Origin of the sequence: Vibrio sp. 10N.261.45.E2, assembly GCF_002875705.1 — a bacterium.
Classification (GTDB): domain Bacteria; phylum Pseudomonadota; class Gammaproteobacteria; order Enterobacterales; family Vibrionaceae; genus Vibrio.
In genome coordinates this window covers 1-57,671 of record NZ_MCZZ01000162.1, presented here as the reverse complement: position 1 = coordinate 57,671, position 57,671 = coordinate 1, and the positions used below count along the sequence as shown (strand labels likewise).

The 57,671-nt window shown below is 45.7% G+C and carries 38 protein-coding genes, 1 tRNA gene and 1 pseudogene (1 of these 40 running past the window's edge); 24 read left to right on the top strand and 16 right to left on the bottom strand.

Translation table 11 applies throughout. The annotated features are described in order from the left end of the window. From BCT34_RS22215 to hflX, 3 genes are all read left to right on the top strand, one after another. Positions 1 to 758, top strand: partial view of a carbohydrate ABC transporter permease gene (locus BCT34_RS22215; protein WP_048613124.1) — the 3' portion only. Its footprint begins 100 nt before the window's first position; 758 of the gene's 858 nt are visible here — the last part of the coding sequence; its start codon lies off the left edge, out of view; the stop codon is at positions 756 to 758. Between the two features lie 6 nt (positions 759 to 764). After that, positions 765 to 1,877: a sn-glycerol-3-phosphate ABC transporter ATP-binding protein UgpC gene (gene ugpC, locus BCT34_RS22210; protein ID WP_076654739.1), complete on the top strand. Its 1,113-nt coding sequence runs from the start codon at positions 765 to 767 to the stop codon at positions 1,875 to 1,877. A 270-nt stretch (positions 1,878 to 2,147) separates the two neighbouring features. Next, positions 2,148 to 3,515 (top strand): GTPase HflX, encoded by a 1,368-nt coding sequence (hflX, locus tag BCT34_RS22205; protein WP_076654738.1) that lies wholly within the window; start codon positions 2,148 to 2,150, stop codon positions 3,513 to 3,515. A gap of 97 nt (positions 3,516 to 3,612) precedes the next feature. On the opposite strand, the gene pfaD is transcribed toward hflX, so the two are convergent. The 4 genes from pfaD to BCT34_RS22185 are packed head-to-tail and all read right to left on the bottom strand — an operon-like array spanning position 3,613 to position 21,081. Then, on the bottom strand, positions 3,613 to 5,250 hold the full coding sequence (pfaD, locus tag BCT34_RS22200; RefSeq protein ID WP_076654737.1) for an eicosapentaenoate synthase subunit PfaD: 1,638 nt from the start codon (positions 5,248 to 5,250) through the stop codon (positions 3,613 to 3,615). A 44-nt stretch (positions 5,251 to 5,294) separates the two neighbouring features. Beyond that, positions 5,295 to 11,183, bottom strand: coding sequence for a beta-ketoacyl synthase N-terminal-like domain-containing protein (locus BCT34_RS22195; protein WP_076654736.1), 5,889 nt, complete (start codon positions 11,181 to 11,183; stop codon positions 5,295 to 5,297). Then, positions 11,180 to 13,213 (bottom strand): PfaB family protein, encoded by a 2,034-nt coding sequence (locus BCT34_RS22190; protein WP_076654735.1) that lies wholly within the window; start codon positions 13,211 to 13,213, stop codon positions 11,180 to 11,182. The genes BCT34_RS22195 and BCT34_RS22190 overlap by 4 nt, the downstream gene beginning before the upstream one ends. Beyond that, positions 13,213 to 21,081: a type I polyketide synthase gene (locus BCT34_RS22185; protein WP_076654734.1), complete on the bottom strand. Its 7,869-nt coding sequence runs from the start codon at positions 21,079 to 21,081 to the stop codon at positions 13,213 to 13,215. Before BCT34_RS22185 ends, BCT34_RS22190 begins: the two co-directional genes overlap by 1 nt. A 709-nt stretch (positions 21,082 to 21,790) precedes the next feature. Here BCT34_RS22185 and BCT34_RS22175 point away from each other — a divergent pair. Further along, complete coding sequence (locus BCT34_RS22175) at positions 21,791 to 22,606, top strand: 4'-phosphopantetheinyl transferase superfamily protein (RefSeq protein ID WP_076654745.1); 816 nt, start codon at positions 21,791 to 21,793, stop codon at positions 22,604 to 22,606. A 20-nt stretch (positions 22,607 to 22,626) separates the two neighbouring features. On the opposite strand, the gene BCT34_RS22170 is transcribed toward BCT34_RS22175, so the two are convergent. After that, positions 22,627 to 23,034: a thioesterase family protein gene (locus tag BCT34_RS22170; RefSeq protein ID WP_076654733.1), complete on the bottom strand. Its 408-nt coding sequence runs from the start codon at positions 23,032 to 23,034 to the stop codon at positions 22,627 to 22,629. 346 nt (positions 23,035 to 23,380) lie between these two features. Here BCT34_RS22170 and BCT34_RS22165 point away from each other — a divergent pair, with 346 nt between their 5' ends. From BCT34_RS22165 to BCT34_RS22155, 3 genes are all read left to right on the top strand, one after another. Continuing rightward, positions 23,381 to 24,376 (top strand): TRAP transporter substrate-binding protein, encoded by a 996-nt coding sequence (locus tag BCT34_RS22165; protein ID WP_017071719.1) that lies wholly within the window; start codon positions 23,381 to 23,383, stop codon positions 24,374 to 24,376. A 64-nt stretch (positions 24,377 to 24,440) separates the two neighbouring features. Next, positions 24,441 to 25,196 carry a TRAP transporter small permease gene (locus BCT34_RS22160; protein WP_076654732.1) on the top strand — a complete coding sequence of 252 codons (756 nt, stop codon included), beginning with the start codon at positions 24,441 to 24,443 and terminating at the stop codon, positions 25,194 to 25,196. A 2-nt stretch (positions 25,197 to 25,198) separates the two neighbouring features. After that, positions 25,199 to 26,560 carry a TRAP transporter large permease gene (locus tag BCT34_RS22155; protein WP_076654731.1) on the top strand — a complete coding sequence of 454 codons (1,362 nt, stop codon included), beginning with the start codon at positions 25,199 to 25,201 and terminating at the stop codon, positions 26,558 to 26,560. Between the two features lie 54 nt (positions 26,561 to 26,614). Here BCT34_RS22155 and BCT34_RS24520 read toward each other — a convergent pair whose 3' ends face one another. From BCT34_RS24520 to BCT34_RS22145, 3 genes are all read right to left on the bottom strand, one after another. Further along, positions 26,615 to 26,788 (bottom strand): hypothetical protein, encoded by a 174-nt coding sequence (locus BCT34_RS24520; RefSeq protein WP_165690307.1) that lies wholly within the window; start codon positions 26,786 to 26,788, stop codon positions 26,615 to 26,617. A 78-nt stretch (positions 26,789 to 26,866) separates the two neighbouring features. Continuing rightward, the gene (locus BCT34_RS22150) at positions 26,867 to 28,216 is read right to left on the bottom strand and encodes a sigma-54 dependent transcriptional regulator (protein WP_076654730.1); all 1,350 of its coding nucleotides are present in this window, start codon (positions 28,214 to 28,216) and stop codon (positions 26,867 to 26,869) included. 10 nt (positions 28,217 to 28,226) lie between these two features. After that, positions 28,227 to 30,065, bottom strand: coding sequence for an ATP-binding protein (locus tag BCT34_RS22145; RefSeq protein ID WP_076654729.1), 1,839 nt, complete (start codon positions 30,063 to 30,065; stop codon positions 28,227 to 28,229). A gap of 162 nt (positions 30,066 to 30,227) precedes the next feature. Between BCT34_RS22145 and BCT34_RS24810 the strand changes: the two are divergent. From BCT34_RS24810 to BCT34_RS22110, 8 genes and pseudogenes are all read left to right on the top strand, one after another. Further along, positions 30,228 to 30,410: pseudogene (locus BCT34_RS24810) on the top strand (hypothetical protein); the annotation flags it as partial. A gap of 294 nt (positions 30,411 to 30,704) precedes the next feature. Beyond that, a complete protein-coding gene (gene tig / locus BCT34_RS22140; RefSeq protein WP_076654728.1) occupies positions 30,705 to 32,003 on the top strand; it encodes a trigger factor in 1,299 nt (432 codons plus the stop codon). 105 nt (positions 32,004 to 32,108) lie between these two features. Next, on the top strand, positions 32,109 to 32,735 hold the full coding sequence (gene clpP / locus BCT34_RS22135; protein ID WP_004736080.1) for an ATP-dependent Clp endopeptidase proteolytic subunit ClpP: 627 nt from the start codon (positions 32,109 to 32,111) through the stop codon (positions 32,733 to 32,735). Positions 32,736 to 32,816: 81 nt separating this feature from the next. Beyond that, on the top strand, positions 32,817 to 34,097 hold the full coding sequence (clpX, locus tag BCT34_RS22130; RefSeq protein WP_009847283.1) for an ATP-dependent protease ATP-binding subunit ClpX: 1,281 nt from the start codon (positions 32,817 to 32,819) through the stop codon (positions 34,095 to 34,097). A 132-nt stretch (positions 34,098 to 34,229) separates the two neighbouring features. Further along, positions 34,230 to 36,581 carry an endopeptidase La gene (gene lon / locus BCT34_RS22125; protein ID WP_019824784.1) on the top strand — a complete coding sequence of 784 codons (2,352 nt, stop codon included), beginning with the start codon at positions 34,230 to 34,232 and terminating at the stop codon, positions 36,579 to 36,581. A gap of 169 nt (positions 36,582 to 36,750) precedes the next feature. Next, on the top strand, positions 36,751 to 37,044 hold the full coding sequence (locus BCT34_RS22120) for an HU family DNA-binding protein (protein WP_012604504.1): 294 nt from the start codon (positions 36,751 to 36,753) through the stop codon (positions 37,042 to 37,044). Between the two features lie 218 nt (positions 37,045 to 37,262). Beyond that, complete coding sequence (ppiD, locus tag BCT34_RS22115) at positions 37,263 to 39,128, top strand: peptidylprolyl isomerase (protein ID WP_076654727.1); 1,866 nt, start codon at positions 37,263 to 37,265, stop codon at positions 39,126 to 39,128. A gap of 180 nt (positions 39,129 to 39,308) precedes the next feature. After that, a complete protein-coding gene (locus BCT34_RS22110; protein ID WP_076654726.1) occupies positions 39,309 to 39,608 on the top strand; it encodes a helix-hairpin-helix domain-containing protein in 300 nt (99 codons plus the stop codon). Here BCT34_RS22110 and rrtA read toward each other — a convergent pair. After that, positions 39,599 to 40,147: a rhombosortase gene (rrtA, locus tag BCT34_RS22105; protein ID WP_076654725.1), complete on the bottom strand. Its 549-nt coding sequence runs from the start codon at positions 40,145 to 40,147 to the stop codon at positions 39,599 to 39,601. The genes BCT34_RS22110 and rrtA overlap by 10 nt on opposite strands. Before the next feature lie 9 nt (positions 40,148 to 40,156). On the opposite strand from rrtA, the gene BCT34_RS22100 reads away from it, so the two are divergent. Further along, on the top strand, positions 40,157 to 40,756 hold the full coding sequence (locus BCT34_RS22100) for a tRNA-uridine aminocarboxypropyltransferase (protein WP_076654724.1): 600 nt from the start codon (positions 40,157 to 40,159) through the stop codon (positions 40,754 to 40,756). Positions 40,757 to 40,783: 27 nt separating this feature from the next. On the opposite strand, the gene BCT34_RS22095 is transcribed toward BCT34_RS22100, so the two are convergent. The 3 genes from BCT34_RS22095 to BCT34_RS22085 form a co-directional block, all read right to left on the bottom strand. After that, positions 40,784 to 42,127 carry an anti-phage deoxyguanosine triphosphatase gene (locus BCT34_RS22095; RefSeq protein WP_076654723.1) on the bottom strand — a complete coding sequence of 448 codons (1,344 nt, stop codon included), beginning with the start codon at positions 42,125 to 42,127 and terminating at the stop codon, positions 40,784 to 40,786. 55 nt (positions 42,128 to 42,182) lie between these two features. Beyond that, positions 42,183 to 42,767 carry a 5'-deoxynucleotidase gene (yfbR, locus tag BCT34_RS22090; RefSeq protein ID WP_017060613.1) on the bottom strand — a complete coding sequence of 195 codons (585 nt, stop codon included), beginning with the start codon at positions 42,765 to 42,767 and terminating at the stop codon, positions 42,183 to 42,185. A 169-nt stretch (positions 42,768 to 42,936) separates the two neighbouring features. Further along, entirely contained in the window at positions 42,937 to 44,169 is a 1,233-nt protein-coding gene (locus tag BCT34_RS22085) for a pyridoxal phosphate-dependent aminotransferase (RefSeq protein WP_017060166.1), read from the bottom strand. A 296-nt stretch (positions 44,170 to 44,465) separates the two neighbouring features. On the opposite strand from BCT34_RS22085, the gene BCT34_RS22080 reads away from it, so the two are divergent. From BCT34_RS22080 to BCT34_RS24510, 7 genes are all read left to right on the top strand, one after another. Further along, positions 44,466 to 45,773, top strand: coding sequence for an isochorismate synthase MenF (locus BCT34_RS22080; protein ID WP_083702838.1), 1,308 nt, complete (start codon positions 44,466 to 44,468; stop codon positions 45,771 to 45,773). Then, positions 45,770 to 47,494, top strand: coding sequence for a 2-succinyl-5-enolpyruvyl-6-hydroxy-3-cyclohexene-1-carboxylic-acid synthase (menD, locus tag BCT34_RS22075; protein ID WP_076654721.1), 1,725 nt, complete (start codon positions 45,770 to 45,772; stop codon positions 47,492 to 47,494). The genes BCT34_RS22080 and menD overlap by 4 nt, the downstream gene beginning before the upstream one ends. A gap of 9 nt (positions 47,495 to 47,503) precedes the next feature. Beyond that, the gene (menH, locus tag BCT34_RS22070) at positions 47,504 to 48,304 is read left to right on the top strand and encodes a 2-succinyl-6-hydroxy-2,4-cyclohexadiene-1-carboxylate synthase (RefSeq protein ID WP_076654720.1); all 801 of its coding nucleotides are present in this window, start codon (positions 47,504 to 47,506) and stop codon (positions 48,302 to 48,304) included. 102 nt (positions 48,305 to 48,406) lie between these two features. Beyond that, positions 48,407 to 49,273 carry a 1,4-dihydroxy-2-naphthoyl-CoA synthase gene (gene menB, locus BCT34_RS22065; RefSeq protein ID WP_029222208.1) on the top strand — a complete coding sequence of 289 codons (867 nt, stop codon included), beginning with the start codon at positions 48,407 to 48,409 and terminating at the stop codon, positions 49,271 to 49,273. 75 nt (positions 49,274 to 49,348) lie between these two features. Then, positions 49,349 to 50,356 carry an o-succinylbenzoate synthase gene (menC, locus tag BCT34_RS22060; RefSeq protein WP_076654719.1) on the top strand — a complete coding sequence of 336 codons (1,008 nt, stop codon included), beginning with the start codon at positions 49,349 to 49,351 and terminating at the stop codon, positions 50,354 to 50,356. A 77-nt stretch (positions 50,357 to 50,433) separates the two neighbouring features. Then, on the top strand, positions 50,434 to 51,867 hold the full coding sequence (gene menE / locus BCT34_RS22055; protein ID WP_076654718.1) for an o-succinylbenzoate--CoA ligase: 1,434 nt from the start codon (positions 50,434 to 50,436) through the stop codon (positions 51,865 to 51,867). Positions 51,868 to 52,008: 141 nt separating this feature from the next. Next, positions 52,009 to 52,176, top strand: a complete 168-nt coding sequence (locus tag BCT34_RS24510; RefSeq protein ID WP_165690306.1) for a hypothetical protein — start codon at positions 52,009 to 52,011, stop codon at positions 52,174 to 52,176. A 130-nt stretch (positions 52,177 to 52,306) separates the two neighbouring features. On the opposite strand, the gene BCT34_RS22050 is transcribed toward BCT34_RS24510, so the two are convergent. The 3 genes from BCT34_RS22050 to BCT34_RS22040 all read right to left on the bottom strand — a co-directional run bounded on the left by BCT34_RS22050 (position 52,307) and on the right by BCT34_RS22040 (position 55,856). Beyond that, positions 52,307 to 53,227 carry a putative sulfate exporter family transporter gene (locus BCT34_RS22050; RefSeq protein WP_076654717.1) on the bottom strand — a complete coding sequence of 307 codons (921 nt, stop codon included), beginning with the start codon at positions 53,225 to 53,227 and terminating at the stop codon, positions 52,307 to 52,309. A gap of 146 nt (positions 53,228 to 53,373) precedes the next feature. After that, entirely contained in the window at positions 53,374 to 55,248 is a 1,875-nt protein-coding gene (locus BCT34_RS22045) for an MFS transporter (RefSeq protein ID WP_076654716.1), read from the bottom strand. Positions 55,249 to 55,265: 17 nt separating this feature from the next. Beyond that, on the bottom strand, positions 55,266 to 55,856 hold the full coding sequence (locus BCT34_RS22040; RefSeq protein ID WP_076654715.1) for a TetR-like C-terminal domain-containing protein: 591 nt from the start codon (positions 55,854 to 55,856) through the stop codon (positions 55,266 to 55,268). 196 nt (positions 55,857 to 56,052) lie between these two features. Between BCT34_RS22040 and BCT34_RS22035 the strand changes: the two genes are divergently transcribed. Next, on the top strand, positions 56,053 to 56,961 hold the full coding sequence (locus BCT34_RS22035) for a TIM44-like domain-containing protein (protein WP_076654714.1): 909 nt from the start codon (positions 56,053 to 56,055) through the stop codon (positions 56,959 to 56,961). Between the two features lie 610 nt (positions 56,962 to 57,571). On the opposite strand, the gene BCT34_RS22030 is transcribed toward BCT34_RS22035, so the two are convergent. Further along, positions 57,572 to 57,656: transfer RNA gene (locus BCT34_RS22030), tRNA-Tyr, on the bottom strand. Positions 57,657 to 57,671 lie beyond the last annotated feature (15 nt).

Genomic DNA, 57,671 nt, shown 5'->3' with positions numbered 1-57,671 from the left:
CATTCAAGACTCTACCAGACATAAAGGCAGGTAACTTGATGAGTTTACCTAAAGAGTGGGTGTTTGATGCTTGGTATAAAGCGTGGGACACCGCTTGTACTGGTGTTAAATGTGAAGGCATCAAAGGCTACTTTTGGAACTCATTCCAAATGGTGATTCCTGCGGTAGCTATCTCAACACTACTAGGTGCATTCAATGGCTACGTGGTGACGAAATGGCAATTTAGAGGCTCAAACCTGTTCTTTAGCTTGCTGTTATTTGGTTGCTTCATCCCGTTCCAAGTCGTGCTGCTACCAATGGCGACCATGCTCGGCAAGATGGGCTTGGCTAACACAACCATCGGATTGGTGATTGTGCACGTTATCTACGGCATGGCGTTTACCACTCTGTTTTTCCGTAACTTCTATATCTCGATTCCGGATGAGTTGATCAAAGCGGCAAAACTGGATGGTGCAGGCTTCTTTACCATCTTCTTTAAGATTTTATTACCGATCTCTACGCCAATCATCATGGTAACGGTGATCTGGCAGTTCACCGCAATCTGGAACGACTTCTTGTTCGGGGTGGTCTATTCGGGCTCAGAAACTCAGCCGATCACCGTGGCATTAAACAACTTAGTTAACACCAGTACGGGCGTAAAAGAATACAACGTCGACATGGCTGCCGCGATTATCGCCGCACTGCCAACACTGTTGGTGTATGTCTTCGCAGGAAAATATTTTGTTCGTGGCCTAACGGCAGGATCAGTAAAAGGATAATTACCCATGGCAACATTAGATTTAAAACAGATCCGTAAAACCTATCGCAACGCGGACAACGAAACGTTAAAGGGCATCGACATCAGTATCGATTCGGGGGAATTTTTGATACTTGTCGGCCCTTCGGGGTGTGGAAAATCCACCTTAATGAACACCATTGCTGGGTTAGAGAATATTAGCTCAGGTGAAATCGTGATTGATGGTGTAGACGTGGCGCAGGTTGAACCAAAAGACCGCGACATCGCGATGGTATTCCAGTCTTACGCGCTTTATCCAAACATGACGGTGCGCGGCAATATCGCTTTTGGCCTGAAGATTCGTAAGATGCCACAAAACGAGATCGACGCTGAAGTAAATCGTGTCGCTGAAATCTTACAAATCGAGCAACTGCTAGACCGTAAACCGTCGCAACTTTCTGGTGGTCAGCGTCAACGTGTCGCGATGGGCCGTGCTTTGGCGCGCCGTCCTAAGTTGTATCTGTTCGATGAGCCGCTCTCTAACTTGGATGCCAAGCTGCGTGTTGAGATGCGTCATCAGATAAAACGTCTGCACCAGAAGCTCAATACCACGATCGTTTATGTAACCCATGATCAGATCGAGGCAATGACATTGGCTGACCGTATCGCAGTAATGAAAGATGGCGAACTTCAACAGCTCGGTACGCCACAAGAGATCTACACTAAGCCTAACAATATGTTTGTGGCTGGCTTTATGGGTTCACCATCAATGAACTTCATTAAAACCATGGTGGATTTGGATGAGGAACAGAATCCGATTATTAAAGTGGTTGGTACTGCAGCTCAAGAACACCACATTCGTTTGCCACAAAGCATGCGTGACCAAGATGGCAAAGAGTTGGTGATTGGTTTGCGTCCAGAACACATTACCGAACAAGAGAGCGATGATGTTTCTGCCTCTACAAAGCTAGACTTGCAGCTAGAGGTATTGGAACCAACCGGGCCAGATACCATCGCGATGGTTAAAGTTAACGATCAAGAAGTCGCGTGTCGCTTGTCGCCGGAATTTGAGGTGTCAGTTGGGCAAATGGCACCGCTGCATTTTGATTTATCGAAGGCGGTATTCTTTGATGCTCAGACGGAAGCGAGAATCGAATTCTAGTCATTGAGTCGATTTTTGACTAAACGATAGCTTAAAAGTGAAAGGCAGTATCACCAAGTAATAAGTAACGTGATACTGCTTTTTTGTTTATTCGCAGCCTGTTTTTATTCCTCACAATAACAGAGGGATAACCAAGTTAAGTGCTTTAACTGCAATAATATCGCGATTTAGTCTCTCTCAGCTCTATAAAGCTGACGTAGAACAGCGTAGGATCGACTCAACTTTAGACCAAATACTAGGTTGCACTTTGGTGCATAAACAGAAGAATACATGAAACTAACAGCAAAACCCTCAGCTAGTAACGCTTTACTTATTTCTATTACGACACCGGACTTCAAAGGTGACGAAGCAAAAGAGTCTCTTGCCGAACTTGCTCGCTTAGTAACAACCCTAGGGTTTAAAGTGGTCGGTACTCAATCGCAGCACCACAGTTCAACTCAACGACAAAACGTGTTGGGGGCGGGTAAGCTGGCAGAAATTGCGCACCTAACCGGTTACCAAGGTTCGATTGAAGAAGCAGAAGATGAAGACTTCCTTGATGAGTCGGGTCTGTTTGATTCAGAAATCGACGAGCTGGATTTTGATGATCTTCCAACAGGCGATTTTCAATATGGCGCTGCCGATGTTGTGGTATTCGACTGTGATTTGAGCCCGTCTCAACTGCGTAATGTCGAATCTCACCTAGGTGTCGAAGTGTTTGACCGTACCGGTATCATCATCGAGATCTTTAGCCGTCACGCTCGAACTCGTACTGCTCGCCTGCAAGTTGAAATCGCTCGTTTAAACTACTTAGTGCCACGACTTCGTGAAGTGTCTGAGGGCGACAAAGAACGCCAAATGGGCCAAGGTGCGGGTGAAACTTCACTTGAGCTAGACCGTCGTAAAGTACGTGACCAAATTGCTGCGCTTAAACGTGAGCTAGTAAGCGTACAAGATGAAATGAAGAACCGACGCACTAAGCGCGCGGAGCTTTTCACTGTTGCTTTAGTTGGCTACACCAATGCCGGTAAGTCTTCGATGATGCGTGCAATGACAGCAACCGAAGTGGTGGGTGAAGATAAACTGTTCGCAACGCTAGACACCACGGTTCGTGCGCTTCAACCAATTACTCAGCCGCGTATCCTAGTGTCAGATACGGTGGGTTTCATCAAGAAGCTTCCACACGATCTGGTTGCTTCATTCCACTCAACGCTAGCAGAAGCCCATGATGCTTCATTGCTGCTTTATGTGGTTGATGCTTCTGACATTTCATTCCGCGCGCAACTTGATGTGGTACACGACGTATTAGCGCAAGTGGGCGTTGAAGGCAGCGAAAAACTATTGGTACTGAACAAGTGCGATAGATTGACTGAAGAACAGCAGTTAGAGCTGATTGAAGAGTTCCCAGATGCGATGCTAACGTCAACTCGTGATCCTCTGGATATCACGAAACTGCACAAGTACATCGTTGGTGTGGCTGAACAAGGTATGATCGAAGAAGAGATCACGATTCCTTATTCTGGACAAGGCATCATCGGTGAAATTCGCTCAAACATGAGTGTGGTGAAAGAAGAGTACGACTACGAACATATCAAACTTACTGTTCGTTCAAGCGCCATTGATTTAGCGCGTTTGAAAAAGCGTATGCAGAAGTCTTAATCTTTTAGCTAGCTTAAGAAGAATGACCAAAAGAAAAGCGACCAGTTAAGGTCGCTTTTTTTATTCGTTGAGCTTAATTAACTCTGTATTGAAATGCCTATGCCATTCTTTGCGTCGGCTTCCAACGTGCTAGCTCTGGATCAAGCTTGATGCCTTGAGAGGTCAGCAGGTTAACACGTGCTAAGTAAGCCGCCCCGTGCATCAGATGCTTAGCAAGATCAACGGCATTACGCTGTTGGTAATCATCTAGGTAGCTGTCTTTCGCCCATGCGTTGAATGCGCCAAGTGCAGGGCCTGCCCATACTTGGTAATCCATTTCACGACCTTGTTCGCCGGTGTTTGACCAACGGCTAGAAAGACCCAAGTACCAACGGAAGATCAACGCCATCTTACGCTTCGGGTTACCTTCAGCACGTTCGATCTGTTTAGGGTCGCGTTCGTTAAAGTGAGCCACAGTGCCAGCCCAAATATCATCCAGTGTTGAACGGAATACTTGCTTCTCTAGCTTCAGACGCTCTTCTACTGGAATCGCTTCAATTGAGTCGTAACGTGTGTATAGCTCATACAGTTTGTTTGCACGCATTGGGAATAAAGTGCCGCGTTTAACCACTTGCAGTTTCACACCCATTTCGAACATGTCTGCCGCCGGGGCCATAGTCACGTCAGCCATTTCAGTTGTCGAAAGCAGCTTACGTGTGTGTTCGCTCGCGCCAGCCTCAACACACGCTTGGTTGATTGAACCAGTAACAATGTAAGCTGCGCCCATGTTAAACGTCGCTAGAGCAGCGTCAGGCGTACCTACGCCACCACCACAACCGACACGTAGCGGAGTTTTGAATTGGTACTGTGCTTGAATTTGCTCTTTCAGTGCAAGTATTGTTGGCAGTAGTGTAACCAGTGGACGGTTATCTGTGTGACCACCAGAATCGGCTTCTGCTGTAATGTCATCAGCCATAGGAACCAGCTGTGCCAGTTCCATCTGTTCTGTTGTGATTCGGCCTTCATCAACCAAAGCTTGCAGCATTTTTACAGGAGCAGGCTGCATGAACTTACTTGCCACTTCAGTGCGGCTTACCTTAGCAATAACTTTGTTGCCAATCTGAATCTCGCCTTGTGCATCGCGGCTAAGGCCAGCGGCACGATAGTGAACGATTTGCGGTGTTAAACCTAAGAATGCAGAAGCCTCAACCGTTTTCACTTTGTGCTTCAAAAACAGCTCTACACTGCCACGTTCTAGCGCTGGTTCACTTGGACTGTGAATCAGGTTAAACGCGTAAGGGCCGTTTGGCAGTGCTGCTTGAATACGGTTAATCGCTTGCTCAACGCGAGACGGGATTAGGCCTGCCGCACCAAATGAACAAAGAATGCCAGCCTGACCAAGTGCAATTACAAGCTCTTCAGATGAGATGCCATTTGCCATTGCGCCTGCGTAGTAAGCGTATTTTACGCCGTGGCAGCGACGAAAATCTTCGTCGCCTAGGCTTTGAGTACCAAGAGCCGGAGCAAATGCGCTAACAGGTTGGCTGTTCGCAGCACTTGCTGAGTCACCCGATGTGATTTCAGCTTGTTGGCTTACGCCTAAGCCTTTTTCAGGGTGATTCACTACGTAACAAGCAAGGCTTAAATCTTTTAAGATTGTCGACATTGCCGCGTTATCGAAACGCGTTGTGTTCTCTTCGATCTGCCAAGGCCACGGAGATAGCTTTTCGTTATTGATAGTGGTTTGAGTTGTCATACTAAATTCTTTCCTAGTTCTCTGTCTCTATAACTAATGGCGGCTTATGCTTCTTCGATACAAATCGAGATGTCTTTCACTTCGTAAATACGCAGACCATCTTTGCTCAGATTTGCGTCGCCGACGATGATGCGTTTACCGTCTTCGTCTTTAATCGCAGTGATGTGTACATCCAGAGACATCTGTTTGTTCAGAGGGTTAATCTGACCACGGTATTTCCACTTAACTTCAGATTGGATTTGACCAAACTTTGGATTGCGGAAGCCAGCACCAAGATCTTTGTTTAGCGCGTAGGTTTGCATCAGCTCGATGATCGCTTCAACACCTAGAGAACCCGGCATTACTGGATCTTGATGGAAGTGAAACTGGAAGAACCAATCGCTTGGGTCAATCGTACGCTCAGCGTATAGGTAACCCAGACCGTCTTTACCACCATCGCTGGTGATCTGCACGGTATCGATAAAGTTCAAACGGCCGCCAGCCAATTTGTAGTGCTCTTGCACTTCGCCCGCAGCAGAAACAGGTGCATTGAAGTAACGAGTCGTTTTGTCTAACAGGTTGATGTTTACATCTGGCGTGCGGTTGTTGTCGATGTGCCAAGGTTGAGTCACCTTACCGTTGTCCAAACCAAGTTGGTCTTTCAGAGCTGCGCCTTTGAAGTAACCAAATACTGCTGTACCTTCGTAGAACGGCACACCGTCTGTGCTCAGTTCGAAGCTGAAGCTCTGTACGATATTAGTACCCATCATTACTGTTGAAAGCAGGCGAGAATCGTTGGTAATCGTTTTGCCACGCAAGTCGACGTTACGCAACATTTTGCCGCTGCCATCTAGGTTGCGGAAAAACAGTTCTTCACCTGGGAAGCCAAGTGTGGTGCCCATGTAGCCAGAGATGAAGCCGTTTGGCTGCAGTGAAATCTCCATCAATACCGAATAAGGCATCAAGGTGTGATGGCTGTTTTCATCAAAGTACCATGCATTTTCTGGCACTTCGTACTCTGCGATACACGATGAAGGCTTCTTGAAGTCGCCACGCTTACCGTCGATCTCAACGACTCGAGTGGTTAGCTGTAGGTCGCCACACGGAGTACGTGGTGGAATCATGCCACGGTAGATAGAGAAATCAGGGCCGAAACATTTCTCGATATCGCCAGTCGCGAATTCGAACATGTGATAAGGCGTGAACGGAACCGTATCGGGTGTGCGGTTCGGGTAATCAGGAGTCACCGGAGCTTCAACGTGTTGAAGTGGAATCACCCCTTTGTTTGGTGCAGTTTCTAGGTCTTCAATTTGAGCCATAAGTGGCGCATTTGCTGAAGCTTGTTGGTTCACTGCTGGCGTATGGCCCAAGTTTTCGATAACAGGAGTCGCGACAGCTGTTTCTAAAGAAGGTAGGTAACGAGTACATTCGTCATCTTCTTTGATCATTACACCCAAGTTTTGGAAATCAACAATCACTTTGCCGTTGAGCAAAATATCGATGTTGGCTTTCGCGTATGGACGAGGGCTTAAGCCAATTTCAGTCACTTCCATACGGTATGTCAGTTCTGCCGATTGTGGTAGCACTTGTCCACGACAGCGTACTTGTTGAGGCGCATTTTCAAGCGGTTGGAAACGACCATTTTGAACAAGTGTGTGCATGCCAAGGTGCATCATGAAGAATTGAAGCAGTTGACCACAACCTTCTGCCATCAAAGAGCCCGCCATTACTGAGTCATCTTTGAAGTGACAAGGGAAGTACCAATGCTCAGGCTCTAGCTGTTTGTGACCTTCAATCAGACCAAGTCCCCATGTGCCGCCTTGCGGTTCAACACGGCTCACTTTTTCGATCATCATGAACTTCTCTGAGCTGAAGCATAGAGATGGCTGGTGGCGATCAGATTGGTGAGTTGGGCCAAAACACTCTGCAATATTTGCAGTCAGTAGGTGGCGTAGTTCTTGGTGGTTAAACTGGGTTTTAGGGCAGTGCAGCATAGGGTCGAAGCGTTGCTTAGTTGCAAGCTGACGAGCCTTAATTTCGTCTTCAGTGTGAATCACTCCTTTGCCGTCTGCTAGCTCTTCATCAGTGAAGAAACCTGCACAACCGTTATCCATTTTCAGGATCATCTTGTCGCCAACGAAACATTCGTACGAGAAGAAGAAAAGCAGCGTGTCGCCATTGCGAGCAAAGCTGTTGATTGAGATATCGTAACGCAGTGTATCGCCACCACGAGGCAAGTCACCAAGGAAGGTTAATGTGCAATCAAGCAGGCGATAAACACGCTCGCCTTTGTTTTCAAAATCAATGCCTAGGTAGCTGATCAGCATCAGGTCACATTGACCAGATTCAACCGCTACAGCCCAAGGGATCTGACCATCGACAAGATACGGCGCATCAACTGGGATGTCGTATTCGGTGGTCATTGTGCTTGGCTTGTACTCGTTAACGGTCGCGTTGAGCTTAGTTACACGAGAAACCAATAGGTAGTCGGTGGTTGGCAAACGAACGCGGCGCGAGTAGCTATCGATGATCGCATAATCAGGGCCAAATACGTTAGCGATGTCGCCTTCAGCGTATTCAACCAGATCATCGTAATCCCAGATACACGGCTTACGGATAGGTTTTACTGGTGCTGGCGTTGCAAGTACGTTGACTGGCGTTGACTGAACCTGAGCCGGTTGAGCTTGAACAGACTGAGCTGATGCTTCGGCTGAGCTATCTAAACCAGACGTAATTGCGTTTAACTGTGCTTTTAGTAGCGCATCAGCCATTTGCATGCCTTGGGCACGAGTGTGCAGGAATGCTTTGTGTACTTGCTGGGCTGCTTGCTGGTTTTGAGCAAAAGCTTGGTTGTGTGGTGTTACAGACGGTTGTAATGCAGCATCCGTCTTAGCGTCGATTTGAGACGCGCCATTTTTAGCGGATAGGACATGAGTCATATTGCTGTGGTTACCTGTTAGCTGACTGTGGCGAGTTGGCGCCAGAGTAGGGGATACTGATGTAGGAATTTCGAGTACTGGCTCTAGCGCGTTCTGAGCTAATGCTTTCTTCTCTAACTCTTTTTGCGCAAGGGCTGCTTGAATGTGTGCGGTCGTTGGAATCGACGCCACTCTTGCTGCTTTTTTGCCAGAAGCTTTCTGTTGAATCGTTGCCAAATTAGTTACTGGGGTTTGGGCAATATGTTGATAAATATCGCGACCACCGAGAGTGACTTGCTTAACCAATTGACGCTTAGCATCACTCGCCAGTTCACTGCTTAAACGAACCGATAGTGATTGAGATTCAATACTCGATTGGCTGAGTAGCAGCTGTGAACATTGTCCTTCGCTGATGTTGGCAACAATCGCGCTCTTAGAGCTGACATTTGGATTAAGAGTCTCAAGGTTCAGGTTGAGCAGACCGTGTAGCAGGCTTGCCATGCCAGAAGCTGCAGAGCAGTGACCCACACGTTGACTTGCTTGAGTAGTCTTGGTAACCCCTAAGTTGAGAGATACAAACTCGTGTGATGAAGGTTCTGGTGCATGGTTAAGCTCAAGCAGAGATACATCGTTTGAGCTCATGCCGACTTGAGTCAGTAACTGATCAGCAACGGCGTTGTTACGCTCGCTTGAACCAAACGCCAATGCGTTGATGCTGCCGTAAGCTGTATCTTGGTTGCTTGTTACTCGACTCTCTTCAACAAGAACGATTGCACCAGCGCCTTCACCGACATTCCAACTGCCCTCTTGCGGCTGTCCGAATTTTGGATCAAGCGACACTGGGCTCATGCTGTTCTTCAGAATCACATGTTCCGCACTGCCGCTTAGGTCGACGGCTGCAATTACCACGGCATCCATGGATTCTTGCGACATTAGGTTTTGCGCGACATCGATACAACGAGCAACTGACTGTTCAGCGGCTGAAATCGTAAAGGCAGGGCCGTTAAAGTCCCACAATGAAGAGATGCGCGAAGCCATGATATTGCCGATGAAACTGGTGTATTGGTTCAGCTTGGCTGCGTCCATCACACTGTCCATCGCAATGGTTTCTAGCGATTGGTATTCGTCTTGTGTTAGCTCAATACCCATGTTGGCAAAGCTGTCAGCCAGTTGGCTATGCAGGTTTACGCGTCCACGGAATTGGTGCATCTCCAGCTCAGTTTCCATCGCAACGAGTACTGCCACCTTTTGGCCTGCCACGAGCTTGGCATCTTTGATGGCTTCGTCTGCGACTTTCATCAGTAGCAACTGCTGAGAGATCAAACGGTCATCTTCATTAGGCGGTACTTTGAAGCGAAGGAAATCGAGGTCGAATTGATCGATGTAAGCCCCATTCGGAATGCCGTGTAAACCAAACTGATTCAGAAGTTCTGGATGTTGGTCTAAACCTTTCCAGCGCTTCTTCGGCAAAGCAATGAAAGCATCGTTGTTAGTCTCAATCGCAGTGTTCAGCGCGTTGATGCTTTGCAGAGAACCGAAGTGAGACGCTAGGCCTGTAATGCTTAAATTAGGCGATTGTAGGCTTGGAGACGCTGATTCTAGCGTCTGGTTTACATGACTCGTATCTGAATACGCTTCAAGCAGTAAGTGAGCATTACAACCACCGAAACCAAAGACGGAAACACCCGCGCAGCGCTCTGAGTTGCCCGCTTTACTTGGCCAAGGTTGCACTTGTGTTGGTAGCGTCTGTGAGCCAAATAAACCTTCTGGTGACGATAGTGGTTTGTCCAAATTAATACTTGGTGGAAGCAGACCTTCTTTCATCGCAAAGATCATCTTCATGATCCCCGGCATACCCGCCGCAGTCAGCAAGTGACCGAGGTTTGACTTGGCAGAGCCAATCAATGGCGGGTTAGAACCACTCAATTTCTCAGTAAAGAATCGCTCCATTGAGGTTAACTCAACCTTGTCACCTAATGGTGTGCCGGTTGCGTGACACTCAATCACTTCGATGCTGTCTGGTGATAGGTTTGAAGCCTCGTAAGCGCGTTCAAAGGCTTGTACTTGTCCTTTGCTATTTGGGCTTAATACGAATTGACCGCGCCCATCATTTGATAAGCCAATACCGCTGACGACTGCATAGATGTTGTCGCCATCACGCTCTGCATCAGCTAAGCGTTTTAGGACTAACACACCAGCACCTTCACCAGCAAATAAGCCTTTACTGTTGCTATCAAACGGAACCGAAACACCGTGGTCTGGGTAAGCGTGGAAGATGGAAAAACCCATGTTGATGAAGAATGGGTCTGCTCCCGATACTGCGCCTGCCAACATCATGTCGGCTTTGCCTGTGTTTAAGTAATCACACGCTAACTTCAATGAATATACTGAACTTGCACATGCTGCATCTAGGCTAAGTTGCACGTTGCCTAAACCCAATGCATCAGCCACTAACTTAGAGGCATTATGTGCCGCAGCACCGTTGATCGGGTTGAGGTCTTGAGCGTTTTCATTGGTTGGTAGCAATGAAAATTGGTCATTAGCCAATTTACCTTTAAGTGCTTTCTCGACCACCGAGTGATACATCGGCAGAAACAGATCGTTTGAGCGTGTGGTTGGGAACGAAAGGGCACCCATGATCACGCCTGTGCGTTCTAAAACATCGGCATTCAGATCAATGCCAGCGTCGACTAAAGCCTTACGACTGGTATCCAAAGCCCAAAGGAAACTTTGGTCGACACCTTTGAATGACTCAGCCGTTAAGCGGTAGCCATTGCTATCGAAATTGAAGCTTTCGATGTAGCCGCCTTTATCACAGTAAAAGCGGTCTGACTCACCTTGCACACCCTGATAGCTTTCAGGTTTAGCGCCTAACTTTTCAGCGCTTAATGTGGTTCGAGAATCTTTTTTATTCAGCAAGTTTTGCCAGAAGTCTTTTGGCGTGTCAGCTTCTGGATATTGGTTAGCAATACCGACAATCGCGATCTTATTGCATTTCACTTGCTGCTTATTTTGAGCCTGATGTTGAGAACTCATACTAGCTCTCCTTGATGATTTACTGCACTGCTTTGAGGTACACCATTTAATTGCTTAGCGGCGGTGATCTGTTGCTCTAGCCCTTGAATAAGTGGCTCGACAGACAGTGGAATTTGATGAGTAATGAGCTGACCAATGCATTTGATGAGCGTGACAATATCGTCGCCACCCTTGGCATTGGAAGCGATTGAGCAGTACTGGTCTGCTACGTTGTCGCTGCGGTTGATCTTGTCGATCAATGTGCTGGTTTGACGATCGGCACCCACTTCAACAAACAGGCGAGCACCTTGCTGACGTGCACTCTGGATCAACGCGGTGAAATCCAGCGTCGAACAGAAGGTGTCGGCAATCGAAAGGGCGATGCTGTCGATGTCGATATTGATTGGTGCGCCCGTCGGTAGACCTGCAGCACTGATAAAGCGAATATGCTTTGGCAACTCGTCGAACAGTGGTTGAGTGTAAAACTCTCGCACTTGGTTATGCTGACTCAGTGCTGGTGTGGTGTGCATTGCAGTAACACGGTTTGCGGCAATACCACGTTTACCAAGCTTTTTTAGTAGAGCACGACAAGTGCTTTCACAACCGGCCAGTACGCAGGTGTCACCTTGGATAATGGCAAGGTAAGCACGTGGAAACTCCGGTAACAGAGCCTCTATCGCTTGCGCATCACTGCGAACCACAAAGCTATTCCATTGGATGCTTTCGTCGCTGCTCAGCTGCCAATCTTGACGCACTGCGGTGAGTTCGCCAGAAATAGCCGTCGTGAAAATAGGGCTAGTTTGGGTCATCTCAATCAGCGCATGTGGATTTTTCCAAACATTTAAGCTGGCCCACATTGAGGCTTCACCCTTGGAGTAACCCAAGGCGAAATCTGGCTGCACTTTGAATTCCTCACACAAGAGTTGCGTCAGTAAATAACTACTGCCGACACCTGCAATTGCCAATTCACTGAGCGACATTTCTTGCGTGTCTTCAGCGTAGGTTTTGTCAGCCTGCAGCATCTCTTTCAAGTTCCCTTCACGTTCTAAACGAGCAAATAACTGTGGGAAATGGTGGTGAAATTCGCGCAACATACCGGGATAAACCGTGCCAACACCAGGGTAAACAAATGCAACGCCACCTTTACTTTGAGGCATCGGTGAGAAACAACTGCCCGCTGGGGTTTTGTAATGGCTATTGTCTGCCATTACTTTTGGCAACGCATTTTCTAGCGCTGTGATCTCTTGTAGTGCTGCCTCAATTGAAGCGGCCTGAATCACGATATTCGCACCACGGTCAGCATTGTGCTGAACGCTTTGGAAATGACTTAGGTTTGACTGCATCAAGGTAGCGATAGCAAGTTCGCTGTCAGCCGAATCGCTAATGTATTTAAGCTCATCTCTTAATGAGGCTAACTGAGAAACCAATTCAGCTTGCTCACGACCTGAAATTACAAACATCAAACGTTCGCTGGATAGCAATGATTTTGGTTTTTGTAACCCTGTCGCTTGAGTCAATATCAGGCTGGTGGATTGTTGGCTATCGTCATTGAAGGTCAATGAAGCAACACGCGCTTTGTTCGGCTCAGTAAACCAATAATGACTCGGTAATGAGCGGCTCGATATCGCATTAACCATATTCAACAATTTATTAAACTGCTGCGAAGCTGATAGGGCTGAGTATTGTTGTTGGTGGCTTAGATCTGTAGCGGGGCGGCGTGCAATATCCAGAGCAAGCTGAACGCTACCTTCGATAGCTGTATCTACAAAACCCGCTAAATTCGCGTGTGGGTGAATTTTATTCTGAGCAGCGGTCAGTGCACTCAACATCACTAAGGAATGCGAGTTAGATTCTAAGCAGAGCTTAACTACACTGCCTTGATTGACTGCCTCAATCGCTTGAGCAAGAGCTTGATTAAAATTGCCATCAACCACAACCGTAGTCATTTCAGGGAATGAAGATAATAAGTCGGCAGAAAGCTCAGCCGCGTTTGCTGGCTGAGCTAAAAGAGCGATGCGCAATGGCATCGCTTTATTAGTAGGAACAGTCACTATGACAATTGCTCCTTTTCTGTTTTCTTATTTGTTTTCGGCTTACTCGCTACAGTTGAGCTAGACTTCGGCAAAAATGCGTCATTTAAGCTCTTGCTGATGGTGACTTTTGCGCCTTTCATTACCGCGCTTAAACGACCATCTTGATGGTAAAGCGAGATATCAGCTTGCAGTGAACGAGCGGTGCTTTTTATTACGCTGAGCTCTAGCCAACCTTGGTCACCATTGTGCATCGGTGCGTAACAAATAAACTCACCGATTGCAGACGGTAGACTTGCTGCGCCGTACTTCAATCGAGCCCATACCAGCATTGCCTGCAGTAAATAATCTTCTGCAAATGGTTGGCTATCACCAAAACCTTGCTTAGGAATAAATGATCCGCAGTCGCTGTTTTCAACCTGAGGCAACTGGCATTGAGCCAATAAGCCTAAGTCGTCAAAGCGTTCAACTGAGGTAATACCTTGCAGTCTCGGTCCATGAAACAGAGTGCCGTCACTGTATAGAGCTTGTGCCGTTGTTACAGGTGCTGAAGTGTTGGCCTCAAAGCGCTTTGTCGACGCTTGTTGAACATCTTCAGAAACTTGCACAGAGGCAACTTGCAACTGAGCTTGATACTGTGGTCGCCCTTGGCAACTGATCACCGCTTTTAGCTGATCTTTTGATTTAGCATCAGAAGAAAGAACCAGTTTTAGCTCTTGCACTTCATCAGTATCAAAAATCACACCCTTAAGCAGTTTGTAGTTGTGAACGCTAACGTTCACCCCTAACAGTTGCTCAGCCACTTCACGCATCCATTGGATGGCACACACTGTCGGTAACACTGGGTTACCGGCAATGCAGTGATCTTGAATGAAAGGCAATGCCTTAGGATCAAGATGACGTGTCACAGTGATGCTTGTATTCAGCGGACTCTCTGCAAGATGCACAGACTCCGCATTAAGCTTTTTTACAGCAGCTTCCTTGTTGTCAGAACCTTGCATGCTCGTACCAACCAACAGTTGAATGCCAGTTTCGTTCAGTAGTTGAGAACTAAACAGCTCTGCACCTGCTTGAAGAGGAATCACGTACACACCGCGCTCTGTGAACATACGTTTCAGTGCTGCGTTGACCATGCCACCGTCCCACGGTCCCCAGTTGAAGCTCATCACTTTCGCTTGAGGGTTACGAGCAGACAGTTGTAGAGCCGCCTTGTTTAGGATCTCGTTAGACATCGAGTAATCACTTTGGCCTGTGTTTCCGTAGAAACCCGCCGCCGAAGAGAACATCGCAATCAGTTTTAGCTTGCTGCTATCAAGACCACCAAGAACCGCTTCTAGTCCGCCCACTTTCGTGCCGTAAACCATGTTCAGTTCATCAAGTGTTTTGTCTTGAATGTGTTTGTCAGCCAGTACACCTGCACCGTGGATAAGCCCCGTGATGCCGTCGAAATTCGCCAGTGTTTTCGCTACCGACTCATGGTTCGACACATCTAGGCTTAGGTACTCAGCGCTCGCGCCAATCTCATTGAAAGCGGCAAGTGCTGCGTTGATTTCAAGGCTGCTCAATACCGGTTTTAGCAAGGCATCAACTTTCTTCGGCGTTGGCTTATCACCCGTAGCTTGTAGGTGCGCAATCGCTGCCGGTTTCAGCTCTTTCTCTTGCTTGCCTTGTGCCCACTGAGGTAGCTCAGCTGAAGTAATATGCTTACTACGTCCTGCAAGAATGAAGTGAGACTTACATTGCTTAGCAAGCGTCAGTGCACATTCAAACGTCACGCCTTTAGCGCCACCCGTCACCAGAACCTTGTCGCTCTTGGTGAGTTGAGCACCTGTGTTTTTAGTTTGTGCAGCACCCGGTGTTGCCGCAATCAATGTTGAACGACCAGATTCCCCGTTTTCTGCATGGCTAAGGCCGATTTCAACCGTGTTGGTATCGATATCGAACAGTTCGCCTATGATAGCTTCAGCTAGGTGACGAGCATCAATAGAAGCGTCAGCATCCAATGCGCGGCAGAACACGTTTGGCCATTCATGGCTTAGTGTCTTAGTTAGACCAGACAGCGCGGCTTGGTTAAGTTCCGCATTCATCAATTGCTTAGTATCTAGGTAACCAAAGCCACCATCGATACGGCTTAGTGTGAAGAACACACTGCGACCAGAAACGGCATTCAGTTGGCCATTTAGGTGCTTGGCGAATAAGAACGCTGTGGTCAGTGAAGTTCTTGAGTCTGCATTCAAGTTAACCGCTTGCTCGTTGCTTTGTTTCGCATCAACGATAGCTTGTAAATGAATGAAGCCAGCAATCACTTTGTTCGACGCTTTAAGGTCTGCTTCGATGTCGTTAATCACTGCTGTCACACTAGCATCATCGATGCTGTTGAGTGTGTAGCTTGCGATTTCACTGTTTAAAGGTGACGCGGCAGAAAGAGCACTACGCACTACAGCAACTTGAATGCCGTTTGCGGTCAACTTTTCTGCTAGAACACCAGCGTTGTGACCATCATCTGTGATCACGACACAAGCGTCTTTTGAGAAACAATCGACGAGTTTATCTGCCGCTGGTAGCTTTTTTAGCGCTACCTCATTGTGTGGAGGAAGTTCCGCTGTCGCTGTTTCTGCGATAGGCGTTACTGATTCAGCTTTTGGAGTCGCTACGGGTGCAGCAGCGGATAGCTTGCTTTGCATGTAAGTAACGATTTCACCAAGCGTACGACACTCAGCTAGGTCTTCAGGGTTTAGTTCTGGCAGTGTTGGTAGCTGGTCTTGAACTGTACCTAGGATCTCAACGCGTTTGATAGAGTCGATACCAAGGTCTGCTTCCATGTCCATCGCTAGGTCGAGCATTTCTGCGGGGTAGCCAGTTTTATCGGCAACCACTTCCATCATTGTTGATTGTACATGAGCAGGATTTAGGTCGTTGCTTGCGCTTTCTACAGCGGTTGCAGTTGCTTCTGGAGCCGTTTCTGGACTAGGAGCTAACTTGCTGTTCATGCCTTTAGTATTCATGTAAGCAACAATTTCACCCAGAGTACGACACTCAGCTAGGTCTTCAGGATTTAGCTCTGGCAATGTTGGTAGCTGGTCTTGAACTGTACCTAGGATTTCAACACGTTTGATTGAGTCGATACCAAGGTCAGCTTCCATGTCCATTGCTAGGTCGAGCATTTCTGTTGGGTAGCCCGTTTTATCCGCTACTACGCTCAACATTGTGCTTTGAACTTGTTCTGCGTTTAAACCGTTTGATACTGCTTGTACTGGTGCAGATGCTTGAGCCGCTGCTGGAGCAGAAGCCGGAAGCTTACTGTTCATGTAGTCGACTATCTCGCCTAGAGTGCGACATTCAGCTAAGTCTTCAGGGTTGAGCTCTGGAAGAGACGGTAGCTCGTCTTGAACTGTCCCTAGAATTTCAACACGCTTGATTGAGTCGATACCAAGGTCAGCTTCCATATCCATTGCTAGGTCTAGCATTTCAGTCGGATAGCCCGTCTTCTCTGCTACCACTTCTAACATGGTTTTTTGAACGACAGCCGCATCTAGACCATTGCCAGTTGTTGCCGGAGCAACTACTGGTGCTTGTGAAGACACAGGAGCAGAAGCTGGAAGCTTGCTGTTCATGTAGTTAACGATTTCGCCAAGAGTACGACACTCAGCTAAGTCTTCAGGGTTTAGCACTGGAAGAGTAGGCAGTTCATCTTGAACCGTACCAAGAATCTCAACATGCTTGATTGAATCGATACCAAGGTCAGCTTCCATATCCATTTCTAGATCAAGCATTTCCGTTGGGTAACCTGTCTTCTCAGCCACCACTTCTAGCATGGTTTGCTGAACGACTTTTGCATCAAGACCGTTAGCTGCTTGAACAGGAGCGGTTGCGCTTGGCTGTGCTGCCACAGGCGCTGATGCTGGCATCTTGCTGTTCATGTAGGTAACGATTTCACCAAGAGTACGACACTCAGCTAAATCTTCAGGGTTTAGCTCAGGTAGGTTCGGCATTTCGTCTTGAACGGTACCAAGGATCTCTACGCGCTTGATTGAGTCGATACCAAGGTCTGCTTCCATGTCCATTTCTAGATCAAGCATCTCCGTTGGGTAACCCGTTTTCTCGGCGACCACTTCTAGCATCACTTTTTCAGCATCTGCTGATTGTACTGCTACTGGTGCAGCCACAGGAGCTGGTTGTGCTTTAACTGGCACAGGCTGAGCTGCAACAGGCGCTGCCGCTTGAGCCGCTACTTGCGGTGCAGGAGCTGCTTTCTGTACTGGAGCTTTCTGAGTTGTTGTATTTTGAACCGGCGCAGCTTGAACAGACTGAGCTTGTACAGAAGTCGCTTGTACTTGAGCTACAGGCTGTTGGACGATAGCTGCTGGAGTAGTTTGAGTAGTTGGAGCTTTAATCGCTGGCTGAGCATTTACTGGCGCAACTAAGGTTGGTTGTGCCGTTTGTACTGAACCTTGCGTCAGCATATTAAGTGCTGAGTTGTTGCTGTGCGCTTGCATCTCTAGGTAATGAGCGTGCGCTTTTAGCGTTTCAGTTTGGTGCTGGTGGAACATATCCATAGAACGTTGTAGGTTCTCAGGAATTGCTACGCCAGCTGTTGCCATTTTCGCTTGCTCAGACATTAGGGTGTTGAATGTGTCACCGTATTGCTGAGGAATCGCCAAGAATTGCTGATGTACTTCTGCTGCTTGTTGTTGAGCATTGAAGAACGATTGCAGTGAAGACTCATCAACGGTTACTGAAGCTGTTGGTTGACTAGTCGCTGGGGCTGTTTGAACCACTTGTGGCTGTTGAGCTGCTGTTACTACTTGTGCTCTTGGTGCTGGAGCAGCTGACTGTTGTACATTTGAAGCTTGAGGAGCAGCCACAGGTACTTCAACGATTTCTGTTTTAATCACTTCTTTTTCCACGATTTTCTCGACTTCAACTTTCACTTCAACAATCTCAGTCTTTTCGGTTACGTTGCCCGAAGCCAGTGATTGATCCATTTTCTTACGAGTAGCAGGGCTGATGTAGTTGGTTGCATTCAGCTTGATGTTCATTGGTGATGCCTTTGCAGGTTCAGCAATGTCAGCTTGGTAAGGGTCAATGTTGTCTAATGAAACACCCGCCACGCACAGTTGAACCGCAGCTAAACGAAGCTGTTGGTCACTGTCGCCTTTAGGGCTTGGGTTGATGCTGATTGCGTAAAGCTCTTCGTTCTTATCAGCCAATGTTTTCTCAACCAGCTTTTGAAGAATGTTCTTCGGACCGAACTCAACGAATACGCGCGCGCCTGCTTCATACATAGCTTCAATTTGCTCGCTGAAACGAACCGATTGCAACATGTGTTGCTTGAACGCTTTTTTGATCGCTTTAGCGTCTTTGCTGTGCAGTTTGCCCGTTGCGTTTGAGTAAAGCGGCAGCGTTGGAGCGCTGAATGCAGCTTTATCAATTGCAGCTGCAAATGGTTTTTGAGCGTGAGCAACAAGCGGTGTATGGAAAGCGCCAGAAACAGGCAGAGCAATCGCTTTGAAGCCTTGTTCAGTTAGCGCTTGTGCTGCTTGTTGAACCGTCGCAGTTGGACCTGCAATAACCAGTTGAGTCGGAGCGTTGTAGTTGGCAATACTCACGCCTTCAAATTGGCTGATGCAGCTTTCAACGGCTGGAAGTTTGTCTGCATCTAGGATGACCGCAAACATAGTACCGCTGTCGCCCTGTTCTGGTGTCGCTGCCATCGCATCGCCACGAGCGAAAGCTAGCTGGTAGCAATCGTCCTGCGAGATAACACCCGATGCGCATAGTGCACTTAGCTCACCAAAGCTGTGACCTGCGACCATGTCAGCTTTGAAGCCAGCTTGAGTCATGATGTCGAACTGACCCATAGACACAGTACCAATCGCACTTTGCGCATTGGCCGTGTTGGTTAACACCGCTTCTTGAGCTTTGGTTGCTTCTGGTGTGAAGGTTGGAATTGGGAACAGAATTTGCGACAGAGCCGTTTTCTTGTGTTGACCAAATACTTGATCCGCTTGAGCAAGCTGCTGACGCATTTCAGGGTAATGACAAGCAAGCTCGCGACCCATATTTAGGTATTGCGAACCTTGACCTGCAAATAGCGCTGCCACTTTACCTGCGCCGTTTTCTGCAATCAGTGCCGACTCACGGTAGCTAATGCCGTTTGGCATCTGCCAATGTGTTTTGGTTTGGCTCTCAAGCATTGAAAGGGCTTGAGTCAGTTGCGCTTGAAGGTCTGCTTGGTCAGTCACGACTAAACCAATACGAGCATGCTTAGCGTCAATTTCGCGTAGAGCGTGCTGCTCAGCAAGCGCTTCCAGTTTGAACGCAGCGTCTGCAGCTTGAGTTGAAACTTGTTTTAGCTCATTGATCAGTGCTTGACGAGATTCCGCGCTGAATAACAGAGTTTGCGGTACTTGGCGCTGACGGTATTTGTCACCGCGAGCGTGTTCTGGCGTGTACTCTTCTAATACAACGTGGAAGTTCGTACCACCAAAACCAAATGAGCTGATACCTGCACGGCGTGGTGTGCCGTCGATACGCTGCATCCAAGGGCGCGTTTGTGTGTTTAGGTAGAAGGGCGAGTTCTCGATATCCAACTTAGGATTCGGAGCCGATACGTTAATCGTTGGCGGCAGAACTTTGTGGTGCAGTGCTAATGCAGCTTTGATTAAACCTGCAGTACCCGCAGTTGATTTGGTGTGACCTATTTGAGATTTCACAGAACCTAACGCAATGTGTTGCTTCTCTTCGTTGTTCTCACTGAATACTGAGTTTAAGCCACCAAATTCAGCAACATCACCCGCTGCAGTACCTGTGCCGTGCGCTTCTAGCAGGCCCAGTGTGTGCGGTGCGAATCCAGCATCGTCGTAAGCGCGTTTTAGTGCTTTTGCTTGTCCTTCTGGGCGAGGCGCGTAGATACTCTTGAACTTACCATCCGAAGAAGAACCGACACCTTTAATCACTGAGTAGATTCTGTCGCCATCGCGCTCTGCATCTTCAAGGCGCTTAAGAGCAACCATGCCGATACCTTCACCAATCATCATCCCTTTTGAGTCGATGTCGAAAGGTTGAATGGTTTCATTAGTGGTGAATGCTGGCGTTTTCGAGAAGCTCATGTACATGGTTGGTGAGTTATCGGTACACACACCACCTGTGATCATCATTTCACTGCGGCCTTCAACTAGCTCGCTCAGTGCCATGCGCATAGCGGCTAGAGAACCTGCACAAGCAGCGTCTACTACACAGTTGATGCCACCAAGGTCAAAGCGGTTAGCGATACGACCTGAAATTACGTTACCCAATGAACCTGGGAATGAGTTCTCTTCCCAGTGGATGTATTGGTCTTGGAATTTTTTGATCAGCATTTCGCTGTCTTCGTCGTTGATACCACTGCTCTTGAATACTTTTTTCAAAACAGGGTATTGAAGACGAGCGTTAAGGCTTTGAGCGATCTTCTGACCACCACCCACACCGAGCGTGATACCGATCTTATCGCGATCGTAGCCTTCTGGCAGTTTGGCATCTTCAAGTACTTCTTTTGCCACGATCAGAGAAAGCAGCTGTGACGTATCAGTCAGTTCAAGGATATTTGGCGGAAGGCCGAACTCCATTGGGTTGAAGTCGACTTCAGGGATGAAACCACCGCGCTTACAATAAGATTTGTCTGGCGTCGTGCGATCTGAATCGTAGTAATCTTCTGGGCGCCAGTGCGTATCAGGCACTTCGGTAATGGCATCGATCTTTTCGCTGATCAAATCCCAGAACTTATTTAAGTAACGAGAGTTCGCAAACATGCTTGCCATACCAACGATAGCAATCGGCATGTCTTTTAGGCGTTTATTGAGTCGAGTGTCGTCGACTGATTCCGGTGTATTTTTTTCGGGTTGGCTCATTATGAGTCTCCACTTGAAATCACTGAGGGCGATGTCGTGTTTTGAGGCTGCGCTTTTAAGTAAATCGAAAATAAATCTGAGACAGATTTGGGCAAACGCAGCTGAAGAGTAAGGCTACCGAAAGTCGGCCACCTGACTGAAATTGAGGGTGCGAAGTACAGTGACTTGCAGGGTTTGATTACGTGTTTCATGCGAGAAGAGGGCATTCGAATGTGAGGGTAATGTCCATTTAAATCCTGTCCAAAGTACTGGTTTATGTAAAGCATGTATCCGCAATAAAAACGTGTGAATTTGTTTAATGGTTGAGCAGGCTACCCGAGGTGAGTTGTCGATACAATGCTCCCAGAGGCGACTATGATCTGTTCAGACCAGATGATTTCGAGGAACTTTTGTTTTTTGTATTTTTAATTATATTAACTTATTGATAATTAATGGATATTGGTTCTTTTTTAGTGTTTATACTCTATGTTTTGACTTGGTGAGATCTATGTCAGATTTTTGTAAGTAACATTTAATAGATGCCTGTTCCGTAAGGTGGAGTGTGATCTGTGTTTTAATTTGTTATTATTTTAAAAGTTAGTTTTAACTCCCTGTATGAAGGAGGTTTCCTGCGCAGATTCTCTATGTTTATCTCAAATCATAGGTGGGTTAAATTTGTTCGTTTTGATGTTTTTCTGATGAGTGGTTTGAAGAAGTGAATGTGAGTAAATTGGAAAAACCAGTTGTTGATTTGTGGCTATGTTCTTTGGGTGATTTACGTGATGATAACGGTAGTAAGTCACATCTCAAACAGTCACTCACGGTCGATGAAATAGCGAAAGTCGAACGTTATCGAATGCCCTCATCTCAAATTCAAGCCCTTTATGTTCGTAACTACCTAAGAAAGGTGTTGTCTAGCTATTCTGAATTCGTGCCTGAAGCGTGGCGCTTTGAATATGGCGAGAAAGGAAAGCCAAGTTTAGTCGCCGAACAGCAACTCAAGACGGGGTTAAATTTCAATATCAGTCATAGCAAAGAACATTTGTTAATCGCGGTTTGCCATAGACTAGGGAAGCCAGTTCAATTAGGTGTCGATATCGAACATGCGAGAAGTTCGACCAATATCGACTCGATTATGAAGCATTACTTTTCAGATAAAGAGCTGGCGGATTTACTTGAACTTAATAAAGAGCAGCAGAGAGAGCGTTTTTTCGATCTGTGGGCGCTGAAGGAGTCGTATATCAAAGCGACAGGCAACGGGCTAGCCACATCGTTACGAAGCTTTTCGTTCGATTTATCTAATTTGACTAAGAAAACATTGGAGATCAGTTCGTCAGGCTTTCAATCAGGCTTGTATAACGAAATCAGGCTATATAGCGAGATTGGGTTGGATCTGTATTGTGCTCAACAAGACGATAGTTCTACAGATTGGCAATGTTGCTTGGGGCGATTAGATGACCAGTATCGTTTTGCGGTTACGCTTGGCGGGAATTTACAACCCATGCAAATAGAGATGAGAACCTTTTCGTCGTCTCATCTCTTTTAAGTGAGTTTGGTGAGGCCAAGTTAGCTCGTTTCTCCAAGCATCGCTGTTAATACTTCAGCTGGCACTGGCTGCAGTTGCTTGTCTTTATCTAGGCAAACCATTTCAATATCACCAATCACGGCAGGTTTAGTGGCATATTTACGCCATACCTCTTGTCGCCATAAGGTTTTGTATTTGCCATCGAGTTCAAAAGAGGTTCGGATGTCGCAGATCTCAGCGAACTCAACGCCATCTTGGAAAGTCATGTTGGCTTTATACACCGCAAAACCTAATCCGTGATCATTCCACAATTCCGCCAGTTTATCGCTACCCAACACATGCTCGCGTGCACGCTCAAAGTATTTAAGAAAGTTAGGGTGATAAACCACACCTGAGTGATCGGTATCTTCATAGTAAATTTGTACTGGGTGATGGTAGATCTGACTCATTGGTAGCAACTCTTGGTAAGTAGTGGATCAGTAATTCTGACTAAGTTGTGCAGCACTCTACAGGATCGGTTGAAATTACTTCAAGGCATCATCGGTAATGTGGCTTTTGGTCAGACCTCATTCATTGCTAATACATTGGTCAGCTTCCACCCATTTACAAATATTCTATGTGTCATTTTCCACCCATTTATTTATGCAACGAGTTAGCGACAACTGTAGGAATATCGGATGAAGCCTTGCGGTTAAAGGGATGTTAATGAGTTGTGTCGATGTGGCGCGCTAATTGCCTTAGTGAAAGCACGCAGTTCCCATTGAAGGGCTGCTTTGTTTACTAAGGAGAATAATAATGTTTAAGCCTCTTACCCTGCTGTCTGTATCTGCTCTTGCGCTCACAAGTTTTAATGCCGCTGCAAACTGTGACCCTGGTGAAATCGTGATTAAATTCAGTCATGTAACCAATACCGATAAGCACCCGAAAGGCATCGCCGCTTCTTTACTGGAAGAGCGAGTAAACACGGAAATGAATGGCAAAGCTTGTATGCAAGTTTTCCCTAACTCGACCCTTTACGATGATAATAAGGTACTGGAAGCCCTGTTAAATGGTGATGTTCAAATGGCGGCGCCATCGCTGTCTAAATTTGAGAAATTCACTAAGAAATACCGCATTTTTGACCTTCCTTTCCTATTTGAAGATGTAGAAGCCGTTGACCGTTTCCAAAACTCAGAATCTGGTGAAAAACTGAAGAATGCGATGAAGCGTCGTGGTCTTCAAGGCTTAGCATTCTGGCACAACGGCATGAAACAAATGTCGGCGAACAAACCTCTTATCAGCCCTGAAGATGCAAAAGGTTTGAAATTCCGTGTTCAAGCATCGGATGTATTGGTAGCTCAGTTTGAACAACTAGGCGCTAACCCACAGAAGATGTCTTTCAAAGAAGTGTACGGTGGCCTGCAAACTAAAGTTATCGATGGCCAAGAGAACACATGGTCAAACATCTACGGTAAGAAGTTCTTTGAAGTACAAGACGGCGTGACTGAAACCAATCACGGTATCTTGGATTACCTAGTTGTAACGTCAAACGACTTCTGGAAAGACCTACCTGAAGACGTGCGCACACAACTTGGCACTATCGTTCAAGAAGTGTCTGAGACGCGTAACGCAGAATCTTCAAAAGTTAACCTAGCAAACAAAAACAACATCATCGAAGCGGGTGGTGAGGTTCGCACGCTTACGCCAGAACAGCGCGAAGCATGGGTAACGGCACTTCAACCAGTATGGAAGAAGTTTGAAAAAGACATCGGTTCAGACCTTATCGATGCAGCGTTAGCTTCAAACCAATAATACCGCTAAGGGAGTGGCGAGCATTCGTCACTCCTTATTAAAACAATTATAAGCGGAGTCAATTATGGAAAAGCCTCAAATGGAACAACCAAATTCTAGCGAATCAGCACTGGAAACCTCTCTTTTTTCCAAAGTCGGAAGAGTTACGGATGCGATTGAAGAGTCACTAATCGCATTTTTTCTTGGCGCAATGACGCTACTTACTTTTGCCAATGTGGTATTTCGATACGCATTCAATGACAACATCTTATGGGCACTAGAACTGACCGTGTTCATGTTTGCTTGGATGGTGTTAGTCGGCGCATCTTATGGCGTTAAAAAACACTTCCACATTGGCGTTGATGTGATCATCAATCTTGCCCCAGAAAAGCTACGCAAAGTATATGCGCTAATCGCCGTCACAAGCTGCCTAGCATTTTCAATCTTACTTCTTATCGGCTCTTGGAATTATTGGTACCCATTCGCGACCGATCGCGCATGGTATGAGACCGACGATATCCCAATGCCAGAAATGCTTCAGTTTCTTGCTGATTGGCTGAATGAAGGCGAGCGATACGAAAAGCTGCCACGTTTTATTCCTTATATGGCATTGCCAATTGGTATGGCAATGCTGACGTTCCGTTTTGCTCAAGTTGCTTATCAAGTCGTCACAGGCAAGCTTGATCGTATGATTGCAGGCCATGAAGCCGAAGAAGAGTTGGATGCATTGAAAGCAGACGTGCTCGCAGGCTCGGACGAAGATGCAACAGCGGTATTGAATTCGACTACGCAGAATAAAGCGAATGAGTCGGGTACAAAATCTAACGGTAAGGAAGACTAATCATGGCAATGTTATTTCTATTTTTAATGGTAATTGCTTTCATGTTGGTCGGTGTACCAATTGCAATTTCACTAGGTTTATCGAGCATCATATTCTTGCTGATGCATTCAGACGCGTCATTAGCTTCAGTTGCACAAACGTTGTTTAATGCATTTGCAGGCCACTACACACTCTTAGCGATTCCTTTCTTTATCTTGGCCTCAAGTTTTATGTCTACTGGTGGTGTGGCGAAACGTATTATTCGCTTTGCTATCGCGATGGTGGGTTGGTTTCGTGGCGGCTTAGCGATGGCATCTGTTGTGGCATGTATGATGTTCGCGACTCTTTCTGGTTCGTCTCCAGCAACGGTAGTGGCGATCGGTAGTATCGTAATCGCGGGTATGATTAAAAACGGTTATTCAAAAGAATTCGCGGCAGGTGTTATCTGTAACGCGGGTACCTTGGGTATCTTGATTCCACCGTCAATCGTGATGGTGGTGTACGCGGCGGCGACGGATGTATCGGTAGGTCGTATGTTCTTGGGCGGCGTTATTCCAGGTTTGCTGGCGGGTGTGATGCTGATGATCGCTATCTACATAGCAGCGCGCATTAAGAAGATTCCTGCACAGCCATTTGTTGGTTGGGGCGAGATGTTCGCAGCCGCAAAAGACGCAAGTTGGGGCTTATTGCTGATTGTTATCATTTTGGGTGGTATTTACGGCGGTATCTTTACTCCGACCGAAGCGGCGGCAGTAGCAGCGGTTTACGCGTTCTTCATTGCCAATTTCATTTATAAAGATATGGGGCCTTTTGCGGATAAGAACAACACCAAGCCAGCGCTGGTTAAGGTGTTCCAAACCTTCTTCCATAAAGACACCAAAGATACGCTTTACGATGCGGGTAAGCTGACGATCATGCTGCTGTTTATCATTGCCAACGCTCTGATTCTTAAGCACGTACTGACAGAAGAACGTATCCCTCAAATGATCACTGAATCTATGCTTTCTGCGGGTTTAGGGCCGATCACCTTCTTGATTGTGGTGAACGTTCTACTCTTGATTGGTGGGCAGTTCATGGAGCCTTCGGGCTTGCTGATCATCGTTGCGCCATTGGTCTTCCCAATTGCAATTGCACTTGGCATTGACCCTATTCACCTAGGCATCATGATGGTGGTGAACATGGAGATAGGGATGATAACCCCTCCGGTCGGGCTCAATCTGTTTGTGACCGCAGGTGTCGCCAAGATGTCGATGATGAACGTAGTGAAAGCAGCACTGCCTTGGGTGGGCGTGATGTTCTTATTCCTGATTATCGTAACTTACGTGCCTTGGGTATCTACATGGTTACCAACCACATTAATGGGGCCGGAAATCATAACTAAGTAGTTATTTGAGCCATTCACTGACATAGAATTTAATCCACAAAAAATGAGGAGGTCACTAGACCTCCTCATCTATATTTCTACCACAATTTGATTGAGGATTTATCTGCTCATACAAAGCGCGTTTTGCCTCGAGTTCTGGTGTGTATAAATCGACATGATTGTCAGTATAAAAAACACCATCAATCTCCAAAGTATCGGTGATCGAAGGAACTTTTGTTTTCTCACCCATAGTCACTTCCTTATTACATTTATTGCATAACATCCCGTTATCGAAATAAGTATAGGTGATCTCGCTCCCAAATCTAATTTAGTTTGGTTCTACCTTATAAGATTCTTTCGTGAGCTGGTGTTTTTGCATCTTATCGTAGAGGGTTTTTCGTGGCAGTTGCAGCCTCTCCATGGTCTCTTTTATGCTGCCATTACATTCGATAAGTGCTTGCTTCAACGTGTTTTTCTCAAAGTCAGATACCAGCTCTGCCAAGGACAGTTCTTGAGTTGTGTCACTGGTGCTGTCTGACAAGTGAGAAAGCTTACCTAAAAGCACAAAACGTTCTGCAGTGTTACGTAATTCTCGAACATTTCCCGGCCAATCGTGAGCTAAAAGCGCATGCAGTTCCTTTTGTGGAAGGGCTGGGGCTGTCTTGCCGTAACGCGCTGCTGCGACCAGTAAAAAGTGGTGGAAGAGTGCAGGGATGTCTTCTTGTCGACTTCTTAATGGCGGTAAATCCAGGGTCACAACATTGAGTCGATAATAGAGGTCTTGGCGAAAAGTGCCTTCTTCAGCGGCTTTTTTTAGGTCGACCTTGGTTGCCGCGATCACTCGAATATCTAGTGGCACTAAACCGTTTGAACCCACCCGTTCAATAACGCGTTCTTGTAAGACGCGTAATAGGCGAATTTGTGCCTGCATCGGCATGGACTCAATTTCGTCTAAGAACAGAGTTCCGCCTTGAGCAAACTCGAATTTACCCACTCGCTTGCTTTCTGCGCCAGTGAATGCCCCTTTTTCATGGCCATACAGCTCACTCTCAATCAGGTTCTCAGGCACCGCACCGCAATTGACCGCGACAAAGTTTTGCTCTCGACGGCTGCTTTGTTCATGCAGAGAACGTGCAACCAACTCTTTACCTGTACCTGTTTCACCAAACAACAAGATATCGGCATTGGTGTCGGCAACATGGGTGATAATGGAACGCAGCTCCGTCATGGATTGCGTATCACCAATGATTCTAGGGCCGAGCGCTTGGCTGGCTTTGAGTGAACGCTTTAATTCAAGGTTCTCTAGGGTGAGTTGACGTTTTTCTATCGCTCGTTTGGTGGTTTCGATGAGGCGCTCATTGGCGAACGGCTTTTCTATGAAGTCATAGGCACCATCTTGGATTGCTTGAACAGCCATCGAAATATCGCCGTGACCCGTAATCATAATTACGGGAATCTCTTTGTCTTTGTGCATCACGGTGTTGAGTAAGTCATGCCCTGAGATACCTGGTAAGCATATGTCAGTGATGATTACATGGGGTAAGCCGTTCTCTTGAATCGCGAGCAGTGCAGACTCCGCATCGGGAAAGAATTCAGCATCAATGTCTGCGAGCTCGAAGCTCTGCTCGATGGCCATTCTTAGATCGGATTCATCATCAATGAAATAGACGTGACACATAGTGATTCCTTTACTTCTTTGTCTTCTGGTTATCGCTGAGTTTTGCTTGATGTTCTTGTTCAACAAGGGGCAACTCAATGCTGAATCGAGCACCACCTTGAGGGCTGCTACCGGTAATTAGCTTGCCGTTAATTCCGCTGATTATTTGTTGAGAAATAGATAGCCCGAGTCCAAGTCCGTTCTTCTTGGTGGTATGGAAGGGTTCAAAAAAGTTTCCGCTCGAAGGGGAGGTGAAGCCGGGGCCGTTATCATCAACGTGTATCAGCAAAGTCTTGGCTTGTTGATGGTCAGATTCCCTAATCTCTAACAGAATAGCTAATTGTTTGTCGTCTTGTTGTTCCATCGCCTGAATCGCGTTGGTCAGCAGATTAATGACCACCTGTTCCAGTTGAATGGCGTTGGCGAGAACGCAAGCATCAAAGGCCTCAGGAAGTTCGTTGACCTTCACTCGCTCGCTCTTGAGTTGTGGTTTCATCAGCTCTTTCGATGAATGTAAAACTGGGAGTATTTGCAAAGTGTGTAGCTCTTCCGCGGTGGATTTCTTTGCAAAAGAGCGAAGCTGGTGGCTGATCTTAGCCATGCGATCAGTGAGTGCCGAGATTCGCGATAGGTTGTCATCGACACGCTCAGTCTTCTCTTTTGCAAGAAACAGTCGGCCGTTGTCGGCATAACTGCGAATTGCAGCGAGTGGGTTATTCAGTTCATGACTGATGCTCGCCGACATCTGCCCTAGCACTGCCAGCTTGGCAGCTTGGATAAGCTCATCTTGTGTTTGTCTCAACATATGTTCGGTTTCGATGCGGTGCTTAATCTCGACATGTAACTCGGATGTTCGCTCAAGCACTTGAAATTCGAGCTTTTGCTTGGCCTCGGATTGCAGCCTATCTATCTGAGCACGTTTTTGCTGTCGATGGTGATTGAGCTGCATCGTTAGATAAATGATCGCAAAGATAAGGCTCAGAACCACAAGGTAAGCAACCAAGTCCCACCAAACTAAGTGGGTTGGAGAAAATACCCGAATGGTGAGTTTTGGTTCGGCTAAGAAGCGCGAAGAGCTAAAAAATTGTTCTTGGACGAGTTTGTGCGGTGACTCAATCCGACTGGTGGCACCCTCCAAATCGCCGGAGAAGTGCAGGCTTTCTATTTTTGTATCGAGGTACTGCCTGCTTTCTTGAATTCGAGTGTGTTGTTCTTCACTTAGCGGTTGAAGGCTCTTAAATAGCCACTCAGGGTTACTCGACATGAATACGATCTGGTCTTTATCGTCGGCAACAAAAAAACTTTGTTTGCCTTTCCAACTTGCTTCAATCAGCGATAAATCCATCTTTACGACAATGACACCAATAATCTCGGCGGCATAGGAGACGGGGTAAGAATAATAATAGCCTCGTTTTCCTGAGGTTGAACCCAGCGCAAAATATTGATTTTCATTGCCAAGAATCGCTTCTTGAAAGTAGGGGCGAAAAGCAAAATTACGACGAATAAACGAACGCGGTTGATTCCAGTTACTGGCCGCAATCGTGGTGCCGATGCTGTCTAGTAGGTAAGTGTCGGATGCTTGAATCACTGAGTTTACGTGTTCTAGATAGCGATTAGTGAGCTCGATTTGCGCAGAGTTACTGGGAGAGTGCAGGGCATCGACCAGCTCTTTGTCTTTTGAAAGTAGCTCGGGGATGTGCGCGAACTTGTCCAATTGACTTGAAATGTGAACCGAAAAACGGTCCAGTTTGGATTGATGATCATTTAACAAACTTTCATGGCTCGTGCTCCACACCCAATGACCACCAAACACCATCAGTAAAGTGTATGTGACCATTAATAGTATTGGGATTCTAAAAGCTTGAAACATGAAGGCTCTCCGCTAATTTCTTTGGTAAATAATCAAGCCTGTCTTCTCTCATTTATGGTAGCAAAGAGCGGTAGTTTTTACTGAAAGCCGAGAGTGCCAGATGGGTATAGGTTAAGGGTTTGTAACAGTGATTGTTGAAAAAGTTATCGACTCTGAGGGGTAAAACAAGAGCAAGATCTCTTTTTAAGGTTTTTAGCAAAAAAAGCCCTCGATTCCCTTGAAAAAGTCGCTATTGTCCCCATTTCTGTTGTGCTAAGTGATGATTTGATCGTTTTTGTATCACTTAGTTGGACGAATTTAGAGCATTCATCATTATGCAGAGGTGAACGGCTCGACAGAGATTAAACAGATCGCTAGAATGTCGCGTCTAAAATTTCTGTCCTGAGGCTAATCGGAGATACCTTTCTTGTTTCTGAAAACAAGCTTTGTTGCGTTTTAATCGGCGCGTGAAGAACGAAGATATCGCTGATTAGTCTGGTGTTTGGTTGAATGATCAATTCAGACATCAATGCTCGATTTTAAATTAGGTGTTCGGATAGAGCACTACACAAGGATGCAGCCAACAACGTCTGCTTTTGAATTAAAGCTAAGTTACGGCTCATATGCTCAGATTACTGAGCCAGTTTTGAGGTTTATATAATGCAAGTTACTGTTGAAACGCTAGAAGGCCTAGAGCGCCGTCTTAATATTACTGTTCCTGCTGCTAACATCGAAGATGCAGTTACAGCTGAACTACGCAACATCGCGAAAAACCGTCGTTTCGATGGTTTCCGTAAAGGCAAAGTGCCAATGAAGATGGTTGCTAAAATGTACGGCAAAGCAGTACGTCAAGACGTGATGGGCGAAGTAATGCAACGTCACTTCATCGAAGCGATCGTTAAAGAGAAAATCAACCCAGCTGGCGCACCTACTTTCGCACCAGTTGAAAACAACGAAGGCGCTGACCTAGTATTCAACGCAACTTTTGAAGTTTACCCAGAAGTTGAGCTGAAAGGCCTAGAAAACATCACTGTTGAGAAACCAGCAGTAGAAGTTAAAGACGCTGACGTTGAAGAGATGATCGAAACTCTACGTAAGCAACAAGCAACTTGGACTGAAGTTGAAGCTGCTGCTGACGCTGGTTCTCGTGCAACTATCGACTTCGTTGGTTCTATCGACGGTGAAGAGTTCGAAGGCGGCAAAGCTGAGAACTTCCCACTAGAGATGGGCGCTGGTCGTATGATCCCTGGCTTCGAAGACGGTATCGTTGGTAAAACAGCAGGTATGGAATTCGAAATCGACGTAAACTTCCCAGAAGATTACCACGCTGAAAACCTAAAAGGTAAAGCAGCTAAGTTCTCTATCAAGCTAAACAAAGTTGAAGCTCGTGAACTTCCAGAACTAAACGAAGAATTCGTTTCTAAGTTCGGCGCTGCTGACGGTGTTGAAGGTCTTAAAGCTGAAGTTCGTAAGAACATGGAGCGTGAGCTTAAGCAAGCTGTTAAGAACCGCATCAAAGAGCAAGCTATCGACGGTCTAGTTAACGAAAACAACATCGACGTACCTTCTGCTCTTATCGATCAAGAAATCGGTGTTCTACGTCAACAAGCTGCTCAACGTTTCGGTGGCAACACTGAAGCTGCTGACCAACTTCCACGTGAGCTGTTCGAAGAGCAAGCTAAACGTCGCGTAGTTGTAGGTCTTCTTCTTGGTGAAGTAATCAAGACTGAAGAGCTAAAAGCTGACGACGAGAAAGTTAAAGCTATCATCGAAGAGATGGCTACAGCATACGAAGATCCATCTGAAGTTATTGCTTACTACGAGCAAAACGAGCAAATGATGAACAACATGCGCAATGTTGCTCTAGAAGAGCAAGCTATTGATGCAATCATCGCTAAAGCTCAAGTTTCTGATAAAGAAGTTAGCTTCAACGAGCTAATGAATCAGCAACCTGCTTAATATAGTAATATCTGACGTAGAAGGTTGACGTACGGTCAACAATTCTGCTAACAATGGTCCGTATGATTTAATCATTCGGGCCATTTATTTTAGGGACATAAGAATATGAGCTACCAAGAAAAAAATACAATGCCATCGATTATGGACGCACTAGTTCCTATGGTGGTTGAACAGACTTCCCGTGGTGAACGTTCTTACGATATTTATTCTCGTCTATTAAAAGAACGAATCATTTTCTTAACAGGTCAAGTGGAAGACCACATGGCAAATCTTGTCGTGGCTCAACTGCTTTTCTTGGAATCAGAAAACCCAGACAAAGATATCTATCTTTACATCAACTCACCTGGCGGTAGTGTAACAGCAGGCATGTCTATCTACGACACAATGCAGTTCATCAAACCAAACGTGAGCACAGTATGTATGGGTCAAGCTTGCTCTATGGGTGCATTCTTACTAGCGGGTGGTACTCCTGGTAAGCGTCACGTGCTTCCAAACTCACGTGTAATGATTCACCAGCCACTTGGCGGCTTCCAAGGCCAAGCGTCTGATATTCAAATTCACGCGCAAGAGATCCTAACGATCAAACAAAAGCTAAACAAACTATTGGCAGAGCACACGGGTCAGCCTCTAGAAGTTGTTGAGCGCGATACCGATCGTGATAACTTCATGTCTGCTGATCAAGCAGTAGAATACGGCTTGGTGGATTCAGTTCTTAATCACCGCGGTCAATAATTGCAGGGCAATTGTTTAACGCAAAGTGATTCAAATTGATATACACTCAAGCATAGAGAGTTAAGGCTAAGAGGTTAGCGAATGACAGATAAAAGCAAAGAGGGTGGTAGCGGTAAACTGCTTTACTGCTCTTTCTGTGGCAAAAGCCAACACGAAGTTCGCAAGTTAATCGCAGGTCCTTCTGTTTACATTTGTGATGAATGTGTCGATCTTTGTAACGACATTATTCGTGAAGAAATTAAAGATGTTCTTCCTAAGAAAGAATCGGAATCGCTGCCAACGCCGCGTGAGATTCGTGAACATCTTGACGACTATGTAATCGGTCAAGAATACGCGAAGAAAGTGCTAGCAGTTGCAGTTTACAACCACTACAAGCGTTTACGTAATGGTGATACGACAGCTGAAGGCGTAGAGTTAGGTAAGAGTAACATTCTTCTTATCGGTCCTACTGGTAGTGGTAAAACGCTACTGGCTGAAACATTGGCTCGTTTCCTAGACGTTCCTTTCACAATGGCAGATGCAACAACACTAACCGAAGCGGGTTACGTGGGCGAAGATGTTGAAAACATCATCCAGAAGTTGCTTCAGAAATGTGATTACGACGTAGCGAAAGCGGAACGTGGCATTGTTTACATCGATGAAATCGACAAGATTTCTCGTAAAGCTGAAAACCCATCAATCACGCGTGACGTGTCTGGTGAAGGTGTACAGCAAGCTCTACTAAAACTTGTTGAAGGTACAGTTGCTTCAGTTCCACCTCAAGGTGGCCGTAAGCATCCACAGCAAGAGTTCTTGCAAGTGGATACGTCTAAGATCTTATTTATCTGTGGTGGTGCATTTGCAGGCCTAGATAAAGTGATTGAACAACGTGTAGAAACAGGTTCAGGTATCGGCTTTGGCGCAGAAGTGCGTTCAAAAGACGAAACCAAAACTATCGGTGAATTGTTCACTCAAGTAGAACCTGAAGATCTAGTGAAGTATGGTCTGATTCCAGAATTCATTGGTCGTCTACCTGTGACAACAACACTGACAGAGCTTGATGAAGAAGCGCTAATCCAAATCCTTTGTGAGCCAAAGAATGCACTGACAAAACAGTACGCTGCATTATTTGAGCTTGAGGATACAGAGCTAGAGTTCCGTGAAGATGCCCTTCGTGCCATTGCTAAGAAAGCAATGAATCGTAAAACAGGCGCTCGTGGTCTACGCTCTATTTTGGAGGGTGTTCTACTAGAAACTATGTACGAACTGCCATCTTCAACTGATGTAAGCAAGGTTGTTATTGATGAGTCGGTAATTAATGGTGAGTCAGAACCACTGTTGATTTACAGCAACTCAGATAACCAAGCAGCTGTTGCAGAGTAGGTCTTTTTTAGACAAGTCACTCAAATTGAAAAAGGAGGTAAGCAATTACCTCCTTTTTTTTATTCTTCCATTGAATCCAGTCGTTTAAGCCCCATATACTGCTTTATAAGTTAAAGCGGAAGAGAGAAATATATGAACTTGGAACGTTCCGAGCGTATCGAAATCCCCGTGCTACCTCTACGTGATGTAGTGGTTTACCCACACATGGTTATTCCATTGTTTGTCGGTCGTGAAAAATCGATTACATGCCTTGAATCGGCAATGGAAGCTAACAAACAAGTACTACTTGTCGCGCAGAAAGAAGCGGACACTGATGAGCCTTCAATCGACGACCTATTTAACGTAGGTACAGTCGCTACTATTCTTCAGTTACTCAAGCTCCCTGATGGTACGGTTAAAGTACTTGTTGAAGGTCAGCAGCGTGCAAAAATTCACCAATTCAAAGAAAGTGAATTCTTCTTAGCGGATGCCGAATACGTTGTTACCTCAGAACTTGACGAAAAAGAGCAAGAAGTGGTTGTTCGCAGTGCGATTAATCAATTCGAAGGCTTTATTAAGCTAAACAAAAAGATCCCACCAGAGGTTCTAACGTCTCTGAACGGTATTGATGAGGCAGCTCGCCTTGCTGATACGATTGCTGCGCACATGCCACTTAAGCTGGTAGATAAGCAGCACGTTCTAGAAATCTTAGATGTCACTGAACGTCTGGAATTCTTGATGGGCCAAATGGAGTCAGAAATTGACATCCTACAAGTTGAAAAACGCATCCGTGGCCGCGTTAAGAAACAGATGGAAAAATCTCAGCGTGAGTACTACCTGAATGAGCAAATGAAAGCCATTCAGAAAGAACTTGGCGAGATGGACGATGCACCTGATGAATTCGAGACTCTGAAGAAGAAGATCGAAGATTCTAAGATGCCTCAAGAAGCTCGTGAGAAAACTGAGCAAGAACTGCAAAAACTGAAAATGATGTCGCCAATGTCTGCTGAAGCAACAGTAGTACGTAGCTACATTGATTGGATGGTGGGCGTTCCTTGGGCTAAGCGTTCAAAAGTTAAAAAGAATCTAGCGAAAGCGGAAGAGATCTTAAACGAAGATCACTACGGCTTAGAGCGTGTTAAAGAACGTATTCTTGAGTACTTGGCAGTTCAAAACCGTATTAACAAGCTAAAAGGTCCAATCCTTTGTCTTGTTGGTCCTCCTGGTGTAGGTAAAACCTCGCTAGGTCGTTCGATTGCTGCGGCAACGGGTCGTAAGTACACACGTATGGCACTTGGTGGCGTTCGTGATGAAGCTGAGATTCGTGGTCACCGTCGTACATACATCGGTTCACTTCCGGGTAAATTAATCCAGAAGATGTCTAAAGTTGGCGTTAAAAACCCACTGTTCCTATTAGATGAGATCGATAAGATGTCTTCTGATATGCGCGGCGACCCATCTTCAGCGCTTCTAGAAGTTCTAGACCCTGAACAAAACAACGCATTTAACGATCACTATCTAGAAGTTGATTACGATTTGTCTGATGTGATGTTCGTTGCGACGTCTAACTCGATGGATATTCCTGGCCCACTATTGGACCGTATGGAAGTGATTCGCCTATCTGGTTACACAGAAGATGAAAAGCTGAACATTGCTAAGAGCCACCTATTGGACAAGCAAGTTCAACGCAACGGTCTGAAGCCTCATGAGATTGAGATTGAAGACTCTGCAATCATCGGCATTATTCGTTACTACACGCGTGAAGCGGGTGTACGTAGCCTAGAGCGTGAAATCTCTAAGATCTGCCGTAAAGCAGTGAAGAACATCTTGCTAGACAGCGATCTTAAGTCGGTAACGGTTAACATTGATAACCTGAAAGAGTACTTAGGTGTTCAACGTCACGACTTCGGTAAAGCGGATGAAAGCAACCGTATTGGTCAAGTGACAGGTCTAGCTTGGACTCAAGTTGGTGGTGATCTACTGACTATCGAGACTGAAGCGATGCCGGGTAAAGGTAAGCTAACGCAAACTGGTTCACTTGGTGATGTGATGAAAGAGTCGATCCAAGCAGCAATGACTGTGGTTCGTTCTCGTGCAGAAAAACTGGGTATCAACTCAGATTTCTACGAGAAGCGCGACATTCACGTTCACGTACCAGAAGGTGCTACACCAAAAGATGGCCCGAGTGCGGGTATCGCAATGTGTACAGCATTAGTGTCTAGCTTGACGGGTAACCCTGTTAAAGCCGAGGTCGGTATGACAGGTGAAATTACCCTTCGTGGTGAAGTTTTACCTATCGGTGGCTTGAAAGAAAAACTACTTGCAGCACACCGTGGCGGCATCAAAACTGTACTGATTCCGAAAGACAATGAGCGTGATTTGGAAGAGATTCCAGACAACGTAATCGCTGACTTGAAGGTGATCCCGGTTCAGTGGATTGATGAAGTACTGAAAGTAGCGCTAGAACGAGATCCGTCAGGGGTCGAGTTTGACGTGAAAAAATAGTGATGCATAGCAAAAATAAGTAAAGAATTACGCTGATAGGCCCGAAAAGGCTTGTCAGCGTTTTTTTTGGACGCTAAGTTATTGATCAAAGCGGCAGCCCTTTTGCAATAAGGCTTGCGGCTAAATTAAAACCAAAATGGAACGTACAGTCATCGAGAAGTAGTCACAGATGACACATAGGGGAAAAACAGTGAATAAAACACAACTAGTAGAATCAATCGCAGAAAACGCAGACATCTCTAAAGCTTCAGCTGGCCGCGCTCTTGACGCATTCATCGAAGCAGTTGGCACAACGCTACAATCAGGTGACCAAGTTGCACTTGTTGGCTTTGGTACTTTCAGTGTTCGTACTCGTGCTGCACGTACAGGTCGCAACCCAAAGACTGGTGAAGAGATCCAAATCGCAGAAGCTAAAGTACCTGGCTTCAAAGCGGGTAAAGCACTTAAAGACGCATGTAACTAATTTTCGCTGCTGAAACCTCAATTTGAGAGGGGAAGGTAGTAAAATGCGTTTACTGTTTGAAAAATGATGTTTCATTCTTAAACAGTATGTGTGTAAAGCACATTGAACTTATTTAAATTATGCGCATCCTACTGATGCGCATTTCTTTTTCTGATAATATCGCGTGAATAGATTTTTATTTTGAAGCCAATGCTTCATATCCGGAGAGCACTTAAATTATGATGGATCGATTACGCGAAGGCGTGAATAGCATCGCGGTAAAAATTATCCTTGGGTTGATTATCCTGTCATTCGTATTCGCAGGTGTAGGCAGCTACATCACCGGTGGCGGTAACAACGCAGCAGCTAAAGTTGGCAATACAGAAATCGGTCGTGGTGAGTTCGAACAAGCTTACCAAAACGAACGTAATCGCATGCAGTCTCAACTTGGCGATTACTTCGCTCAAATGCTTGCAGACCCTGCATACGTAGAGTCTTTCCGTAAATCAGTACTTGATCGCATGATCAACGATGTACTGCTTGAGCAGCAAGCTGAGTCTCTAGGCCTACGAATCAGTGATTCTCAAATCCGTACCATGATTCTAGAAATGCCTCAGTTCCAAACGGCTGGTCAATTCGACCAAGAAGTTTACCAAGCAGCACTACGTCGTGCGGGTTTCAGCGCAGAAAGCTTCGCTGAATACATGCGTCGTGACCTAATGCGCAACCAGCTTGTGACTGCGCTTCAAGGCAGTGAATTTGTTCTTCAAGGCGAAATCGATACTCAGAGCAAACTTATTGCTCAAACTCGTGATATTCGCACAGTGACCCTGTCTGTTGCTGACCTAGCAAAAAACATCGAGTTAACTGATGAACAAATCGAACAGTACTACCAAGACAACCCAGCAGCTTACACTCGTCCAGAGCAAGCTAAGGTATCTTACATTGAGCTTTCTGCTGAAGCGCTTAAGTCTCAGCTTGAAGTAAGCGATGAAGAAGCACAGAAATACTACCAAGAGCACCTTGATAAGTATTCAACTGCTGAGCAACGTAAAGTTAGCCACATCCTAGTTCAAGGCGATGACGAAGCAAAAGCTCAGTCAATCCTAGACGAGCTAAATGCAGGCGCTGATTTTGCTACGCTAGCAGAAGAAAAATCAGACGACTTCGGTAGTGCAGATGTTGGCGGTGACTTAGGTTGGATTGAACGCGATGTTATGGACCCAGCATTCGAAGACGCGGCTTTCGCTCTTCAAAATATTGGTGACACGACTGGTCTAGTTAAATCTGACTTCGGCTACCACATCATCAAACTAGATGAACTTAAAGCGTCTCAAGCTCAGCCTTATGCAGAAGTAGCGGCAGAGATTAAGCAAGAGCTTCTAGACCAACATGCTGTAGACCAGTTCTACGAGCAGCAAACTGAGCTAGAGAAAGTCGCATTTGAGTTCCCAGATTCTCTAGATGATTCTGCAGAAGCAATCAACGCGAAGATCACAACAACAGATTTTATCTCTCAAATCGACGCTCCAGAAGTTCTGATGACGCCTGCAGTTATGCAAGCAATCTTGAGCCCTGAAGTTAAAGAAGACGGTCTAAACTCTGAAGTTATCGAAGTGTCTCCTGAGCACGTAATTGTTGTTCGTGTAGAAGAGACTCGCGACGAGACAGTTCTTCCTCTAGCTGAAGTGAAAGATCAAGTTGTGGCTGCACTGTCTGCAGTACAAGCTGAGCAACAAGCCGTTGAGCTAGGTGTTTCTTTAGTGAACGAACTTAAAGCTGGCAATGAAGCAGTGCTTGCGGAAAACAACCTTGAGTTCACTGAGCTTGAAACAATTGACCGTAACTCTCCATTAGCGGCATCTGTATTTGCTCTAGCGAAACCAGAAGCTGGCCAAGCTGTGTTCGGTCAATCTAAAGACCAAGACGGTAACATCGTTGTTGTTGAGCTTTCTAAAGTGACAGCTGAAATCAACCCAGCTTACAGCACTCAAATTGGTGCTCAGTTGGAGCGTGTTGGTAACCAGCAAGATCTGACTAACGTATTAAACGTACTACGTAAAAACGCAGACGTTGAATACTACGTTGTAGGTCAAGGTCAATAATCAACAGGTGTATTGTTAGTTGAGTTACAAAACAGATTTGTGAGCCAACAAACAAGCTGATGAAAATAAGATGTATAACGAAGCGGGTCACTTAGGTGACCCGCTTTATTTTTATTTGGTGATTGTGTTATCTAGCGCGGCAAATGCATAAGTTACGTTTTTTGAACAAAGGAACGATTTATGCGCACGATATATTCAACACTACTTCTTTCATTTCTGATTTTCTTAAGCCCTGCGGTGTTTGCAGACAGCCCAACCAAGGCAGAGCTTTACGATGGCATTGAGATTACGGTCAACATCAATACTGCAACAGCCGAAGAACTTTCAGCACTATTGGTGGGTGTAGGTGACAAGAAAGCCAAAGAGATCGTCGATTACAGAGATCAGAACGGGGCATTTACGACTGCTGATGATTTGGTGAGTGTCAAAGGGATAGGTGAAGCGACGGTTGAAAAGAATCGCGAAAGAATTCAGCTTTGATCCGTTCTTTTATTCATTAGAAATGAAATGACAGCCATGAAGCCTCCAGCCAGTGCTCCGGCTAGGTGGGCTTCAATCGCGACACGAGCATTAATCAGTTCGCCAGTCGTACTAGAAGGACCAATAAGCTGTTCCCAAGCGACTTTAGCGACTAATCCCAAGACTAACAGCCAACTAGACTTCCTGCCGTTTAAAGCCTCTCTGAGCGCGAATAAGCCAAACAAACCATGCAAAGTGCCCGATAGGCCAACGTAGATCTGAATACTTGAAAACAACAAAGCGACGCCTGTCACTAAACTGATCACAAGCAGAGCAACAACAAGCTGTTTTTTACTCGGTTGAAACAGGTAGCTGATGATCCACAAGCCTGCTAGATTCATCAGAAGGTGCGAGTAGTTGGTATGTGAAAAGTTTCCTGTTAGGATTCGCCACCATTGCCCCTCGGTAATCGCATTGCTATCCCAAACGACCCAAGCTTGTATTGGCTCAAATTGGAATAAGACGCATAAAAGTGAAGTGAAAATTAAAACAGGGTACACATTAAATCCATGTCTCGTTATTGCCCCCAATGCAGCAAGGCTTTGAAAGCTTGTATTTGTCAGTGGGTTACACCACTCGAATCGAATGTTGAGCTTATCATTCTTCAGCATCCATCAGAAGAGCATCGCCCGATGGGAACAGCGCGTATTCTCTCGTTATCTCTAAATAACAGCGTGACGTTTGTCGGCGAAGACTTTTCAGACAATGAACAACTCAACGCATTGCTGGCCGATGAACAGTACCAACATGTGATTTTATACCCAAGCGAAAACTCTGTTTCAGTTGAGTCGGCGACATGTCCTAATAAGAAGCTGCGTGTGATTCTGTTGGATGGTACGTGGAAAAAGGCATTCAAGATGTGGCAAGTATCTAGTAACTTGCATGCGCTGAGCACAGTACACTTACCGAAAGACCTCAAGGGTAATTATCGAATCCGTAAAGCGCCCAGTGAAAACAGCCTTTCTACCGTCGAAGCTGGCTATCATTTGCTTAGCTTGCTAGAGAGTGGTGGCGACTTTAGCCCTTTGCTAACGGCATTTGACCAAATGATTCAGTTTCAAATCAATCAAATGCCGCCCGGTGTGTTTGAGAAGAACTACTTAGATTAAGTCGTTTTCAGTAGAGTGCGTCAGTAATTAAAACTCGGTATGAGCCGAGAACAGTTGTTGATGCATTTTCTGCGCAAGGTCATCGGTCATGGATGAAATGTAATCCGCAATCACGCGCATTTTTCGAGACTCATCTTGATGTTGTAGCCATTGCTTCTTGATAGGCAGTGGCAGCAAGCGTTCAGGGTCAGCGCTGAAAGCTTCAAACATATCCATGATGATCTGTTGGCCCTTGTATTCGATGACTTGAACCTGTGGCACTTGAATCACGAACTCACTGACAAAGTGTTTCAGTTTATCGAGCGTACTGTCCATGCTTGGCTCAAGCACCGCATTGTAAGCCAAAAGAACATTCTCAAAGTTAGCATCCACTCGCTTAATCGAGATACTGGTCAATAGTGCGTTGACTATCCCACCAATCGCATCCTTTCGACGATACTGTTCGCCAGAGAAAAGCATCTCTGTAATTGAATCTAAATGTTCACAAATCCAAGGGTCGGCCACCTCTTTCAGTTGAGGGTAAGCCGACTCGACCCACTGGGCTTTGGTCACAGAGCCAAGCACAATCGCATCTTCTAAATCGTGCACGCCATACGCGATGTCATCAGCAAGCTCCATGATTGAACAATCCAGTGACTTATATTTTGTCTTATTATGTTCAAGAGGCTCGGTGTGTGTTTTTCTTTTCTGTTTTAGAAGCTGTTGATCGTTGCTTGAAAGTGGCTCCAGTACCCAATTAAACAGTTCTTGATCATGATCGTAGATGGCTTTAGCTGGCATCCAATCTTTAGCTCGGAGCTGTCGTTGATGCTTAACAGGCTCAGACTGCAATTTAGCTTGAACCTCACTTAGCAGAGAAGGGTACTTGATCAGACCTAACAGAGTGCGTCGAGATAGGTTCATCCCGTGATGTTCAGTGTAAGGTTCTAGCTGTGTGACAATGCGAAACGTTTGGGCATTGCCTTCAAAGCCGCCGTGGTCGCGCATCATGTAGTTGAGTGCGACTTCGCCGCCATGTCCATAAGGTGGATGACCGATGTCGTGAGCCAAACACAGTGAATCGATCAAACTGTCTGAGGGTAATAGGTCTCGAAACTCGGGCTGCTTTTTTTTCAGTTGGGCAACGATACCTGTGCCAAGCTGAGCGGCCTCAAGAGAGTGAGTAAGGCGAGTTCGGTGAAAGTCATTGACCGTGGTGCCATGGATCTGAGTTTTTGCTTGTAAGCGACGGAAAGCAGCAGAGTGAAGCACGCGTGCACGGTCACGCTGATACGGGCTTCGGTGATCATCACGTCTTATTTTATGTTCATCGTCATTTCGATGCTGCCATTCTTGTTCGAGTACAAAGGGTGGTTCGAGTTGAGAATTCAAAATAGCACCTATCAAATTGATTTTATTTAGCTAATTAAAAACAACTTATACCCAGCTAGCTTATCTCGTCTAGTGATAATTCAAAGCTCGGCGCAAATGTGGTGAGAAAATAGTCCATTTCAGGGCTTTTACGTTGTTCAAGAGTCTCTTCCAGTCGACGCTTGGCTTGCTCGTACTCATGATTGCCCGCACTGAGCTCTTCCAAGCATTTAAGGTAAGCACAGATGGTGTCGGCTTGTTTTACGATGCTTTGTTCCTCTTTGCTTGCTGTTCCTGAAATCAAGAAGGGCGCGAAATCGTCGCGGAACTCTTCTGGTAACATCGAAAGCAGCCTTTGTTCTGCTGCGGCTTCTATTTTCTTATACTCTTGGGCGATGTCTGGATTGTAGTATTTAACCGGAGTCGGCAAATCACCGGTCAGTACCTCACTGGTATCGTGGTACATGCCGAGCAATGCAATGTGCTCAGGGTTAAGTTGACCATCAAACTTCTTGTTTTTGATAAGCGCCAAGGCGTGGGCAACGAAAGCGACCTGTAGGCTATGTTCTGAAATATTCTCGCTTGAGACTGAACGCATCAGAGGCCAACGTTGAATCAGCTTCATACGTGCAAGATGGGCGAAGAAATGGCTCTGTTTCATAAATGTCCTTTTTAAACAATGCTCCACTCGTATTTTGTTTTCACACAGGCATACGAGACAGCGGATACAAAAAAGGCTCCTAAACAGGAGCCTTTTAAGCATAGAAGTGAATGAATACAAGTTAAAGTCTTTTAAAACAGCAAATTGTAGCCATCTTTCTTTATGTTAATTAACCTTCGATGAGGTCGTCTTGGCTGTAAGTCTGCAGGAAGCGCTCCAGACGACCAATCGCAATTTCTAAGTCTTCGATGTGCGGCAGAGTCACGATGCGGAAGTGATCCGGTTTCGGCCAGTTGAAGCCAGTACCTTGAACCAATAACACCTTCTCTTGCTTAAGGAAGTCGAGCACAAACTTCTGATCGTCTTTGATGTTGTACATGTTGGTGTCGATTTTAGGGAACAGGTACATCGCGCCTTTTGGTTTTACACACGAAACACCAGGGATCTTGTTAATCAGTTCCCACGCACGGTCACGCTGTTCAAGCAGTCGACCGCCTGGAAGAATTAATTCATTGATACTCTGATAGCCACCGAGAGCGGTTTGGATGGCGTGCTGCATTGGCACGTTGGCACACAAACGCATTGATGCCAGCATTTCTAACCCTTCAACATAGCCTTTCGCTAGGTGTTTAGGGCCAGTTAAGAACATCCAACCACCACGGAAACCACATACACGGTAAGCTTTAGATAGGCCGTTGAACGTGACCATTAATACGTCTTCAGCCAGCGTTGCAACTGATGTGTGTACCGCCCCGTCGTAAAGCACTTTGTCGTAGATCTCATCAGCGAAGATGATCAAACCATGCTCACGAGCAATCTCAACAACTTGCAGTAGGAAATCACGGCTGTATACCGCACCCGTTGGGTTGTTCGGGTTGATAAGAACGATGCCGCGCGTCTTTGGTGAGATCTTCGCGCGCATGTCGTCTAGATCTGGATACCAATCAGCATCTTCATCACACATGTAATGAACAGGTGTACCACCAGAAAGCGCAACAGACGCTGTCCATAGTGGGTAGTCCGGAGCGGGAACTAAGATTTCATCACCATTATCCAGTAGCGCCTGCATAGACATAACGATAAGCTCTGATGCGCCGTTACCAATGTAAACGTCTTCTACATCAAGGTTACGCAGGCCTTTTTTCTGGTAGTGCTGAACAACCGCTTTACGGGCTGAATAGATGCCTTTTGAGTCGCAATAACCTTGAGATGTCGGTAGGTTACGGATTACATCAACAAGGATTTCATCAGGGGCGTCAAAACCAAATGGGGCGGGGTTACCAATATTAAGCTTTAGTATTTTATGCCCTTCTTCTTCCATGCGCTTAGCATGTTTGAGTACAGGCCCCCTGATTTCGTAGCATACGCTGTTGAGTTTTGACGACATCCCGATATTTTGCATTGCCGATTTCCTGAAATTAATTTAAATACTTTATTAAAGTACCGCAAAATGGCGTTTGATAGAATAAAAATCTGATGAATGTCGCATTTCAGTGTCACGTTTGGTCTTTTTGTTGTCACTGTTTTCGAAATTTTAATTAATCGCTTTCTTGGTTATTGGCTAAGATGAATAAAGGGGTAGGATCGCTTAAAATCACAGGAATGTTGAAAAGATACAGTACATTCTTGATCTAAGTGGGTGCTCTCCTTAAAGTATCAAACTAATATAATAATAATTTAGATGTGAACGAGGTCGATTTGTCACATTTCCAGCAAACTATCTCCGCTTTGATTGAGCGAGTACAAAATGCCCAAGCAAGCGAAGTTCGTTGTGTTGAAGTTCTAACGCAAAAACCATCGTTTGCATTTATTGAATGGCTTCATGCTCAACCGCTCTTTCCTAAGTTCTACTGGCAGTCACGCGACACTCGTGAAGAGGTTGTTGCGCTCGGACAGTTGCATACGTTTTCAGATCCTGCGCCCGCGTACGCGATTCTTGGTGAAGACCAACGAATCTGGGGGGGACGCTCGTTTGACGGGCATACCGCAAAGAATCGTCGTTGCATGGAATCGTTTTTCTTCCTTCCTCAGGTTGAATTGATCCGCTTTGACAATACGTGGTCGCTGGCCGTAAACTTGTCTCCTGATCGCGTTGCTTCTATCAATGCTTTGAATAAGCTTTCTGTTGAAGCGGCGATATTGGCGCCTTTGTCTGCTCATATTGAACAGATCAACCACGTGCCAGAAAGAGAGCAGTGGGGCAACCTTGTCGATAAGGTGCTGAAAGGCATTAGTGACGAAGAGTACAAAAAAGTCGTTTTAGCACGCAAAACCACATTGCAGCTCGATGCGCCTATCTGTGCAGCTCAATTACTCAAAGCCAGCTATCTGCAAAATCACCATAGTTTCCACTTTATGTTGGTGTTGGATTCTAAACACAGTTTCATTGGCTCGACGCCAGAGCGCTTATACAGCCGACATGGTACTGAGCTCGATACTGAAGCGCTTGCTGGAACCATTGGTCGCGGAGAGAACGCTACTGAGGACATGGAACTGGCCAACTGGCTTTCTCAAGACAGCAAAAACCTCAACGAGAACCAATATGTGGTTGACGACATCATTGAGCGTTTGACTCCTCATTCTCATACAGTCCATGTTGAAAAAGATGCACGTCTAGTGCGCTTGCGTAAGGTGCAGCATTTGAAGCGCAACATCCATGCACACCTAAATAATGGTGTTAATGGTGTGCAGTTGCTTGCTGCATTACAACCTACAGCTGCCGTGGCGGGGTTACCGCGTAAAGAGGCGATGGATTTCATTCTGGAACACGAACCGTTTGCTAGAGGTTGGTATGCAGGCTCTGTCGGCTATATCAGCCACCAGCGAGCAGAATTCTGTGTCGCGATTCGAAGCGCCTTGATTGTAAACGATCAAGTACAGCTATTTGCTGGTGCGGGGATCGTGCCGGGATCGGTCGCCGAGCATGAGTGGCAAGAGCTGAATAAGAAGATGTCTACTCTGCTCAGCCTTATTTCCGATCACCCACCACTGGGTGTGGCATCATGAATCACGACCAAGCTGTATTGAATAGAGTTTGGTGTCACACGTTACTTGAAGAGCTAGCACGCAACGGCGTTGAACATGTTTGTGTCGCGCCGGGATCTCGCTCAACGCCATTAACACTCGAAGCTGAAGCTAATCCCAAGCTAACTTTACACACGCACTTTGATGAGCGTGGTCTTGGATTTTTGGCTCTCGGTTTAGCTAAAGCCAGTGATAAGCCAGTTGCGGTGATTGTTACCTCTGGCACTGCGGTAGCTAACCTTCTACCAGCGACTGCTGAGTCTGGGTTAACACGCGAGAAGCTGATCTTACTGACTTCTGATCGACCTATCGATTTAGTGGATTGCGGCGCTAATCAAGCCATTCAACAACAGGGTATCTTTTCCTCCCATGTTGAAACGGCGCTAAACCTTCCAAGCCCAACCACACAGATTTCTTTGAATTGGCTTCTCACATCGCTTGATAGCGCGCTTGCGAAACAACGCTATGTTGGCGGTGCGATTCATATCAATTGTCCGTTCCCAGAGCCGCTCTATTCCAAGAACAGCTCTGAAATGTATGCTGACTACACTAACAGTGTCGCAAATTGGAGTTCCTCAACAAGCCCGTATTCTAATACTTGTTTACCCAATCATTTGACTGTACAGCCATTAGCGCCGGGCGATTACCTAGAGCGCAAAGGTGCTGTGATTATTGGCTCAATTGATAAAGAAGCGGCAACGAAAGCGCACCAGTTTGCTTCTGCTTTGGGTTGGCCAATTTTCTGCGACCCGCAATCGGGCGTGAGCAGTGATTGGAAGCATTATGATCTGTGGTTACAGAGTGATTCAGTGAAAGCGCAACTCAACCAGTGTGATTTTATTCTTCAGTTTGGTGAGCGCATTGTTTCTAAGCGATTAAATCAATGGATTAAGTCACAAGCGGCTTCGTTTGATTGCACGCAATATGTTGTGGTTTCACCTGATGCGCATCGTATAAACCAAGATCATCTGCCTCAAACTCATATTGTTGAGAATATTGAGTCATGGATAACCGCTCAGCACCTGCCAGCTTTGTTAGGCAAACATTCTGGCTGGGCGACGCCTTTAATCGAGGTTGCAAATACCGTTCAGCAACTCGCACTCGCACAAATATCCAATAATGACCAACTGACAGAGTTGAGTGTTGCGGTTGACTTGTCGTCTAGACTTAAAGGCAGAGAGTTGTTTGTGGGAAACAGCTTGATGGTAAGGCTGGTGGATATGCTGTCGTCAATATCTGCGAATCAAGTTTACAGTAATCGTGGTGCATCGGGCATTGATGGCTTGGTGGCAACGGCTGCGGGCGTGGTGAAAGCCAACCAGACCCCCTTACTGATGTTGATTGGCGATACCTCTTTGCTTTACGACTTCAACTCACTGGCTTTGCTGACTCATAATTTAACGCCGATGGTTATTGTTGTGACCAACAATGATGGTGGTGCGATCTTTGATTTATTACCGGTACCAGAGCAACAGAAACAGTCACTTTATCAAATGCCTCATGGTTTCAGTTTTGAACACGCTGCTGCGCAATTCCAGCTTGGATACGCTGCACCAGAAACCTTGAACTGCTACCAAAACATTATCGAACAACATTTCGAACAGGGTCAGGGTACCTTGCTCGTGGAAGTTAAGACGCCTCCCGAACAAGCGTCTACTTTACTGAAACAATTCAGTTCAATGCTCACCGAGGCATTAGCCTAAGGACTTTACATGCTTTACTCCAATTATTACCCAGCTGTACAAGATTCTTCTGACAAACCTTTGCTTGTTTTTTTACATGGTTTACTCGGAAGCGGGGATGATTGGAGTGCATGCCACCCCTTCCTCGAGGATTTTCCTCTCCTTTGCATAGATTTACCCGGACACGGACAAAGTCGCTTTATTGATCCAGTAGGATTTGATCATTGCTGTAAGAAAATTGTCCAGTGCATCACATCTCAACTGGCAGCGAACGATCTTCCTGCTGATTATCCAATCGTGGTGATTGGGTATTCGATGGGTGGGAGGCTTGCTATGTATGGGGTGACAAGCCCTTGCTTCGAGACGCTCAACCTAGAGAAAGTCATCATTGAAGGTGGTAACTTTGGCTTGGAATGTGATGAAGAAAGAGCACAAAGGTTAGTACATGATACGCAGTGGGCTGTTCGCTTTGCACAGCAGTCGATTGAAGATGTTTTAGACGATTGGTATCAACAAAGCGTCTTTTCTTCACTAAATCATGAGCAAAGACAAACTTTGGTCATAAAGCGTAGTGGTAACCTTGGAGTATCAGTAGCAAATATGTTGTTATCTACTTCGTTAGCTAAGCAACCGGATTTACGTGCCACATTGAAATCTCATGAGCATTTATTGCATTATGTGTGTGGAGAAAAAGATCGTAAATTCATGGAGCTAGCTGAGAATAGTGGCTTTGAATATAGTCAGGTGGATTACGCTGGTCATAATGTTCATTTTGAACAACCAGAGATGTTTTCTAACCTGATAATCCAATGTATCGCCAGTCGTCGTTAGTCTGACTGAGCGATTCTCTCGTATCAAGCACTATCAAAAGCAGAGCAACACCGTCACGACTACTCGTTAGTCGTGGTCTCTAATAGAACAATGGGAATCACCATGGCTAAAACAGTAGGCATCACAGAAGAAGAACTTTACGCAGCAGTTAACTGGAGCGATGAAAGCAGTCAATTTGAAGATATTCAGTACCACAAGTCTGACGATGGTATTGCGAAAATCACGATTGCTCGTCCTCAAGTACACAATGCGTTCCGTCCACAAACCGTAAAAGAGATGATCAATGCACTGGCTGACGCTCGTTACGACGAGAAAGTAGGCGTAATCATTTTGACGGGTCTTGGTGAGAAGGCGTTCTGTTCTGGTGGTGACCAAAGTATTCGTGGTGACTACGGCGGCTACCAAGATGATTCAGGTACACACCATCTGAATGTGCTTGATTTCCAACGTCAAATTCGTACTTGTCCAAAGCCAGTAATCGCAGCTGTATCAGGCTGGGCAGTCGGTGGCGGCCATGTTCTTCACATGATGGCTGACCTTACTATTGCAGCAGAAAACGCACAGTTTGGTCAGACGGGTCCTAAAGTGGGTTCATTTGATGGCGGTTGGGGTGCTTCTTACATGGCTCGTATCGTTGGTCAAAAGAAAGCGCGTGAAATCTGGTTCTTGTGTCGTTTCTACGATGCACAAGAAGCTCTGGACATGGGCTTGGTAAACACGGTTGTTCCTGTGGCTGACCTAGAAAAAGAGACCGTTCGTTGGTGTCGTGAAGTTCTCCAGCATAGCCCAATGGCACTGCGTTGCTTGAAAGCGGCACTAAACGCAGACTGTGATGGACAAGCTGGCCTACAAGAGTTGGCTGGTAATGCAACCATGATGTTCTACATGACAGAGGAAGGCCAAGAAGGCCGCAACGCATTCAACGAGAAACGTCGACCTGATTTCGACAAATTCCCGCGTAACCCATAGTCTTTCTCCTCTTCAAAATGAGTCGCTAATAGCGGCTCGTTTTGTTTTGATGTTCCCCGTTTTTTAGGAAACTTTATGAACTCAGTGAATTCTCAGCGTCACGCTAAACTCTACCGTTATCAGTTACCTATGGATAGTGGCGTGGTTCTTCGTGACAATAAGTTGAACGAACGTGTTGGCTATATCATCCAACTTGAATGTGATGGTAAAACGGGTTTTGGCGAAGTTGCGCCTTTGCCTGGTTTTAGCCAAGAAGATGCCGAACAAGCTGGCATTCAACTTCAACATGAATTAGAGCTTTGGAGCCATAATAACCCTCAGACGCCTTTTGATGCGCTGTATCCTTCTGTCGCGTTTGGCTTTTCGATGGCATTGATGGAGCTTCGAGGTGAACTCAATGTGGAAGGTAACTACCAAGCTGCACCTTTGTGTACAGGAGATCCAGACGAACTTATCCCTGTGCTTAATGAGATGGAAGGTGAGAAGGTCGCTAAAGTAAAAGTGGGCCTTTACGAAGCTATTCGTGATGGCATGTTGGTTAGCTTATTCCTTGAGTCGATCCCTGATTTGACCCTAAGACTTGACGCCAACCGCGCATGGAAGCCTGAAAAAGCGAAGCAGTTCATTAAATACATCTCGCCGTCTCTTCGTCAGCGCATTAGCTTTATTGAAGAGCCTTGCCAAAAGCCGGAAGACAGCTTGGCATTTGCCATCGATCACGGCGTAGCGATAGCTTGGGATGAAACACTGCAAGAAGCGGTGCGAAGCCCTGAGTTTGATTTAAGCGACTTAACGGGTGTTAAAGCTGTCGTGATTAAGCCTACTCTTATTGGTTCTGTAGAGCGTTGTGTAGCAATCATTGAGCGTGCACAGCAACTTGGAATTAAACCTGTATTGAGCTCAAGCATAGAGTCGAGCCTTGGCTTAACTCAGATTGCTCGTCTGGCACAGCAATATTTGCCAAATGAAGTACCGGGGCTGGATACGATTGGCCTGTTCAAGCAACAGTTAGAAGTTTCTTGGCCGGGTTGTCAGCTGCCAGTCTCTACGCTTGAACAGCAGCAATTGATTTGGTCTTCTTAGGCTGAGCTATTTGATGAGCTAGTTGAATCACTATTTAATTAGCTCAGTCAGTTCCTAATCTATTTTTTGGTTATCTTATGATGCGCCCACAATCTAATCATCACCCGCTCTGGGTACAGTGGGCGCAGCAAAACCCACTTCAACCTGCGTTAGTGACTACTCACCGCACGTATACTTGGCAGCAAGTTACAGTATTGGTGAGTGAGTACCAACAACTGCTATCTCATCAAGGTTTATCTGAAGGTGACGTACTGACAATTGTCGGCAAGAATCAAGCTGAAGTGATTCCGGTTTATCTTGCCGCACTCAATTTGGGTGTGGTTTGTGCGTTCACTATGCCTCAGCCTGCCGCTCGTTTAACGCAAAAGCTTGAATCTCTCTATGTTTCTTCCGATAGTTGTTACTTGTGGCTGCTAGAAAGCGGCGGTATAGATCTGTCTGAGGTTGCAGCGCCAAACACTCAGTTACTTACCTTGCCTTGTTTGAATGACCTAGATGGTAATGAAAAGCCAATAGCAACGTCAGAACCTTCTTGTTTCAGTTATCAAAACCTCGCAAGCATCGTGTTCACCTCTGGCTCTACCGGAAACCCAAAAGCGGTCGCTCACACACTTGATCAGCATTTATATTCTGCGACTGGGCTGCTTGAGGTATTTCGTTATCAACAAGGCGATACTTGGTTGCTGAGTTTACCTATGTACCATGTGTCCGGATTAGCGATAGTTCATCGTTGGTTGGCGGCTGGTGGCTGCATCAAAATAGGGTCAGGTCAGCTTGAACTTGATATCGTAGGTTGCAGTCATGCTTCATTGGTCGCTACTCAGCTACATCGATTACTAAAGAGTAAGCAAGGACTTACTTTAACGCATGTACTTTTGGGGGGGAGTCATATTCCAGAAGCACTTGGTCTCGAGGCTCAACAAATGGGCATCGAAACATGGCTTGGCTACGGCATGACCGAAGCAGCTTCAACCGTGACTGCCAAGCTCGTTGATGCCAGTAGTACAGCCGGGTTTATCCTTAACCATCGCCAGCTTAAAATTGAAGAACAGCGCATCTTTATTGGCGGTGAGACGCTCGCTTCTGGTTATTATTATCAAGGTAAATTAACGCCATTAGTTGATAAGAACGGCTGGTTTGATAGCAAAGATCTTGGTGAGTGGGTTGGCGAACAAGTGTCGATTATTGGCAGAGCCGACAATCAGTTTATTTCTGGTGGTGAAAACATTCATTGTGAAGAAATAGAGCGAGCACTCAATCAGTTGTCTGAGGTTAATCAGGCTTTTATTGTTCCCATTGAAGATGACGAGTTTGGATTCCGACCTATCGCTATTGTGGACTGTGTTGATTTACCAACTAAAGAGTGGTTTGCCGAACAATTGACGGGTCGTCTTGAACGGTTCAAATTTCCGGTAGAGTATTATCAAATGCCTAAACAAGAACAGCAGAGCATTAAGGTGTCGAGAGCAGGATTAGCGGCGTGGTTGTCACAACATAGGAACTCTAAGTGAGTGCATTGACTCGCTTTTTGCTAGCTTGTTAAACAGTTAGTTAATTTAGCAATTAGATAGTTCAAAACAGAATTTATTATCTTTATAACCATCCATCATAATAAGCCATATAAATAACGGATTATAGAATAAGGTCTTATTATGAAAATTGCGCTCATCATTGCGGTATTACTGCAGATAGGCCAAGCGATAACATCGTCAGGGCTGACGCGTTCGTTAGCAGAGCTCACTGCGTTTGTTTTGGTTGTGGTACTTGTTTTGATGAAAAGAGAGATCAAGAAGAGTGATAAGCCCCTGTTTGATTCGTGATTGTTGCTACAAAAAATATCCTCATCACAAACGATAAAGGCAAAGCCCATTTGAGCTTTGCCTTTTTGTTTTGTTGCCCGCAACCTCGATGTCTGGGAAGCGAACAACCATTTAAAGCGTTTTTTACGGCCTAGGCGAGAGTTAACCACGCCAGTGAACCCGTTGAGATCATGACCCACATTGTAATACCAAACATCAATGGTTTCGGCCCTGCTGCTTTTAACTTTTCTACTGAAATGCCACAACCAATTAAGAACAGACACACCACCAATGCTCTCTTAGATACATCAAAGATCCCTTGGTAGACCATGTCAAATTGTGGCAGTAAGTCGCTCACAGCGATAGCGGCGCAATAGAAGAAAATGAAGTAGGGAATCGTAATCTTCTTTTGATCGTTCTTGAAGATCATCGCGCTGACTAAAGCGATAGGGATGATCCAAAGCGCACGAGCGAGTTTCAATGTTGTCGCTGTCGTCAGTGCTTCTTCGCCATAAGCCGAAGCTGCACCTACCACAGAAGATGTATCGTGAATTGCGATTGCAGCCCATGTACCAAACGTTTGTTGGCTTAGTTCAAGCACATGACCAATCATCGGGAACAAGAATAGAGCGACTGAGTTCAATACGAATACAGTGGCTAACGCCAAGCCAATCTGTTCATCGTCTGCTTTAATTGCGGGTGCCACCGCTGCTATCGCGCTACCACCACAAATCGCGGTACCAGAAGAGATAAGATAGCCCGTTGTGCGGTCTAATCCCATTCGTTTAGCCAAGAACCAACCAATGACTAATGTACCAATAATCGTCGTGACAATGAGACCAATACCATCGCCGGTTACCGCTAATGCTTTTTCAAACTGAATGCCAAAACCCAAGCCAACAATCGAGTAGGCCAGTAGTTTTTTGGTGAGTTTGCCGACTTCTAAGTGTTCAGGAACTAAACCTAAGCTAGCAAGTAGAAAACCGATAACAAGAGCGGTCGGTGAGCTAACCCAAGGTGTTAAGCAAAACAGTGCAGCAAGATAAAACGGAACGGACTTTTTTAGGTTCATTGTATTTAGAGTCTTGTTTTGTTGTGGCGTTATTGTAATGAGACCACTATACGTTCAATAAAATGATAAGTAAGTCTAAATGAATTGAACAAACGTTAAGGAAAACTTAACGCTTATTCAGCGGATATGAATAAAGGGCTTGTTATCTAGCGCTGTGATCCGCGAAGGTCAGATACGGATTGTCGAAGAATTTCACAAGAGGCTTGTTTAGGTGAAATTGGTTCACCAGCTTCTATCTCTAACTTGGTCCAAAAACGAGTGGGTAGCCCTTTACAGGCACGGCCTTTGTAACGACTAAAGTAGCTGCCCCATAATCCTTTGAGAGCCATTGGGATCACTGGGACAGGGGAGCGTTTGATAATCAGCTCCATACCGCGCATGAACTCAGCCACTTCGCCATCAGAAGTTAGCTTTCCTTCTGGGAAAATACACACAATGTGACCTTCATGGAGGGCGTGTTCTACTTCCTTGAAAGCGTTTCTAATCGAGTTGCGGTTGGTCGCGGAGATTGGAATAACCCCTGCTCTTTTCAAGAAACGTCGAATCGGCGGCAATTTGGTGTAATCCTCTTCCATCACAAAACGGATAAGCCGAGGGCAAACTGCACTCAGCAGTAGTGCATCCATATAACTCACATGGTTGCAGACAATCAACGCGCCCCCTTTTTCTGGCAGGTGATGTAAGTTCTTATGCTTAACTCGGTACATGGTGTGAGTGACCACCCATGTAAAGAAACGGAAAGCGTAGATAGGCACCTGATAAAACAGGTACAGCATCACTAAAGTATTGCCTAACGCAAGCATCACAAACAGCTGCGGAATTGAAAGCTCTAGAACACTCAGGCAAACAATACCTAAAACCGCGCTTCCTACCATGAACAGTGAATTGTAAATATTAAGCCCTGCAATCACTTGGGCACGTTCGTCTGGTTTTGCACGTAATTGCATCAGTGAATACAGAGGAACAATAAAGATACCGCCAGAAATCCCCAACAGTAGAAGATAAGCAAATAGCGGCCAAAGCTCTGAATAGGTTACAAACTGATGGAAAGAGCTAAAATCAGGCAAAGACTCAGGGATAGATATTGCCATCAAAAGACCAAAGACTGAGATACCTAAGCTACCCATTGGCACGATGCCGATTTCAATTCGGTGATTAGATAGCTTATCGCAAGCCAAAGAGCCGATAGCAATACCTACCGAGAACAGCGCAAGTAGAAATGCAACAGAGCTTTCAGTGCCATTTAGATGCAGTTTGGTGAAGTTGGGGAACTGAGTTAGGTAAGCCGCGCCAAGGAACCAGAACCAACTGATAGACATCAGTGCTTGAAAGGTCGGGCGGTCTTTTTTGGCAATCGCCAGTGTTGCGCGGGTTAGCTTTACAGGTTGCCACTTTACCTTGAGGTCTGGTGCATTACTCGGTGCTAGTGGGATAAAGCAGCTTGATACATAACCAAGTACAGCGAATGAAACAATACACACCGCAGCAATGAGTTTCGCGCCTTCTTCAGAGGCAATGATACCTGCGCCTAAGGTGCCAATTAGGATCGCTAAGAAAGTACCCGTCTCGACGAGAGCGTTACCAGAGACCAATTCTTTTGTTTCTAACTGTTGTGGAAGCAGGGCATATTTCACGGGGCCAAAGAAAGCACTTTGTGTACCCATCAAAAATAGAAGCAGAAGTAATATTCCGTAGCTTTCGTAGATAAACCCGATCGCACCCAGTGACATGATCACCACTTCAAGAAGCTTAACTTTACGGATGAACCATGATTTTTCGTATTTGTCGGCCAGAACACCAGCCAAAGCAGAAAATAGGAAGAAAGGCAGAATAAAAAGGCCAGCGGCCAAATTAATGAACAGATTGCTGGAAATAGGTAGCGTGTCTACGCTTGCAAAAGCAACAAACAGTAACAGGACATTTTTGAATATGTTGTCGTTAAAGGCTCCTAGAAATTGGGTAATAAAGTAGGGTAGGAACCTTTTTTGCGTTAACAGCGAAGATTGGCTGCTGTTGTTCATTGTCTTTCCTTGGATGATTACCAGTTGGTTAAGTAGTTTGAGACTAGGTTATTGATCAGCTCTTTACCATCAATGGGCTCAGAGGCGAAAAATTTATCATCAACGCTAAGAAGAGTAATTCCATGTACTCCAGACCATAATACACGGCTGGCTTTAACGACTTCGCTATTAGTATGTTCAGGAGCAATCGCGATTAGCAGCTGCTCTAGCATACCTGTCATTCTATCGATGCGGTTAGATTGCCATTCAGGAAGGTTTTCACCATTCATGTTGTGCTCAAAGATAAGCTGCCAACGGTGAGGGTGTTTCTGTGCAAAATCGTGGTAGCAGTAGGCAAGGTTGAATAGAGCTTGTTGAGGGTTGCTCGATTGTTCAACAGCTACAGCAGATTCCGACGCCAGTTCATCTAATGTTTGGGCTACTACATGCAAAAGCAGTAGGTTGTAGTTACCAAATACATTTACTAAGGTACTTGGGACGTAACCAATCATATTGGCAATTTTACGTAGACTTAGCTCGTGATAAGAGTGCTCTTCTAAGAAATCGGTCACCGTTTTTAAGGTTAATTGCACTAATTGTTCGCGAGTATGATCGTTTCGTCTTGCCATGGGTACTTTCTATTAAATGAACATCGTTCAATATTTTAATGCTGCCCCAGAGTGCCGTCAATCCCTCCGCTAGTTTAGTAATCAATTAATAGCCGCAATATTATGATACATGTGTAAACACCGTGAATATTTCATTGTTCTTTGTTAACGAGTATGATTAAGGTGTCGAAAGATAAAAAACCTACAAAGGATAATAATGAAACGATTTTTCTCACTAGTCGCGATTCTGTTGGTAACAGTCGCGGTGACGCCAATCGCGGAAGCGAAAAAGTTTGGTGGTGGTAAGTCATTTGGCAAAAGCTTTAAAACGGCTCCAGCACCAAAACAACAAAACACGAATTCGATCCGTCAAGATCAAACGGGTAAGAACACAGCAGCTAACTCTAGCAAGAAAGGCCTTATGGGCGGCCTGCTAGGTGGTTTACTTGCTGGTGGTCTTTTAGCTGCATTCTTTGGTGGCGCATTTGAAGGTATCCAGTTCATGGATATTCTGATCATGGGTCTGATTGCTTTCCTAGCATTTAAATTCCTACGCGGAATGTTGGGGGCGAAGCAGGGTTCAATGAATCAGCAGAATGCACGTGGCCAACAGCCAGCATTCGGCGGCATGGGTCAGAACAAGTTTGAACAACCTAAGCAACAACCAAATGTTCATAACTTCGAGCAAGCACAGCCTCAATCACAAGGCACTGCTGGTGGCTTTGGTTTTGGTGCACAAAGAGATGTTCCACATAACTACCCACCGGGCTTTGATCAAGCGGCATTCATCAACGGTTCTCGTGAACACTACCGTACACTGCAAGGTGCATGGAACCACAACGAGCTAAACACGATTGAAGAATACGTATCTCCAAGCCTATTTGAAGACCTAAAAGCTGAACGCAACAAGCTAGACGGTGATCAGCATACAGACGTAATGTACGTAGATGCTGAAATCGTTCGTGCAGATCATGACGGCAGCAAAGCACAACTAAGCCTACAGTTTAGTGGTCGCTACCGTGATTCAGCGGAAGGTATCGAAGAAGACATTACGGATATCTGGCACCTAGAGCGTGACCTAACAACTGCCAATGCACCTTGGTTGATTGTTGGTATTCAAGGTTAATCTCAATATTTAACTACACATCAATATGATGTAGTTATTTAGAATGACACCAAATAATAGAAAGCCCCTGTTGAGAAATCAGCAGGGGCTTTTTTGTGCCTCCTGGTGATTTGACTCTGCAAGTGTCTGGAAGAGAGTTATTTAGGTAAGGATGGGGAATACGGTGCTGAAAAGTGCATATCGCCACGATAAATATTTTGATATTTCTCTGACTGGCAAAGTGGGCTAATCTCAATTTAAGTAACTCATTTTTATTGTTTTTAATTGGTTGCTTAAACCACATCTAGCCGAGGGGCTTATCGATATGATGACGTTTTTTGAGCCCGTACTAGAGCCTGAACTCACATATCAGCAGAAACAACAAATATGATGAGCCAGTTTCTACAAACTGTTTAGGCTGCGCGGCTTACTTGGTGTGTAAGCGTCACGGTGAAGTCTGGAATGATTGATAATTCGATTGTCTTGAAGGCACAAACTATGCAGCCGTGAGATCCGTAACGGGAGCTCTTTAGCGTTCAGATGAGAAATTACCGCGTGAAATATAGAATAACAGAAACGAAAAAAGCCAACTCAATGAGTTGGCTTTTCGATTTTCCAATTAAGAAGAATATGGTGGAGGGAGACGGATTCGAACCATCGAAGGCAGTGCCGGCAGATTTACAGTCTGCTCCCTTTGGCCACTCGGGAACCCCTCCAGGGTGTGTCTTACT

What these genes read in the sequence shown, in the direction of transcription:
- tig (WP_076654728.1), top strand. Translation starts at nt 30,705, where the DNA reads ATGCAAGTTACTGTTGAAACGCTAGAAGGCCTAGAGCGCCGTCTTAAT.
- menC (WP_076654719.1), top strand. Translation starts at nt 49,349, where the DNA reads ATGAACTCAGTGAATTCTCAGCGTCACGCTAAACTCTACCGTTATCAG.
- yfbR (WP_017060613.1), bottom strand. Translation starts at nt 42,767, where the DNA reads ATGAAACAGAGCCATTTCTTCGCCCATCTTGCACGTATGAAGCTGATT.
- ppiD (WP_076654727.1), top strand. Translation starts at nt 37,263, where the DNA reads ATGATGGATCGATTACGCGAAGGCGTGAATAGCATCGCGGTAAAAATT.
- hflX (WP_076654738.1), top strand. Translation starts at nt 2,148, where the DNA reads ATGAAACTAACAGCAAAACCCTCAGCTAGTAACGCTTTACTTATTTCT.
- clpX (WP_009847283.1), top strand. Translation starts at nt 32,817, where the DNA reads ATGACAGATAAAAGCAAAGAGGGTGGTAGCGGTAAACTGCTTTACTGC.
- BCT34_RS22120 (WP_012604504.1), top strand. Translation starts at nt 36,751, where the DNA reads ATGACACATAGGGGAAAAACAGTGAATAAAACACAACTAGTAGAATCA.
- BCT34_RS22160 (WP_076654732.1), top strand. Translation starts at nt 24,441, where the DNA reads ATGGAAAAGCCTCAAATGGAACAACCAAATTCTAGCGAATCAGCACTG.
- ugpC (WP_076654739.1), top strand. Translation starts at nt 765, where the DNA reads ATGGCAACATTAGATTTAAAACAGATCCGTAAAACCTATCGCAACGCG.
- BCT34_RS22185 (WP_076654734.1), bottom strand. Translation starts at nt 21,081, where the DNA reads ATGAGCCAACCCGAAAAAAATACACCGGAATCAGTCGACGACACTCGA.
- menE (WP_076654718.1), top strand. Translation starts at nt 50,434, where the DNA reads ATGATGCGCCCACAATCTAATCATCACCCGCTCTGGGTACAGTGGGCG.
- menB (WP_029222208.1), top strand. Translation starts at nt 48,407, where the DNA reads ATGGCTAAAACAGTAGGCATCACAGAAGAAGAACTTTACGCAGCAGTT.
- clpP (WP_004736080.1), top strand. Translation starts at nt 32,109, where the DNA reads ATGAGCTACCAAGAAAAAAATACAATGCCATCGATTATGGACGCACTA.
- BCT34_RS22150 (WP_076654730.1), bottom strand. Translation starts at nt 28,216, where the DNA reads ATGTGTCACGTCTATTTCATTGATGATGAATCCGATCTAAGAATGGCC.
- BCT34_RS22050 (WP_076654717.1), bottom strand. Translation starts at nt 53,227, where the DNA reads ATGAACCTAAAAAAGTCCGTTCCGTTTTATCTTGCTGCACTGTTTTGC.
- BCT34_RS22165 (WP_017071719.1), top strand. Translation starts at nt 23,381, where the DNA reads ATGTTTAAGCCTCTTACCCTGCTGTCTGTATCTGCTCTTGCGCTCACA.
- BCT34_RS24510 (WP_165690306.1), top strand. Translation starts at nt 52,009, where the DNA reads ATGAAAATTGCGCTCATCATTGCGGTATTACTGCAGATAGGCCAAGCG.
- BCT34_RS22145 (WP_076654729.1), bottom strand. Translation starts at nt 30,065, where the DNA reads ATGTTTCAAGCTTTTAGAATCCCAATACTATTAATGGTCACATACACT.
- BCT34_RS22040 (WP_076654715.1), bottom strand. Translation starts at nt 55,856, where the DNA reads ATGGCAAGACGAAACGATCATACTCGCGAACAATTAGTGCAATTAACC.
- BCT34_RS22155 (WP_076654731.1), top strand. Translation starts at nt 25,199, where the DNA reads ATGGCAATGTTATTTCTATTTTTAATGGTAATTGCTTTCATGTTGGTC.
- BCT34_RS22045 (WP_076654716.1), bottom strand. Translation starts at nt 55,248, where the DNA reads ATGAACAACAGCAGCCAATCTTCGCTGTTAACGCAAAAAAGGTTCCTA.
- lon (WP_019824784.1), top strand. Translation starts at nt 34,230, where the DNA reads ATGAACTTGGAACGTTCCGAGCGTATCGAAATCCCCGTGCTACCTCTA.
- BCT34_RS22100 (WP_076654724.1), top strand. Translation starts at nt 40,157, where the DNA reads ATGTCTCGTTATTGCCCCCAATGCAGCAAGGCTTTGAAAGCTTGTATT.
- menD (WP_076654721.1), top strand. Translation starts at nt 45,770, where the DNA reads ATGAATCACGACCAAGCTGTATTGAATAGAGTTTGGTGTCACACGTTA.
- BCT34_RS22170 (WP_076654733.1), bottom strand. Translation starts at nt 23,034, where the DNA reads ATGAGTCAGATCTACCATCACCCAGTACAAATTTACTATGAAGATACC.
- BCT34_RS22195 (WP_076654736.1), bottom strand. Translation starts at nt 11,183, where the DNA reads ATGAGTTCTCAACATCAGGCTCAAAATAAGCAGCAAGTGAAATGCAAT.
- menH (WP_076654720.1), top strand. Translation starts at nt 47,504, where the DNA reads ATGCTTTACTCCAATTATTACCCAGCTGTACAAGATTCTTCTGACAAA.
- BCT34_RS22085 (WP_017060166.1), bottom strand. Translation starts at nt 44,169, where the DNA reads ATGCAAAATATCGGGATGTCGTCAAAACTCAACAGCGTATGCTACGAA.
- pfaD (WP_076654737.1), bottom strand. Translation starts at nt 5,250, where the DNA reads ATGACAACTCAAACCACTATCAATAACGAAAAGCTATCTCCGTGGCCT.
- BCT34_RS22110 (WP_076654726.1), top strand. Translation starts at nt 39,309, where the DNA reads ATGCGCACGATATATTCAACACTACTTCTTTCATTTCTGATTTTCTTA.
- BCT34_RS22035 (WP_076654714.1), top strand. Translation starts at nt 56,053, where the DNA reads ATGAAACGATTTTTCTCACTAGTCGCGATTCTGTTGGTAACAGTCGCG.
- BCT34_RS24520 (WP_165690307.1), bottom strand. Translation starts at nt 26,788, where the DNA reads ATGGGTGAGAAAACAAAAGTTCCTTCGATCACCGATACTTTGGAGATT.